At 42.3% G+C, this 56871-nt stretch carries 63 protein-coding genes and 1 pseudogene (1 of these 64 cut by a window edge); 9 read left to right on the top strand and 55 right to left on the bottom strand.

Annotation, left to right across the window (positions count from 1 at the left end):
• On the bottom strand, positions 1-583 hold the 5' portion of the coding sequence (spoIIQ, locus tag J7E77_RS02300; protein WP_214712061.1) for a stage II sporulation protein SpoIIQ. It extends 257 nt beyond the left edge of the window; 583 of the gene's 840 nt are visible here — the first part of the coding sequence; it begins with the start codon at positions 581-583; its stop codon lies beyond the left edge, outside the window.
• Positions 584-742: 159 nt separating this feature from the next.
• Here spoIIQ and J7E77_RS02295 point away from each other — a divergent pair, with 159 nt between their 5' ends.
• Positions 743-1159, top strand: coding sequence for a VanZ family protein (locus J7E77_RS02295; protein WP_214712060.1), 417 nt, complete (start codon positions 743-745; stop codon positions 1157-1159).
• Here J7E77_RS02295 and J7E77_RS02290 read toward each other — a convergent pair.
• The 8 genes from J7E77_RS02290 to J7E77_RS02255 all read right to left on the bottom strand — a co-directional run bounded on the left by J7E77_RS02290 (position 1134) and on the right by J7E77_RS02255 (position 8045).
• A complete protein-coding gene (locus tag J7E77_RS02290; protein WP_214712059.1) occupies positions 1134-2135 on the bottom strand; it encodes a nuclease-related domain-containing protein in 1002 nt (333 codons plus the stop codon). The genes J7E77_RS02295 and J7E77_RS02290 overlap by 26 nt on opposite strands.
• A gap of 479 nt (positions 2136-2614) precedes the next feature.
• Positions 2615-3652, bottom strand: coding sequence for a stage II sporulation protein D (gene spoIID, locus J7E77_RS02285; protein WP_214712076.1), 1038 nt, complete (start codon positions 3650-3652; stop codon positions 2615-2617).
• 388 nt (positions 3653-4040) lie between these two features.
• Positions 4041-5351 carry a UDP-N-acetylglucosamine 1-carboxyvinyltransferase gene (gene murA / locus J7E77_RS02280; protein WP_214712057.1) on the bottom strand — a complete coding sequence of 437 codons (1311 nt, stop codon included), beginning with the start codon at positions 5349-5351 and terminating at the stop codon, positions 4041-4043.
• Between the two features lie 32 nt (positions 5352-5383).
• Positions 5384-6160 (bottom strand): YwmB family TATA-box binding protein, encoded by a 777-nt coding sequence (locus tag J7E77_RS02275; protein WP_214712055.1) that lies wholly within the window; start codon positions 6158-6160, stop codon positions 5384-5386.
• Positions 6161-6328: 168 nt separating this feature from the next.
• Entirely contained in the window at positions 6329-6586 is a 258-nt protein-coding gene (locus J7E77_RS02270; RefSeq protein ID WP_088090158.1) for a DUF1146 family protein, read from the bottom strand.
• Between the two features lie 223 nt (positions 6587-6809).
• Positions 6810-6992 (bottom strand): hypothetical protein, encoded by a 183-nt coding sequence (locus J7E77_RS02265; protein WP_088090159.1) that lies wholly within the window; start codon positions 6990-6992, stop codon positions 6810-6812.
• A 100-nt stretch (positions 6993-7092) separates the two neighbouring features.
• Entirely contained in the window at positions 7093-7413 is a 321-nt protein-coding gene (locus tag J7E77_RS02260; RefSeq protein ID WP_214712053.1) for a YflT domain-containing protein, read from the bottom strand.
• 155 nt (positions 7414-7568) lie between these two features.
• The gene (locus J7E77_RS02255; protein ID WP_214712051.1) at positions 7569-8045 is read right to left on the bottom strand and encodes a TraR/DksA C4-type zinc finger protein; all 477 of its coding nucleotides are present in this window, start codon (positions 8043-8045) and stop codon (positions 7569-7571) included.
• Between the two features lie 160 nt (positions 8046-8205).
• Between J7E77_RS02255 and J7E77_RS02250 the strand changes: the two genes are divergently transcribed.
• Positions 8206-8460, top strand: coding sequence for a GlsB/YeaQ/YmgE family stress response membrane protein (locus tag J7E77_RS02250; protein WP_214712049.1), 255 nt, complete (start codon positions 8206-8208; stop codon positions 8458-8460).
• 244 nt (positions 8461-8704) lie between these two features.
• Here J7E77_RS02250 and J7E77_RS31600 read toward each other — a convergent pair.
• Positions 8705-8884: pseudogene (locus tag J7E77_RS31600) on the bottom strand (alpha-amylase); the annotation flags it as partial.
• A gap of 37 nt (positions 8885-8921) precedes the next feature.
• Positions 8922-10421, bottom strand: coding sequence for a cardiolipin synthase (gene cls, locus J7E77_RS02240; protein ID WP_214712048.1), 1500 nt, complete (start codon positions 10419-10421; stop codon positions 8922-8924).
• A 230-nt stretch (positions 10422-10651) separates the two neighbouring features.
• On the opposite strand from cls, the gene J7E77_RS02235 reads away from it, so the two are divergent.
• Positions 10652-11110, top strand: coding sequence for a Dps family protein (locus J7E77_RS02235; protein WP_214712047.1), 459 nt, complete (start codon positions 10652-10654; stop codon positions 11108-11110).
• 184 nt (positions 11111-11294) lie between these two features.
• On the opposite strand, the gene J7E77_RS02230 is transcribed toward J7E77_RS02235, so the two are convergent.
• Genes J7E77_RS02230 through J7E77_RS02195 form a run of 8 tightly spaced genes read right to left on the bottom strand, consistent with a single transcriptional unit; the run spans position 11295 to position 16119 of the window.
• On the bottom strand, positions 11295-11894 hold the full coding sequence (locus J7E77_RS02230) for a PP2C family serine/threonine-protein phosphatase (protein ID WP_214712046.1): 600 nt from the start codon (positions 11892-11894) through the stop codon (positions 11295-11297).
• Positions 11887-12684 carry an RNA polymerase sigma factor SigB gene (sigB, locus tag J7E77_RS02225; protein WP_214712045.1) on the bottom strand — a complete coding sequence of 266 codons (798 nt, stop codon included), beginning with the start codon at positions 12682-12684 and terminating at the stop codon, positions 11887-11889. Before sigB ends, J7E77_RS02230 begins: the two co-directional genes overlap by 8 nt.
• On the bottom strand, positions 12650-13132 hold the full coding sequence (gene rsbW, locus J7E77_RS02220; RefSeq protein ID WP_214712044.1) for an anti-sigma B factor RsbW: 483 nt from the start codon (positions 13130-13132) through the stop codon (positions 12650-12652). The genes sigB and rsbW overlap by 35 nt, the downstream gene beginning before the upstream one ends.
• Positions 13133-13146: 14 nt before the next feature.
• The gene (locus tag J7E77_RS02215; RefSeq protein ID WP_214712042.1) at positions 13147-13461 is read right to left on the bottom strand and encodes an anti-sigma factor antagonist; all 315 of its coding nucleotides are present in this window, start codon (positions 13459-13461) and stop codon (positions 13147-13149) included.
• A 58-nt stretch (positions 13462-13519) separates the two neighbouring features.
• A complete protein-coding gene (locus tag J7E77_RS02210; RefSeq protein ID WP_374102940.1) occupies positions 13520-14518 on the bottom strand; it encodes a PP2C family protein-serine/threonine phosphatase in 999 nt (332 codons plus the stop codon).
• Positions 14519-14531: 13 nt separating this feature from the next.
• Positions 14532-14933 (bottom strand): anti-sigma regulatory factor, encoded by a 402-nt coding sequence (locus tag J7E77_RS02205; protein ID WP_214712038.1) that lies wholly within the window; start codon positions 14931-14933, stop codon positions 14532-14534.
• Entirely contained in the window at positions 14912-15298 is a 387-nt protein-coding gene (locus J7E77_RS02200) for an STAS domain-containing protein (protein ID WP_251027972.1), read from the bottom strand. The genes J7E77_RS02205 and J7E77_RS02200 overlap by 22 nt, the downstream gene beginning before the upstream one ends.
• 2 nt (positions 15299-15300) lie before the next feature.
• Positions 15301-16119, bottom strand: coding sequence for an STAS domain-containing protein (locus tag J7E77_RS02195; RefSeq protein ID WP_214712036.1), 819 nt, complete (start codon positions 16117-16119; stop codon positions 15301-15303).
• Positions 16120-16352: 233 nt separating this feature from the next.
• Here J7E77_RS02195 and J7E77_RS02190 point away from each other — a divergent pair, with 233 nt between their 5' ends.
• Positions 16353-16760, top strand: a complete 408-nt coding sequence (locus J7E77_RS02190) for a hypothetical protein (protein WP_214712078.1) — start codon at positions 16353-16355, stop codon at positions 16758-16760.
• A 195-nt stretch (positions 16761-16955) separates the two neighbouring features.
• Here the strand turns inward: J7E77_RS02190 and J7E77_RS02185 are convergent, their stop codons facing one another.
• Together J7E77_RS02185 and J7E77_RS02180 are read right to left on the bottom strand one after the other, a co-directional pair.
• Positions 16956-17306, bottom strand: coding sequence for a hypothetical protein (locus tag J7E77_RS02185; RefSeq protein WP_214712034.1), 351 nt, complete (start codon positions 17304-17306; stop codon positions 16956-16958).
• A 357-nt stretch (positions 17307-17663) separates the two neighbouring features.
• Entirely contained in the window at positions 17664-18608 is a 945-nt protein-coding gene (locus tag J7E77_RS02180) for a magnesium transporter CorA family protein (protein ID WP_214712033.1), read from the bottom strand.
• A 170-nt stretch (positions 18609-18778) separates the two neighbouring features.
• Here J7E77_RS02180 and J7E77_RS02175 point away from each other — a divergent pair, with 170 nt between their 5' ends.
• The 3 genes from J7E77_RS02175 to J7E77_RS02165 all read left to right on the top strand — a co-directional run bounded on the left by J7E77_RS02175 (position 18779) and on the right by J7E77_RS02165 (position 20789).
• A complete protein-coding gene (locus J7E77_RS02175; RefSeq protein ID WP_098932403.1) occupies positions 18779-19048 on the top strand; it encodes a hypothetical protein in 270 nt (89 codons plus the stop codon).
• Positions 19049-19106: 58 nt separating this feature from the next.
• Positions 19107-19835 (top strand): hypothetical protein, encoded by a 729-nt coding sequence (locus J7E77_RS02170; protein WP_214712032.1) that lies wholly within the window; start codon positions 19107-19109, stop codon positions 19833-19835.
• 129 nt (positions 19836-19964) lie between these two features.
• Positions 19965-20789: an STAS domain-containing protein gene (locus J7E77_RS02165; protein WP_214712031.1), complete on the top strand. Its 825-nt coding sequence runs from the start codon at positions 19965-19967 to the stop codon at positions 20787-20789.
• Between the two features lie 62 nt (positions 20790-20851).
• Here J7E77_RS02165 and J7E77_RS02160 read toward each other — a convergent pair whose 3' ends face one another.
• Positions 20852-22147 carry a hemolysin family protein gene (locus tag J7E77_RS02160; RefSeq protein WP_214712030.1) on the bottom strand — a complete coding sequence of 432 codons (1296 nt, stop codon included), beginning with the start codon at positions 22145-22147 and terminating at the stop codon, positions 20852-20854.
• A 110-nt stretch (positions 22148-22257) separates the two neighbouring features.
• Positions 22258-23763, bottom strand: a complete 1506-nt coding sequence (locus tag J7E77_RS02155; RefSeq protein WP_214712029.1) for a mechanosensitive ion channel — start codon at positions 23761-23763, stop codon at positions 22258-22260.
• Between the two features lie 411 nt (positions 23764-24174).
• On the opposite strand from J7E77_RS02155, the gene J7E77_RS02150 reads away from it, so the two are divergent.
• On the top strand, positions 24175-24345 hold the full coding sequence (locus J7E77_RS02150) for a CsbD family protein (RefSeq protein ID WP_214712028.1): 171 nt from the start codon (positions 24175-24177) through the stop codon (positions 24343-24345).
• 88 nt (positions 24346-24433) lie between these two features.
• A complete protein-coding gene (locus J7E77_RS02145) occupies positions 24434-25003 on the top strand; it encodes a general stress protein (protein ID WP_214712027.1) in 570 nt (189 codons plus the stop codon).
• A 113-nt stretch (positions 25004-25116) separates the two neighbouring features.
• On the opposite strand, the gene nuoN is transcribed toward J7E77_RS02145, so the two are convergent.
• From nuoN to spoIIR, 32 genes are all read right to left on the bottom strand, one after another.
• The gene (gene nuoN, locus J7E77_RS02140) at positions 25117-26628 is read right to left on the bottom strand and encodes an NADH-quinone oxidoreductase subunit NuoN (RefSeq protein WP_214712026.1); all 1512 of its coding nucleotides are present in this window, start codon (positions 26626-26628) and stop codon (positions 25117-25119) included.
• 6 nt (positions 26629-26634) lie between these two features.
• On the bottom strand, positions 26635-28146 hold the full coding sequence (locus J7E77_RS02135) for an NADH-quinone oxidoreductase subunit M (RefSeq protein ID WP_214712025.1): 1512 nt from the start codon (positions 28144-28146) through the stop codon (positions 26635-26637).
• Complete coding sequence (nuoL, locus tag J7E77_RS02130) at positions 28143-30014, bottom strand: NADH-quinone oxidoreductase subunit L (RefSeq protein WP_214712024.1); 1872 nt, start codon at positions 30012-30014, stop codon at positions 28143-28145. The genes J7E77_RS02135 and nuoL overlap by 4 nt, the downstream gene beginning before the upstream one ends.
• Before the next feature lie 206 nt (positions 30015-30220).
• Positions 30221-30535, bottom strand: coding sequence for an NADH-quinone oxidoreductase subunit NuoK (nuoK, locus tag J7E77_RS02125; RefSeq protein WP_098932392.1), 315 nt, complete (start codon positions 30533-30535; stop codon positions 30221-30223).
• Positions 30532-31050 (bottom strand): NADH-quinone oxidoreductase subunit J, encoded by a 519-nt coding sequence (locus J7E77_RS02120; RefSeq protein ID WP_088090190.1) that lies wholly within the window; start codon positions 31048-31050, stop codon positions 30532-30534. The genes nuoK and J7E77_RS02120 overlap by 4 nt, the downstream gene beginning before the upstream one ends.
• On the bottom strand, positions 31047-31466 hold the full coding sequence (gene nuoI, locus J7E77_RS02115) for an NADH-quinone oxidoreductase subunit NuoI (protein ID WP_098932391.1): 420 nt from the start codon (positions 31464-31466) through the stop codon (positions 31047-31049). Before nuoI ends, J7E77_RS02120 begins: the two co-directional genes overlap by 4 nt.
• A 228-nt stretch (positions 31467-31694) precedes the next feature.
• Positions 31695-32699: an NADH-quinone oxidoreductase subunit NuoH gene (nuoH, locus tag J7E77_RS02110; RefSeq protein ID WP_088090192.1), complete on the bottom strand. Its 1005-nt coding sequence runs from the start codon at positions 32697-32699 to the stop codon at positions 31695-31697.
• Positions 32699-33799, bottom strand: a complete 1101-nt coding sequence (locus J7E77_RS02105; protein ID WP_088090193.1) for an NADH-quinone oxidoreductase subunit D — start codon at positions 33797-33799, stop codon at positions 32699-32701. Before J7E77_RS02105 ends, nuoH begins: the two co-directional genes overlap by 1 nt.
• A 3-nt stretch (positions 33800-33802) precedes the next feature.
• A complete protein-coding gene (locus J7E77_RS02100; protein ID WP_214712023.1) occupies positions 33803-35041 on the bottom strand; it encodes an NADH-quinone oxidoreductase subunit C in 1239 nt (412 codons plus the stop codon).
• Between the two features lie 3 nt (positions 35042-35044).
• Entirely contained in the window at positions 35045-35557 is a 513-nt protein-coding gene (locus tag J7E77_RS02095; RefSeq protein ID WP_088090195.1) for a NuoB/complex I 20 kDa subunit family protein, read from the bottom strand.
• Positions 35548-35922 carry an NADH-quinone oxidoreductase subunit A gene (locus tag J7E77_RS02090; RefSeq protein WP_168241277.1) on the bottom strand — a complete coding sequence of 125 codons (375 nt, stop codon included), beginning with the start codon at positions 35920-35922 and terminating at the stop codon, positions 35548-35550. Before J7E77_RS02090 ends, J7E77_RS02095 begins: the two co-directional genes overlap by 10 nt.
• A gap of 1201 nt (positions 35923-37123) precedes the next feature.
• Positions 37124-37531, bottom strand: coding sequence for a F0F1 ATP synthase subunit epsilon (locus tag J7E77_RS02085; protein ID WP_214712021.1), 408 nt, complete (start codon positions 37529-37531; stop codon positions 37124-37126).
• Between the two features lie 21 nt (positions 37532-37552).
• The gene (gene atpD / locus J7E77_RS02080; protein ID WP_214712019.1) at positions 37553-38974 is read right to left on the bottom strand and encodes a F0F1 ATP synthase subunit beta; all 1422 of its coding nucleotides are present in this window, start codon (positions 38972-38974) and stop codon (positions 37553-37555) included.
• A 180-nt stretch (positions 38975-39154) separates the two neighbouring features.
• Positions 39155-40012 carry an ATP synthase F1 subunit gamma gene (atpG, locus tag J7E77_RS02075; RefSeq protein WP_214712017.1) on the bottom strand — a complete coding sequence of 286 codons (858 nt, stop codon included), beginning with the start codon at positions 40010-40012 and terminating at the stop codon, positions 39155-39157.
• A gap of 94 nt (positions 40013-40106) precedes the next feature.
• Complete coding sequence (atpA, locus tag J7E77_RS02070) at positions 40107-41615, bottom strand: F0F1 ATP synthase subunit alpha (RefSeq protein ID WP_214712015.1); 1509 nt, start codon at positions 41613-41615, stop codon at positions 40107-40109.
• A gap of 25 nt (positions 41616-41640) precedes the next feature.
• Complete coding sequence (locus J7E77_RS02065) at positions 41641-42177, bottom strand: F0F1 ATP synthase subunit delta (protein ID WP_214712013.1); 537 nt, start codon at positions 42175-42177, stop codon at positions 41641-41643.
• Positions 42174-42704: a F0F1 ATP synthase subunit B gene (gene atpF / locus J7E77_RS02060; RefSeq protein WP_098932386.1), complete on the bottom strand. Its 531-nt coding sequence runs from the start codon at positions 42702-42704 to the stop codon at positions 42174-42176. The genes J7E77_RS02065 and atpF overlap by 4 nt, the downstream gene beginning before the upstream one ends.
• Before the next feature lie 99 nt (positions 42705-42803).
• Positions 42804-43016 carry a F0F1 ATP synthase subunit C gene (gene atpE, locus J7E77_RS02055; RefSeq protein ID WP_348982654.1) on the bottom strand — a complete coding sequence of 71 codons (213 nt, stop codon included), beginning with the start codon at positions 43014-43016 and terminating at the stop codon, positions 42804-42806.
• Between the two features lie 86 nt (positions 43017-43102).
• On the bottom strand, positions 43103-43816 hold the full coding sequence (atpB, locus tag J7E77_RS02050; RefSeq protein WP_214712012.1) for a F0F1 ATP synthase subunit A: 714 nt from the start codon (positions 43814-43816) through the stop codon (positions 43103-43105).
• A 22-nt stretch (positions 43817-43838) separates the two neighbouring features.
• The gene (locus tag J7E77_RS02045) at positions 43839-44213 is read right to left on the bottom strand and encodes an ATP synthase subunit I (RefSeq protein ID WP_088090205.1); all 375 of its coding nucleotides are present in this window, start codon (positions 44211-44213) and stop codon (positions 43839-43841) included.
• 2 nt (positions 44214-44215) lie between these two features.
• A complete protein-coding gene (locus J7E77_RS02040; protein ID WP_088090206.1) occupies positions 44216-44440 on the bottom strand; it encodes an AtpZ/AtpI family protein in 225 nt (74 codons plus the stop codon).
• A gap of 374 nt (positions 44441-44814) precedes the next feature.
• The gene (locus J7E77_RS02035) at positions 44815-47094 is read right to left on the bottom strand and encodes a S8 family serine peptidase (protein ID WP_214712011.1); all 2280 of its coding nucleotides are present in this window, start codon (positions 47092-47094) and stop codon (positions 44815-44817) included.
• A gap of 90 nt (positions 47095-47184) precedes the next feature.
• Positions 47185-48204, bottom strand: a complete 1020-nt coding sequence (locus tag J7E77_RS02030; protein ID WP_214712010.1) for an NERD domain-containing protein — start codon at positions 48202-48204, stop codon at positions 47185-47187.
• A 616-nt stretch (positions 48205-48820) separates the two neighbouring features.
• Positions 48821-49450, bottom strand: a complete 630-nt coding sequence (upp, locus tag J7E77_RS02025; RefSeq protein WP_168241286.1) for a uracil phosphoribosyltransferase — start codon at positions 49448-49450, stop codon at positions 48821-48823.
• 332 nt (positions 49451-49782) lie between these two features.
• Complete coding sequence (gene glyA / locus J7E77_RS02020) at positions 49783-51024, bottom strand: serine hydroxymethyltransferase (RefSeq protein ID WP_214712009.1); 1242 nt, start codon at positions 51022-51024, stop codon at positions 49783-49785.
• 278 nt (positions 51025-51302) lie between these two features.
• The gene (locus J7E77_RS02015; RefSeq protein ID WP_214712008.1) at positions 51303-51869 is read right to left on the bottom strand and encodes a TIGR01440 family protein; all 567 of its coding nucleotides are present in this window, start codon (positions 51867-51869) and stop codon (positions 51303-51305) included.
• Positions 51870-51917: 48 nt separating this feature from the next.
• Positions 51918-52364, bottom strand: coding sequence for a ribose 5-phosphate isomerase B (gene rpiB / locus J7E77_RS02010; RefSeq protein ID WP_088090213.1), 447 nt, complete (start codon positions 52362-52364; stop codon positions 51918-51920).
• Positions 52365-52535: 171 nt separating this feature from the next.
• Positions 52536-52973, bottom strand: coding sequence for a low molecular weight protein arginine phosphatase (locus tag J7E77_RS02005; protein ID WP_214712007.1), 438 nt, complete (start codon positions 52971-52973; stop codon positions 52536-52538).
• Positions 52974-53058: 85 nt separating this feature from the next.
• Positions 53059-53616, bottom strand: a complete 558-nt coding sequence (locus J7E77_RS02000; protein ID WP_214712006.1) for a manganese efflux pump MntP — start codon at positions 53614-53616, stop codon at positions 53059-53061.
• Between the two features lie 283 nt (positions 53617-53899).
• A complete protein-coding gene (locus J7E77_RS01995; RefSeq protein ID WP_214712005.1) occupies positions 53900-54943 on the bottom strand; it encodes an L-threonylcarbamoyladenylate synthase in 1044 nt (347 codons plus the stop codon).
• A 184-nt stretch (positions 54944-55127) separates the two neighbouring features.
• Positions 55128-55574, bottom strand: coding sequence for a GNAT family N-acetyltransferase (locus tag J7E77_RS01990; RefSeq protein WP_214712004.1), 447 nt, complete (start codon positions 55572-55574; stop codon positions 55128-55130).
• A gap of 161 nt (positions 55575-55735) precedes the next feature.
• The gene (spoIIR, locus tag J7E77_RS01985) at positions 55736-56647 is read right to left on the bottom strand and encodes a stage II sporulation protein R (protein WP_214712003.1); all 912 of its coding nucleotides are present in this window, start codon (positions 56645-56647) and stop codon (positions 55736-55738) included.
• Positions 56648-56871: the final 224 nt, after the last annotated feature.

The following is a 56871-nucleotide window of genomic DNA, read 5'->3' as shown; positions in this document are numbered from 1 at the left end:
ACAAGCTTTGTCCAGCCGTGGCAAGAACTTGTCCCTGTTTTACTTCTTCGCCAACCTTGATCTTTATGTCTTTTACGGATTGATATTGTGTTACAATACCTTTGTCGTGTTCCACTTCAATGACATTCCCAAGGACTGCATCTTCATCAACTCGTGTGACCGTACCGCTTAATGCTGCAACGACATTAAAGGACTCATCATCTTTCATGGTAACGTCGATTCCAGTGTTTGGTTGGTAGGTATTGTTATAAAATACCAATGCCGCTTCCTGGTCTTCTGTTTTTCCATTGAAATCATAGAATTTCGTTTTAACGACTGCTGCATCTGCATTTTCCACTGGCATTTTGAAGTCTTCAAGTGTTTTGCTAACTTCAATCGCTGGTTCTTGGTTCTTTTTACCGGCAATATCAGTGGATTTGTAATCGTATTTGTCTGTCGCACTGTTGCTCGATTGATACCATAGTACTGCGGTCAGAATGAGTGCTGCACTTGCAATATAGATGGCTGGAAATACCCAACGCTTTTTGAAAAAGCGTTTTACGCTGGAACTTTGAGAAGATCGTTTGTTTTCTTCCTCTCTCATTTTCATCACCTCAGCAATCATTCTGAACAGATAAGTAGAATTATATACACGAGCGAAAAAAATTTTTTTGAACTTATTTTTTAACAGTGTTTATGTTTTTATGCATGAAGGGTGAAAAATTATTTTAAAAGTGTTTTTACGATATAGGAGGAAATTTTCATGAAAATCATAAAATGGGTGTGGCGGGTGCTCCCGTTTGCCTATATGGCGGCCATTTGGATTATGTCGAGTCTGCCAGCGGATCATTTTGTAAAGCTGCCCGATTCCCAAATCGACCACTTTATAAAGGAATCCTTGCATTTAATAGAGTTCGCGATTTTGTATGTTTTGCTCGTGCTAGCGATGTTAACTCGCCGCGCTGCCTTCACACCGGCGTTGAATATAGCTTGTGCAGTCTTCGCTGCCCTCTACGGAATCAGCGACGAAATCCACCAATCATTCTATTCCTATCGCTCTTCCTCGCTCTTTGACCTTGTAAAAGACTTCACAGGGATCTTGGTTAGCTTTTATTTTATCAGAGGGGCATTGTTTAAAGGGAAGTTTACGCGGCTTAGGAGGGTGCTGGGGCGTGTGTAGCCACTTTTGATCTTTTGGGAAAATAAATTCTACCTTTAAATACCCCTTTATAGGCTAGATTCATCGATTTTAGAATGTTATTTGCACTTTTAGGGGAGTCAATATGAAGAAAACGTCTCAACTCAGAGTTCGTAATCGAGGGCTTTATTAAAAGAAAGTAATCGTTGAGCGCTTGGATATGGACTGTTTTTGAGTTACACTTACAATTCGGACAGACCCATGTTCCGTAAATATATTTCATGGGTAAACAGTTACATATAGGGCATTGAACACCTGTGGGGAGATCATTTTTAGAAAGATGAAAATGTTCGAGTAAATCGGGATCTTCCGGAGTATCATTGGTTAATATCAATCTTTTAACCTTACCCAACTCTTTCTTATTAAGTTTCTCATCTTTATTTTGGCTAGCAATCTGCGTAATTTTTTCTAGTAAGCCTTCACTATTGCAGATATTTCGCAGGATTTGTTCATGACCCGATTCAACACGAATCATAGCCCTTTGGTTACTATTGACAAAAAGATAGTGAATTGGAATCTCACGGCTATTATGCTTCTTCAGCCAATTTTTTAGTTTCAACGCCTGCAGCTTGGCTTGTAATACGGGATTCTTAATTCGCTCATCCTTACCATTATTTTTTAGGATTGTTTGATTTAAGTATTTTTGGAAGTGGTACTCCCCCGTTCGGTTCTTCACTTCAAGAGCTAAGGCAAATGCGGCACTAAGGAGTAGAATATCAATCTGGAAAAAATACTTCCCTAATTGAAGGCGAATGTTATGGAAAATAAGATAGTTTGTGTCGGGGAGCATACTTAAGTGGAAGTCTAGAGATTTTTCTCCGTGGTAACCGGCCATCCAGTTCTTATATTCGGTTAATAAAGCTGGTTGAATTGGGTGATTTTCATTAATTCTTCGGATAAGTGCCTCATATTTTTGGATTCTCAACGGAAGTAAACATTCTTTTGCAAACAATCGCATCAGTCCTTTCTCTTTTTTTTAAAATTTCTCCTTTCACATGGAAAATCCTGCAATAATCGACAATTTTTTTTTGTCCATTTTATGAACTTAAGTTACCTTTTTTAAAACGTTTTATATTTATCTGCCGCTTTGATCTTTTTATCTGCCACTTTTCGGATTTATCTGCCACTTTGATTATTTTATCGGCCACTTTCTACAACTTATCTGCCACTTCCCTTTTTTCACCCTCAAACCACCTTCAACCATCACATTTATAGCTAAAAAGCCAGGTGTTTTTCCTGGCTTAGGTCACTTTCTTTTCCTTTTATTAGAATCAAGCCTATTGAACTGGATTCTCTACCAATTTTCCAGCTTTTAAGTTACCTTTTTAGAACGTTTTGATATTTATCTACCGCTTTGGTCATTTTATCTGCCACTTCCTCTTTTCACCCTCTAAAACAGAAAAGCCAGGCATCCCTCCAGCCTGGCTCCCCACATATTCATTTCTTCGCAGTAACCGTATCTAGCATATGATCCGCCGACGTAATCTCGACTCCCTGATAATAATGCATCACAATCTCCTTATAACTCTTTCCTTCCGCAGCCATTCCGTTAGCCCCGTATTGGCTCATTCCGACGCCATGACCGAATCCCTTGGTGGTAATCACAATATTATCGCCCTTACGCTTCCAGGCAAAGTCAGATGACCGCAGATTCAGTTTATCGCGGATATCGCGCCCGCTCAAAACCTTTCCATTAAAATCAACCTTGCCGACACGTTTCCCCTCTGTCCGGTCGACAATTTTTCCAATCGTTGACCCCGAACCGAGCTTCACTCCAAGCCGCGCTTCAAACTGATGAACCGTCATGACCTTTTGACTGTTAAATTTCGGGGAATTTTTATCCCATGGACTGGATACACTTCTTAAGTATGGGATGTTGCCTGCCCAATAATCTTCCGAGTTTTCCGTATATCCATTACTCGTGGAGAAGAACAATGCATCTATCGGCTCGCCATCATAGGCCAAAATTTGCCCAGCCGTTGCCCGAACAGCGTTTAAAACCTTCTTCCTTTTCGCGTCGTACTCCATTCCCCATTCCCTTCTTAGTTCATCATCATTCATGTAAACCTGATGGATTTGGGTGTCCGTTACCTGCGCACCTTTAGGGACGCCGAGCGTATCCTTACTTAGTAACCTTTTCACGATATATGTTCTCGCTGTTAGTGCCTGGGCCTTCAGGGCTTCTTCCTTAAACTCTGCCGGCATCTCAGCAGCTACCACACCAACGAGGTAATCTTCTAATGGCACATTCTCAATTTGGGATTTTGAGGTACGGAACACCGCAACTTCGACGGCCGGATCGGAAGAATTGGACACCGCTTTGGTTTCTTTGGCCGGGGTCTTGGTTAAATCCTCCCCTAACTTTCCACTCGCCCGATGCTCATCCGAGAACGGTAACACAAGCACTGCGGGAATAATTAATGTCAAGGCAATGAGGACTGCTGCTAGTACGACGAAAGGTTTGATTTTTTTCATGATAGTGCCTCCAGTTTGCAAATTCACAACCCCGCCTACAGCACAGGCGGGTTGCGTCTCAATTAATACATATGGAGGCGGACAAGCATTTATTACGGATTTTTTATATAAATAATGAAACGGGTGTTAGGCACCGCTCGTGGACAAATGTCTCTTATTGGTGTCAGGCACCACTCAAACACAAATGTCCTTCTATGGTGTCAGGCACCAAATAAACACAAATGTCCACGCCACACGGACACACGCGCGCCGCGATTCCCGGAAAATTCAAAAAGGCCCTGATTCTACATCAGGGCCCGTTGTTTTGCGTTTGCTTTTATTGGCTGTAGGAATTTGGTTAAGCGTCGCCTAACAAATCCGATACAAGTTACACGATCTAAGATCCAAACTAAGCGTTCATATCCGATACGAAGTCTTGGACTTCTGTGAATATTTCGTCTGCTTCAGTAACACGTTCGATGTCGGCGCCTAGGCTTGCTAGCTTGCCGTGGAAGTCCACGTAGCCACGGTCTAAGTGTTTCAACTCGGTCACGCGTGTCATGCCTTCAGAAACTAAACCAGTCAAAATTAATGCGGCAGCGGCACGTAGATCTGTTGCAGATACTTCCGCACCTTGTAAATTGGAAGAACCATTTAAAATAACAGAACGGCCTTCAATTTTGATGTCGGCATTCATGCGGCGGAATTCCTCAACATGCATAAAACGGTTTTCGAACACAGTTTCTGTAATCATCGAGGTGCCGTTTGCGCGAAGCAATAACGCCATCATTTGTGATTGCATATCGGTTGGGAAACCTGGATGCGGCATCGTTTTGATGTCGACAGCCTTCATACGATCGGTTCCGATGACACGAACGCCATCTTCTTCCTCACGAATCGTGATACCCATTTCCACCATTTTTGCAATCAAAGATGATAAATGTTCAGGAACTGCGCCCTTTACCAATACATCTCCGCCTGTAATCGCAGCAGCCACCATAAAGGTTCCCGCTTCGATTCGGTCAGGAATAATATGGTGGTCTGCGCCAAATAACACGTCCACACCTTCAATACGAAGGGTCCCAGTGCCAGCGCCGCGAACCTTAGCGCCCATCTTATTCAGGAAGTTTGCAAGGTCAACGATTTCTGGTTCTTTTGCCACGTTCTCAATAATGGTCGTACCAACCGCAAGAGTTGCAGCCATCATAATGTTTTCGGTAGCCCCAACACTTGGGAAATCCAAATAAATCTTTGCACCTTTTAAGCGGCCATTAACCTCCGCTTCAATAAAACCGTTTCCTACCTTAACCGACGCTCCCATGGCTTCAAAGCCTTTGAGATGCTGATCGATAGGACGGGATCCAATAGCACAGCCACCCGGCAGGGCCACACGTGCACGGCCATTTCGAGCGAGTAATGATCCCATGACAAGCACAGACGCGCGCATCTTTCGAACATATTCGAACGGCGCCTCATCCTTTAACACTCTGGATGCATCTACTACGACTGTATTGTTTTCAAACGACACTTCAGCGTTTAAGTTGCGTAAAACTTCATTAATTGTGTATACATCGGAGAGTGTAGGTACATCACGAATTACACTTTTTCCGTCACTTGCTAATAATGTTGCAGCGAGTACAGGCAAGACAGCATTTTTTGCGCCTTCTACTTTAACAGTTCCATCAAGCCTTTTTCCGCCGCGGACGATAATCTTTTCCAAGAGTATTCCCCTCCGCGTCCATTTTCTCTATATTAATATTCAATAGTAATGATTGGTGTGCCAACTACTATGGTAGTCTTACCGCCCAATCCTTCGGAGCGTATACCAATTTGTAAATTCATGTTATCTCTTTGATTATCTATGGAGCCTTTAAACATCGGCGAGTTCGCCGAAACAGACATGAATGTCTCCTCTTTTAACGCTTCGATTTCTTTTGCTTTAAATACGGACAGCAAATGATTCGCTGTCTTCGGTAAAGCCGTATTCATCTTATCACCGACCGTACCTTTCATACAAGAGAAAATTGTTGGTTTCCCTCGAAATATGTTCGACAGCCTAGATTTAAATTGACGGGTCGTGAAATAGGCCTCAGTAGACTTGTTCCACTCTTTACCACTGATACTATATACTATATACGCATTAACCGGTTGTTTTGTGTGGGTTGCCATCATTTGAAGCTTTTCTATGTGGTGTTTAGTCGTTGGAGATACTGCCGTTACTTCCCATTTTTCGCTGGTACTTTTTACAGACCATTCCCAATCAGGAAACTTCGTTTGAAGCTCTTTAGCATATTCCTTAACTTCCTGCTCACTTTTTAGGCCATCCAAATGCTCTCTTGCATAAAAAGTCCAATCATCGAGCAAAATATCTTCGGCTTGTAAAATAGAGCCGATTTTCGTTAAGTCCATTTCTTTTTGAAAAATGGAGCCGATTCCGCCACCGTTTGCTTCAGTTTGGTTCCCAATAACAACCAGGATTAAACTGATGATTGTTATCACGCTCAAAAGGATCTTACGATTTCTCTTCATCTCTACTCCCCCTCATTACCATTGTTACCAGGTAGAGGAGTAGCATACTTGGGAAATGTCGTCACTTTTAGACAAGTTCCAAACTTTATGACAGTTCAGTTGAAGTTATTTTTCCACATAAAGACGATTGTACTCAATTTATTAACAAATTGGAACATGTACGAAGACCTAAATTTTTACCAATTGTATATTTTGCATAATCAAAGGTAGTTGTCTAGACCATTGGAGATAATCAAGGAAAAAGTTACTAACAGATGATCCGACGAAAATTGCTAATAATATGTAAAGTAAGCGCGCCTGAAATACATGGTTGGGTTTCAGCAATTTTTCTAAACGGATTGCTTGTAGGGCCCACCAGGAAATCGTTATAAAAATTAAATGAGACAGGATACTTAACACGGCAATTTGCCCAAAATCATTTATCACTCGGTAACCTCCTTTTTTCACACAAAGATTATTCTATCACAAAGAAGGTCAGAAAAGTTTCCTTTTGTATCCATTTTTAAAAAATAAACACATTTTCTATCTAAAAAAAAATTCACCTTCCAATGACTCGAATCGAAGGCGAATTTTTATTGCTTTATCCGGTCGGTTGACAAGACCCTGGTTTCTAATACGGTACAAAAATACATAACCCACGCACTTACCATTAATTTACCTGATTCCAAACCCTGCCTAGATTTAATGGGACATATACTTTCTCGCCCTGTATTTCCTTGTGTATGATCGGATTTTCAAAATTCGAATCCCAACTATGATCTACTCTAATTTTGCGCCGGGCTCTGATGTTTCCTCCAAAAAAATCACCTAAGTTCACTCTTGAAAATTTCATCCACCTTACCCCTTTCTTCATATGATGAGGGATAGGAAACAAAAGGAAAGTTCCTTTTTATTTCCTATCATTATACTAACCTAGTAAAACTGTGTTACTTTTATTTTGCAGCGACCACCAATACGCGTCCCCTGTCCAATTCTTTTTCAAATTGTTGTGCTTCTGTGTTGGTTAATCCTAAGGATTCCATTTTAGAGCGTAGTTCGTCCCCGCGTGAGCGAAAAACATTTGCGATTGAATCAAAGACGCCTTGTTCGTTTACCCCTATCTCATTGGTATCTAGTGCATCTGACAAATCTTCTGAACGATCTTTGCCGTGGGCCAATAAGTAGACCTCATCTTTTTCGAACCCTTGTTTTATAAATTGTTCAATTTCCTTTTTTGCTTGAAGCCCATTTTCTACTATTTTTACCTGTGTCATTTTAACTTCCTCCTCAATTATTAATGTGTGACCATCTTGATTTTGTAAGTAAGTTGAAATGCATCTTGTTGTTCTATTTGATATATAGCCCTTTTTAAAAAGTTGAAACCTTTTTTGTGAAGATTAACTGTTCTCCCTAACGATTTTCCCGTCAGTTAAGACGATGAATTGCCGTGCAGGTACTGGAGCTCATCCGCTGTTTGAATGCGTTTATCTCCTCTTTCATCTTCCTTCGGCGTGGAAAATGACTGATCTCCCTGACGAATTGGGATTGTCTCGTACTCCAGTTTTTCTTGCGCTTCCACAGTTCGTTTCGCATAAGGAAGGGCTTCAAGTCTGTCATAAGGGATATCCTCACCTGTTTCGACACAAACTCCATAGGTTCCATTAGTGAACCGTTCTAACGCCTCATTCACTTCTTCGAGGCGGCTTTTTGCATTTTCAATTAACAGCGTTTGTTTTTCTCTTTCCTCTAATTCAGTGGCGGTATCAGCAAAGTGGTTGTCATAGCTGGTTAACTCCCCAAAATCTTCAAACGTTAATGGCGGGTTGGACTCTAACATTTCGATTGTTTCATTTTTGATTTTGATTAATTTATCTTTTAAAAAAAGCAAATCTTTCTCTGATAACATGTTTTTCCCTCCCTTTCTTTTCTTAATGGGTACATACCCATTAACGCGAAATTCTAAAACTATAGCGGATAGAATTTTTTATCAAAAAAGGTTTGTCCATTAAAATAACGGGTACTTACCTTAGTAGATACACATTAAAATTTGAAAGGGATGAATTTTCATGGGATTTATTTGGTCTTTAATTATCGGAGGAATCATCGGGTGGTTAGGGGGCCTTGTCATTGGACGTGATTTACCTGGAGGTGTGATTGGAAATATCATCGCCGGATTTATTGGTGCTTTTCTTGGATCGTTCCTATTGGGGGATTGGGGACCTGAAGTTGGCGGTTTTTATCTTATTCCAGCCATCATAGGAGCTATTATTCTCACACTAATCGTTGGCTTTATTTTAAAAAGTATGAGACATACTGCTTAACATAAAATGTATAGCAAAAGAGGAAAGCACCTTGAAATCCAAGGTGCTTTCCTTTTTGATTCTTATTTTAAAATAGCAACTATTCCTCGTCTTGTTCAGGTTGAGCCCACACCGAGACACTGCCACCGTTAACCAGGAATGTTGCAAAGCCATCTTCTTCAATTAAAATATGCTCGTCTCTTGTTCCTGTTAGGTCGACCCATACTTCTCCAGCCCGCGCTTCACCGACGAACATTCTCTTTTCGCCCTCGTCCTGATTAGAAATGAGGACGGCGCAGTGACCCTTTGTTACCGGTGGAATCCAAACCGAATCGATTCCTTTCCTTTTCAGTTTGGGAGCCAACTCCTTCAGGCGGTTCCAATGCGTACCATCTGGATCTACATTCCATTCAAAAAATTGCATCATCGTATGATTTCGTTTCATGTTTGTATCCCCCTTTTTTCCTTCTATATTAGAAATTTTATAAAATTCCTGAAAATAGACGAGCAAATGACTCTTTTGCCTTTTCAGTAAATCCTCTTTTGTAAAATTCCACTGGGCGAATTCTCAGGCAATCCTCTAGGTCTTCCTCATAATGGGCCACTAGGTCTTGGATGGAATCTGTGCCTATTAAAAATAAATTCACTTCAAAGTTGAGACGAAAACTGCGCATATCCATATTGGCTGTTCCAATTGTGGCAAGGTCCCCATCGACAATCATCACCTTTTTATGGAGGAACCCTTTTTGGTACGCATAAATTTCAATTCCAGAACGCAGAAGTTCAGGTAAATACGACCGTGAAGCATATTGGGTGAGAAAACCGTCATTGGTGTCAGGCACCATGATGCGTATTTGAATCCCTTTTTTGGCAGCAATCCTTAGTGCTGTTCGAATTGCTTGATTGGGTACAAAGTACGGTGACGCAATCCAAATCGATTTTGTTGCACATGAGGTCAACGCATAATAATGATCACTCATCCGTCCGGTTTCGGGACCGGTTGCGACGACATGAACTAAACCATCCCCAGCGGCAGGTATGGGTTTCATATAGCGTTCGTCCATTACCAGCATTTCCCCACTAACATACCTCCAATCTAATAAAAAAACAGCATGCAATGTTTGGACTGCTTCCCCTTCAAGGACGACATGTGTATCACACCAAAATCCAATTTCCTCGTCTTCACCAAGGTATTCGACCCCAATGTTCAGTCCACCGACAAATCCTACCTTACCGTCAATGACAACGATTTTTCGATGATTCCGAAAGTTAAACTTTTGATTATAAAGGCCGCTTTTTATTGGCAAAAAAGGATGTACCATGATTCCGGCCTCCTTCATTTCTTTAATAGCGGCACCTGAAAGTGTGATACTTCCCATCGCGTCGTACATAAGGCGAACTTCTACTCCTTCTTGCACTTTCTCGATTAAGATGTCGATAATCTCACTGCCTAATCGGTCATCTCGGAAGATATAATATTCCATATGGATAAAGTCGTTTGCTTTCTTAAGCGCACTTTTCATTTCTCGGAAAGTTTCCTCGCCATTTTTTAATATGTTTGTCTTCGTGTTGGTATTCGTTGGTGTGAAGGTCGCCCGATCCAGATAGTGAGCGAAATGATGCTGGTGATGATTAAGCAGCGAAAACTCGACTTTCTGCTTTTTCCTACTAATTGTTTCAAACACTTCACGATCCTTGATGCGCTTACTTTTAAAAAGATACCCCTTTAAAAATAATTGACCCGAATAGACATAGATGATATATCCCAAAACTGGTAAAAACACTAATATATGTATCCACAAAAGCGTGTTTTGTGCCGTCCGATTTTCCAGCATCAAGGAAAACACTGTAATCAAGATAATTACGCCGTAGAATGCCATTGATATCATTTTCGGCAGGAAAGGAACGTCTGTAAAAAACACCAAATATGCTAGAGCAATCATCATAATGACAAAAACAAATTCCATTCTCCGTTTTTTCATAACGTTGTTCTCCCCCATAATTTTATCTAGATACCCTTATGGGGTAATACCCGATTTATACGGAGATTAATCCTGCTCCTAAAAAAAAGATGCCCGCCCCCCCAAACGAGGGAACAGGCACACGCCTTTCGATAAACTTTCTTGGAAAAATTTTTTATATGGTTTCAAATGATGTAGTCCGGGGTATGGAATAGATATCAACACTATTCCACTAAACGGAGGTAATGAAAATGGCAAAAGTAAAAGAAAAAAATAGTTTAGTAACAGAGACTCTCAACACACAGGTAGCTAATTTCTCAGTTCTTTATATGAAGCTGCACCACTACCACTGGTATGTAAAAGGTGAAAATTTCTTCACCCTGCATCCTAAATTTGAAGAATTGTATAAGGAGTCGGCGCTCCATCTTGATACCATCGCTGAAAGAATGCTTTCACTAGGAAAATTACCAACGGCGACACTAAAGGAGCAATTACAGATCTCTTCCATCAAGGAAGCCGCGGGCGACGAAAATGCCGAGGGAATGATTCAGACACTGGCTGATGATTTTAACACCATCTGCACCGAGCTTACAGAGGGAATCACCTTGGCCGAGGACAACGATGATCAACCTACGGCTGATCTGTTCATTGCGATTCGCACTTCCTTAGAAAAGCACAGATGGATGCTCGAAGCCTATCTGGCAGAATAAATGTATTGTGAAAGGGTGTCAGCTTTACAGCTGACACCCTTTTTTCTCTCTCACGGGCACTCTGAACTCCTGACAGTGACCGTCCCTGCCTTTTTTCCCTCTCATTGGCACTGTTGAACGGACAAAACAAAACACGTATCCAAAAACGGTTGGATACGTGTTTTGTTACGCTTATAATAGTAGGTTACAAGAGTTGACCGATAATATAGGTTAAGTCATCATTCCGTGTCTTCGTATACATTTTTAAATGATTCGACATCTCTTCAATGGATCGAATACTTGATAATAAATGTTTAATGGCGGGAATATAAATCCCGTCCGTATGAATAATAAACTTTGCATCTTTTTCATACGTAAACGTTTCAATTCCATATTTTTGCGGCTTTCCAGATAAATATCCATAGACAGGGACTGGGTTGAAAAATTGACCTGAGGGCGAATAAAGAACAAAGCGAATGTTTCCTACGGAGCTATAAGTAATTTTTTTACGTAAAAAGTCTACCTTAAATAGAGATACGGTTGCACCTCTTTTATCCTTAAGGACTTTATTACAATAATCGATTAATACATCGACCTTTTCATAATGGTATTGTTCTACCACTTCCCGAATCGCGTTAGACGAGGCATGTGCGTATATCCCGCTTCCCAAACCGTCCGCAACGGCACAAATGAAATAATCATCGGTTGTCTTAATAAAAAAACTATCGCCGTTACACACATTACCTTCCTTTTGAATCTGATAAACTAAGGTTTGAATATATTGATTTGATTCAAGTTCAAGCATTTGTTACTCCTGTATTGGCATCATCTTTGTTTAGTGCCTGTCGTAATTTTTGAATCGCCTTTTTTTGAAGACGAGATACATGCATCTGAGAAATCCCCAAGGACTCTCCTGTTTCTTTCTGACTCTTATTAGCGATAAATGTAAACATGAGAATTTCTTTTTCTCGTTCTGATAGCACATGCAGAACACTCTCAAGCAAGAGCCTTTGGTCGACTCTTTTGAAACCATCATCATGCGATCCGATGGTGTCGAGAATTGTAACCGTGCTGCCATCTGAGCCCGTTTCAATTGAACGATCCACAGATACGGCTTGATAACTTTTACCCATCTCCATCGCTTCTAATACTTCTTCTTCCGAAACGTCCAAATGCTCGGCAATTTCATGGATCTTTGGTGACCTTTGATGTTGATTGGTCAGTTCATCGACAACTGTCTTAATTTTCGTCCATAATTCCTTTACCCGTCTCGGGACATGGACTCCCCATGTTTTATCCCTTAAGTAACGTTTGATTTCTCCAATAACTGTTGGTATTAAAAATGTTTCAAAGGATGATCCAAGTTCCGGATCATATCTTCGTATTGCACCCAATAGCCCGACTATTCCTATTTGCATGAGATCCTCATGAAAGTTGCCGCCTTTTGAATATTTCATCACAAGGCTTCCGACTAGCGGAGTATAGTGGTCTACTAATATTTCTTGAGATGACTTACTCTCATTTAGCTGAAAGTCTTTGATTAGGGCGTTGATTTCTTCCTTAGTTCTCTTCATAGTTCGAAATGGTTGTGTCATGATTTACACGCTCCCCACTTAAATACTTCACCATGAAGACCGTAACTCCGGAATGGTCAAATACATGGACTTCATCCATGAGCGTTTCCATCAAATATAGACCCAACCCTCCCTCCACCAGTTGGTCGGTTGTAGTTGAGGCGGAATATGGGCCTAGTTTGTCCCTTGTCTGTTCAAAATTAAAACTCTCTCCATTATCAGCGATCATAATTTCTAGTTTATTTTCATAAATTCCAAATCCAACAATTGTTTCTCCGCCGGCATTATCTTTGTAAGCATGTTGAACGGCATTCGTACATGCCTCACTGACGGCAATCTTTAAATCTTCAATCTCCTCATATGCGTATCCCATTCTGCTGGCAATTCCTGATAACGTTAATCGGATTACCCCTACATATTCCGGCTTAGCAGGCATTTTCACTTCAATGTAGTCAACTAATTGTTTCATTGTACCCCACCTCTCTAGTTCGTAGAAATATCAATGATGTTGCTTAAACCTGTAATTTGAAAGAGTCGTTCCAAGCGGTCTGACAAGTCTACGAGCTTTAATTCACCATCATTTTTCATTATTAGTTTGAATAAACCAATAAATACACCTAGGCCAGTACTATCAATATATGACACATCTTTTAAACTGACGATCAGCGATTGGTTTTGCTCTTCAGCGAGTGGTAATAGTTCCTCTCGTAGCTTTGGTGCAGTGTATGCATCTATTTCTCCTGCAACAAAAACGAATGTCTTCCTATTATTTTGGTGTTTATCAACTTTTAAATCCATTCATTATCACCTCAGGAATTTAATCTATTTTTATGTACTTACCCGCACCCATGGAAGATTAAACCTTTCTTCGAAAAATAATTAGCGTAAAATCATCATTCATTTCAAAGTTCTGCATCTTTTCCAACTCACGATAAATTTGTTCCACCATTTCTTGGGCGGTTAATTGCTTATATTTTTGAATTAAGTCAGTTATCACCGAACGTTCGATAAAACCATCTTCTGTTCTTGCTTCCGTCACTCCATCCGATAATAAGACAATCATATCCCCGGGTTCCACTTGTTTTTGATACTGCTCATATGTAAAGTTCTGGTCCACGCCTAATACTAGACCTTTTGTCACGAGATCCTCAAATGAATTCGTAACGGAATGATAATAGAATCCTTGTTCATGCCCTGCTGCTCCATAGGTAAAGGAATGATTAACTGTATCGTACATCCCATAGAACATGGTAATAAACATACCTTCATCCAGATTATCTTCTACGACTCTATTTATACTTTCTAAAACAAAGTGAGGACTTTTCCTAGACTCTGGTAAACTATCGATTGCATACTTGATCATCGACATACAAATGGCTGCAGGTATTCCTTTACCAATTACATCTGCAACGGCTATATGAATACTCTGCCCCTCCTGAATAAAGTGATAAAAATCCCCATTCATTTGTTTGGCAGGAACACTTGTCGCGCCAATATCTAAATCGTCCATTTGCGGAATGGATGTTTCTAGTAAATTTTCTTGAATGCTTGCCGCAATTTCAATTTCTGATTTTATTTCAAGCTGTTGATCCCGCATGCTTTGATGCTCCTGGTAGGCTAAGCCATAGTCCATCATCACCTCTAAAAGAAAATCAAAGGACAATAAGACCTCTTTTTGAATATCCGGAAAAATTTCTTTCAACGCTTCACTATGTAAACTGACAATTTCCTCAGGAGAAATTTGCTGTAAAATCGATTTTCTACTAAATAGTTGTGCTTGGTACAAAGCTTTTTCGGATGATTCTTTCAGATAACTGCGAAGCAAATGCCGATACCTTGATTTGAAAATTTCCATAGCAAGCATCCTCCTAACGAGTCCATTTTACCGTCTTAATAATCGTACCTTCCTCTAGTGAAGAGGTAATATCAAATTCATCCATTAAGCGCTTAACCCCCGGTAATCCCGCTCCTAACCCACCTGATGTAGAATATCCATCTTCCATCACTTTTCTAATATCCTGAATTCCTGGTCCATTATCAGCAGCGATCACCTTTATACCACGTTTATCCCGTCCATCTATGCGTTCAATCCGTATTTCACCTTGCCCTGCATATAAATAAATATTACGTGCAAGCTCAGAAATCGCTGTCGTGATTCTTGCTTGGTCAACTGTACCAAATTCAAGCTCTTTGGCAACATTTCTGCCTAGTTGCCTAGCTGCAACGATATCCCATTCGGTAATAATTTTCACATAGGATTCGTTCTCCATGCTTTCTCCCCCAACTCCCGTTGTAGTGTTTCTAACCCCTTTTCTAAATCTAGTGCTGTAAGCACCTCTTGAAGATGGATTCCTAGTTCAACTAATGTAATGGCTACAGCTGGTTGGATGCCCGTTAAAACTACTTTTGCCCCCATCAGTTTGGACATACTAATAACATCGCCTAGTACTTTTGCAATAAACGAATCAATCACATCGATAGACGTTAAATCGATGACTACACCATTCGATTCTGTTTCATGGATTTTATGAAGCAAATCTTCTTGAAATTGTATTGCCGTTTGATCATCAAGTTCCCACTGAATAGAAATAAGCAGGCAGTTATATAACTTTAGTATAGGTATTCTAGCGACCATTATTATTCCTCCGTTGATATGACCTTTCGATTCGTCATTTCCAAGGCAGCCTCAATTCCTTTTTGTAAGCTATTTTTTGTCATGACTTGAGTTAAATTAATTCCTAAATTAACGATTGTTTGTGCAATCTCTGGACGAATCCCAACGATTAAACATTTTGCTCCTACTAATCTTACGGCTTCGGATGCCTGAATAATATGGTGGGCAACCATCGTGTCTACGACAGGAACTCCTGTGATATCCATTAATACAACTTGGGCGCGATGCTTAACAATCCCTTGTAATAAATTTTCCATAATCGATTTTGCTCTTTCTGTGTCAATGGTTCCAACTAACGGCATGATCGTAATATTTTCAAAAATCGGGATAAGCGGGGCAGATAGCTCTTGAAGCGCAATTTTTTGTAAGGATACAGTTCTTTGCCAAGTTTCAGCATACTGATTAAACACTGCAACGTTGATCGGACTAATCCATTTGTCAAAATCCAAAATAAATTCAACTTGTTCCTTTTCTGAAGTCTTATCTGCCATCGGAAAGAAAACAATTTTTCCAAATTCACTTAAACAGTCCATAATAAAACCTAATGTCCAGCCGAGTTGAACTATTTTTTGAGTAAATTCACTTATCTTGCTTTCACTATTTTTGGTAGAACTATTAATTAGTAAATTTATATAATCATTACAAATATTGATATAAACTTTCTCTGATATCACATTAGCTGCTCTTTGTTCATCCATAAGTATTAGTTTTTCCGACCACTCTTTTAAAATTTGCTCCCGATTCGTTTGAACATATTCTACTATCTGATTTGCTTTTTCCATTCATTTACCACCTAAATATATCTTCGAAGTTCGAAGAAATTATTTGTTATCTAGAATTATACCAATTTATGCAAGCTAAAAAATGAAGAAAATGGCATAGACTTTTTGCCCTAATATCTTCCATGTTTTAAACGAAAAAAAAGGGGTACATACAAGATAGAACTATATCTTCAGGTAATATGGGTTTGTTGTAAATTTACCTAAACTAATTTTTTCAAATAGGAGGAGACGCAATGGATAAAGAGAAAATGCTCCAACAGTTTAAGGATTATGGATTTGAACAAGTAGAGTATTTAGGGAACTCCACGTATCGATTGAATATCATGAGTGATGTGACAGGAGCTTCATACCCACTGTACGTAAAAACGGACACCTCCGAAAAAGGCGGTATGTTCGTTCATTTTGAGGAAGCCGACTTTGAAGAAAATGATACCGTCCCGCTCCAGGTCCGCAGTGCAGCACTCGATATGCTGAAAGAATTAAAGCTATTATCCGTACCCCCATCAGTTGAAAAAAATAATAATGGTTCGATGGCACAGGATTTAGGCGAAATGAAGAAACTCGGCAAGGAAATGAGTAATATGAAAACCGGTACTCAGCAGCTGGAAGAAGAAAATCTGATTCCTGATCCGCTCCAATAGCAGCAACATCCTAGTAACGGTCCTCTATAGGAGGCCGTTATTTTTGTTTGGACAATCACATGAAAGAAACGAGGCTTGCACAAGTCGAATATAAAACGCGAACATGACGAGTGATCATTCACTCGTCATATCCTTATCATTCAAATTATATTTTTATAGTTCCTTTCAAGTTAAGCCGACTTATAGATTTGATTTCTATTCCTGATTGTTAGAATTGGCGTTCTTACCCTGTTTCTCAGTCTCTTGATAAGGTTCTTGCCTGTAATTCTTGGAATTGAGATCGTCACCTGGCTGCCCCATCTCTTGAGCGTTGTAATTTCTAGACTCAGTCTCTCTTCCTGGCTGTCTTATCTCTTGATTGAAATTCCTAGAATCGCCCTCTCTATCTGGCTGCCTCATCTCTTCATTAAAATTCCTAGAATTGGATTCGTCACTTTGCGGATTTTCAAATTCCTGATATGCATCTTGTTCGGGTTTCTTAAAAGTAGTATCATCTTTACGGCCTGCTTCTTCCCTACTGATTGTCTCACTAGTATTCTTTGCCATTTGATTTTCCTCCTTTTAATTTTAAAAATTTCACTTCAGGTTAACTTGTAACCTTAATTATGTTGTACCACCCTTTGTAGGAACCTAAACTCTTTTTGATAGATTTGTTACTTCTGAACTATCTATCATCTATCGAAATCCTTTTCTATCAAGCCAATCATTCCATTATTTGAATTTGTTAAACTTGGCTGTTGATTTCCGCTCCAGGCGCTTCGCTTTCCGCGGGCGGTCCGGGGAGCCTCCTCGTCGCTGCGCTCCTGCGGGGTCTCCCCTGCCCCGTCCTCCCGCAGGAGTCTTCGCGCCTTCCGCTCCAATCAACAGGGTGCCAAAATCAACAATATGCTTTAACATAGCCTATTATTTAAAAAACGATCCTTTCTTTTTCCCTCTTAATAGGTCACCGGTCCAGCCATTAAATTTCAAAAATCCATAAAGTAGGATGGTTGAGGCTATAATTAGAATGACTGACATAATATAGCCGAACTTCCATTCTAGTTCCGGCATATGCTTGAAATTCATCCCCCATAATGACCCAAACGCCATGACCGGGGTAAAGATCGTTGTGATGACCGTTAAGGTTTTCATAATTTCATTTCCACGATGGGATGAGATGACTTCCTCCAAATTAATGATTGAATCAAGCTCATGTTCATATTCATTGAGCAATTCAACCGCCCGTTCAATCCGTTTACACGTCGTCTTAAAAATATCCCCCGTGCTTACCTCATTTAGATTGATCTCCTCTATCCCCATTTTTAACTCTTTTATCGGGATTAATAAATTCTTCCAGACTAATAGTTCATGCCTTTGCGTATAGATTTTTTCAAGAATACTCGTTTCATTTCGTTTCCGAACACTCCAGATTAGTGTTTTTAACGCATCTTCAAATTGGTCGATCTCATACAACATTTCATTCATAAGTTCTCCCAAAAAAATTAAAAAGCCATCTACCGGATTTTCCGTTCGATCAATGAGCCTGAGAAGGTCCTCCGTATGGATATGTTTAAAGGAAGACAGCATCAGATCAACTGTAATCAACTGATCCGTACTTACATAAAAATGAAAGATTTTATAATCTAGTTCCTCTTCAAAATTTTGCTGATAAATAAGTGAACCGGTCACAACCTTTTTTCCATTATCAAGTGTTTTTATCCGTAAGAAATTTGTTTTATGTTCCTGCAGCTGTTCCAGCCATCCGGTGCTCCCGCAGTTAACATTTTCAATAATTGGTTCTATTCGTTCACTGTCGTTTTTGTCAAATTGATACCACTTCCATTTGTTCGGTCCGATAGTTTTCTCCATAGAATCTCCTTTTGATAAAAGTTTTCCTAATTAAATCCCCTAATTTTCAAAAAATGAAACATTAAAAATAGGTTTTAAATCTAAGGAAACGGGTATGAAAGGATTAATAGAACTTAGTTGGAATGAAGTCCTATTTTAAGAGATTGTTAAAATCTAAAGGAGGTCTTGATATGAAACGAGTTTTGCCTATTACATCATTGGTTGTGGTTGGAATGGGGGCATCTGCAGCGATGTGGTTATCTTCTAAACCGAACAGAGTAAAAGCAGAGAGTGTCTTAAGAGACTGGAAACGTAAAATTAAACCTTCTCCTTTTGATAAAAGTGAAACACTCCCGATTGAAAAAGGAGGACACCCGCATCCACATGATCTAGAAGATAATAATATGGTCAGCGAAGGGGCTATGTATTCGGTTCAATTTTTTAATGAGAAAATGCAGTGATAAATGGTTGGGGCACGTTACTGCCCCAGCTAATTTTTTGACCATTTGAGGTGGTAAAATGAATTTATTTTTTTTACTCATCTATTTCATCATCATTACAGCCGTTATCGAAATTTACGTGGTTTTATTTCGGTTAACAGGGCTCAAATTGGAGATTTCAAGATTTCAGGTCATATCTTTGATGACAGGCACTGGCTTTACTACAGGAGAATCCGAGCTTATTTTAGGTCACCCCATTCGAAGAAAACTTGCCACTTTCCTGATTCTGTTTGGGGCCTTCTCCCTTGCAGTGATTATTTCATCAATTAGCAATTTCCTTTCTGACGATCTTAGAATGAATGACATTTTATTTGTAGCAGGTGGTGTCCTGCTAGTCTTTGGGGTATTAAAGCTGGCATGCATCCAGAAATTATTATCGAAATTATTTCATAAAAAAATGAAACAGAATATTGAGCTTGGTGATTTGCCCATCCGGGACGTATTTTTAACAGACAAAGAAGATTATCTACTAAATCTGCATGTCTATAAAGACTCTTCTCTCGCTTTCAAAACGATAAATCAAATAATAAACGAGCATGATCAGTTAGACTTTGTTGCCCTATTCATAAAAAGAGGTGAATTGAAGATTAGAAGAAACATCTACAATGAAAAAATCCATGAAGGAGATCAGCTGTTTTTATTTGGAGAAAAAGAGGTTATCACCGAGTATTTTAAAGATGATATTCACATCATGGAGGAAAATTTAAAGAATCAAAGTCACACACCGTTAACAAGGCCATTTAGTTGAAGCAAGGAAAAAATCTTATTTTTTTTGCAAAAAAAATGTTTAACTGTCCAAAAAAGCGGGTAATGGATAATTGGCAGGTTAGAGTAGAAGCCTCGAAATAACATTTTTTTATATGAGGAGGAACAAACGGTGAATACCTTTTATGACACTAGAAATATTTCGGCTTATATTATCGAAAACAAAGAAGAATTTCAGAATAAGCTGTTATCTGAGGCTGTCAATGTTGCCTCTAATATTGAGAAAATTTTAACCGCTGGAAATATTGATCTTTTGAAAAACGCTCAAAAGCTAGTTCTTTACGTTGTGGAAAATAGAACAGATGACCTCATTACTTTTGCTAATGAAGAAGGAGTGGCTTGGGCGAGATATTCTTTAACTCTGGCGTTCAAACTAGAATGGGTACATGCCATTAGACGTGCCTTATGGCATTTTATAAAACTTTATGATCAATTAAATGAGAAAGGTAATTATATTGAAGATTTTTTCGAATTGGAACATAAGGTTAATGACGGGATTGATGAATTTCTAAACACCTTTTTCATTAGCTATTCACAGTATAAAGATGAATTAATTCTTTCTCAAAGGAAATTAGTTGAACATCTCTCGGTTCCAATCATACCAGTTAGCTCAACTGTAGCTGTATTGCCGTTGATTGGTACGTTTGATTCTTATCGAATGGATATTATTGAAGAAAAAGTATTAACGGATATATTAAGGTTAAGGATTCTTACATTGATTATTGACCTTTCGGGAATATCGGACATGGACGAAGGTACGATTTCTGATTTTCAAAAAGTATTGATTGGCGTAACGTTAATGGGTGCTAAATCAGTCATAACTGGATTACGCCCTGAACTTGTAAGAAGAATGGTTAATTTAGGAATCGATCTTCACAGTTATACAGAGACAAAAGCAACGTTACAGCAAACATTAAATGAACATCTTGTTGTTTAGCACTCACAGTATTTAGAAAGAAATATTTAGAAGAGCTTGGATATTCCAAGCCTTCTTTTGTTTTAAATCTTTTTTACTTCTAAATTCGAAATGTGATAACCACTGATCGTGTGGACTTTGAATAGATATCCTTCTGTTACAACTTCACTTCCTTTTTGGGAGTCAAGGTTTTGTGATAGAAACCAGCCGCCAATTGTAATTATTCCTGCAGTCGCTAAGCTTGTCCCGAGTAAATCATTTACGTCCTCTATTAATAGTTTTGCATCTACTAAATAATGGTTTTCCTTGATCTTTTGAATCTCTGCAACTTCATCCGCATCAAATTCATCTCTAACTTCTCCGACGATTTCCTCAATAATATCTTCAACCGTAACCAAACCAGAAGTCCCACCGTATTCATCCATTAGAATGGCCATATGTGTACGTTCTTTTTGCATTTTCACCAATAGGTCATGAATGGGAATGGTTTCGATCACGTAAATAACAGGATTGATATAGGATTTTACCTTCAACTCTTCCTTATTTCCTTTATTCATTATTTTAGCTGTTAAGAGTGCTTTAACGTTTATGATACCGATGATATTATCTATATCACCGTCCATTACTGGATATCGAGTATAATTTTCGCTTTTCACCCTCTTAATAACTTCATTAATCGTGTCGTCCAACGTAAGGCTGCTAATTTCCGTGCGAGGGACCATGATTTCTTTTGCCAATCTCTCATCAAATTCAAAAATATTGTTTACATATCGTAATTCATTCTGATTAATCTCCCCACTCTTATAGCTTTCTAACAAGAGGATCCGCAGCTCTTCTTCGGAGTGAGCTGATTCTTGTTCGGATGCTGGATTTAAGCCAAATAGACCAGCCAACAGACGAGCAGAACCATTTAATAGCCAGATAAACGGAAACATGATTTTGTTAAACCATATGATTGGCCGAGAGAAGTAAAGCGTTACAATCTCCGCTTTTTGGATTGCTACTGTTTTAGGCGCCAATTCACCAATTACTACATGTAAAAAGGTAACTGAGGCAAAGGCAAGCCCAAAGGATAAAATATGTGTAACAGATTCATTTAGGTTGAGTACCGTTAACAATGGGTGCAGCAGCTTTTCTACCGTTGGTTCTCCTAACCACCCCAACCCGAGTGCCGTTACTGTGATTCCCAGTTGGCAGGTTGAAAGATATTCATCGAGATGGGATACTACCTTTTTAGCTGCAACAGCACCCTTCTTTCCTTCCGCAATCAATTGATCAATCCTGGATGGTCGTACTTTTACAATGGCAAATTCGATTGCGACAAAAAATCCAGTAAGTGCGATTAATAGTGTGATTAAAAGTAAATTTATTATCATCAAGAGAAGCTTCACTCCCTCTCTTTTATTAAAAATAACAATCCGAAATCATCTGAGTTTCGGATTGTTATTTGTGCGATCAGGTAACAACCTGTCCCTTTTGCTTAAATCTTTTATTCTATTATTTTCTTGTCTATTTTATTATCTAGCTTGCCTAAATATTTCGTGGCAAATTCCTTTCCCCCTAGACCGAAGGCGAGGCCGAATGCTAATGCTACTCCACCTAATACGAGAATAAAGGCCGCATTTACGATGGAATGAGCAACACGAAGCTGGTCTAATGCCATAAAGACAGTAACTGCAAAGATTGCATATTTCCCAACAGCTGCAAGTGTCCGCGAGTAGCTGTTCCTTAAAATGTTTTGTAAAATACGTTCTACTAAATGACCTAAATATAATCCAACTCCTAAAATAACTAGTGCAGCGAATAACATCGGTAAATAAGCAATCACGCCTGTGGCAAGAGTCACTAAGAACTCTAAGTGGACAATTTGTAATGCTTCCACTGTAAATAATAAAACAATCACTATTTTTGCGAGCATACCAACGATTTGTGAAAGATTGTACTTGGATGGCTCTGGATTTAATGAGCCAATGCCCATATGGTGAAATAAATTATTAAATTTTAAGCGCCAGAGCATTTGAGTAACCATTTTTTCGACCCATTTTCCAAGCCATAAGCCCACTAAGATTAAGATTACCGCCACAGCGATGTTTGGAATGAGGGAGAGCACATGATGAAGCATCGTTATGGCCGGGTCAGAAATTCCTTTTAGATCGAGTTTTTCTAAGGCTGTAATAATCGTCGGAATTAAGATTAAGATAAACGCAATATTGCCGATCATACTTGAAAGAGTGGTTCCCTCTCCTGTTGGGCTTAACCCAAACCTTTGACCCATTCTCTCCGTACCAATACTTCTTAAAAAGTTTGTTAGAATATCACGGACAATTTTTGCAATAAGCCAGCCGACAAAGACAATCAGTGCGGCAGCAAATAACTTAGGTATAAAGGCAAGCAAAGTTGAGAGGGTGTTTGCGAAAGGTTCAGAAACACCTTCCATTTGCAATGCATCTAAGACCCCTGGTAAAAATAGTAAGAAAACAAAGTAGAAAAGAGCTTTTGCGATACTGTTTACCTTACTTACAGCATCCGCTGGATTATTTGTCATCTTCCATTTGACTAAAAGACGTTCAAAACGAAACATTGCAGAGGCCTTTTTAAAGAGCATACGAACGAGTGAGGCAACTGCCCAAGCTAGTAGTAATATTAGAGCAGCTTTTAAAACGTTCGGAATCGCTGCTGTAATGATTGATAACATTTGAACCAGTGGTGTGGCAATCAAGCTTAAGTTCAGCATATTAAAAAAGATAATCCACACAAACACTAGTAAAATATAATAAACAATTTTTCCAATAATCACTTCAGAAGAATATTTTCTCTTTTCAAAGTTTGAAAAAAGCTTATCATCAAAGCGTGTTTTCTTTAAAATTGCCTCGACACCTTTTCCGATACTCTTAGCAATCAGCCAGCCAACTAATAATACAAGAAGGGCAAACAGCAAGTTCGGAAGCTGGTTAAAATAAGAGTACCAACCCGTCATCATTTGATTCATATCCATAGTATCGATCTCCTTTTCCCCATTTTTTTCAGTTTCCAACTTATTTACGTAAGTAAGTTTTCTATTGGATATATAACCCTAATAAAAGAAATGAAACCTTATTTTTTTACTAGTTGGTTCAATCCCCAGCAAATAAAATTTTTTTAAATGGTAATCAAAGGCTTTTTAAAAAATGGCCTTTAATAGAAAGAAAACGATTTTTTACTCTGGATGGATCATTCACCCCTTATTTTTGAAAAAAAAATGAGGTTTCGTATTTTATCCAGTGGGAATATAACCAATATGCAAACGAAAGGGGCTGAAAGGTATGAGTTTAATAGCAGATCAAGATAATGGTATTAGCGATGGTGAAAAGAAAGATGAACTAGATAATAAAAATCCATAAGCACAAATACAAGGAGGCTAAACAATATGAATAAGGATAAATTGTCAGGTAATGTAGATCAAGTAAAAGGAGAAGCTAAAGAACAATGGGGTCATTTAACAGATGATGATTCAAAGGTAGTAGAAGGAAAAATGGATAAAGCAAAAGGCAAAGTAAAAGAAGGCGTTGGAGAAGTGAAGGATAAACTATCAAGATAGTAAACATTCACAGTGGCAACCTATTAATGATATTACTATATTCATTTTTTATAAAACATCCAAATTTTAAATAAGAGGAGGAGTAAAAATGAACAAACATGAAAAAAACATTGTAGGTGTTTATCAATCCGAACAAGAGGCCATTGCCGCAATTGAGGATCTTGTAAAATGGGGATACGATAAGTCAGAAATCAGTGTAATCGGTAAAGATCACAATCACGTTGATTACGTTACCGAAGAAACAGGCACTGCAGTCGAAGATACCGCAGCAACAGGCGCGATTACAGGTGGGGCACTCGGTGGCGCAACAGGATTATTAGCTGGACTTGGCGCTCTTGCCATACCCGGTATTGGCCCGATTGTCGCCGCAGGTCCAATCGCTGCAAGTATAATGGGCGCTTTAACCGGTGCAGGTGTAGGTGGATTAACTGGAGCACTTATCGGACTTGGAATTCCAGACGATGACGCCAAGTATTATGGGGAGTCCGTTGAAGAAGGTAAGATCTTAGTCCTGGTTAAGAAAAGAGAAGACTCTGCCCATAATATGATCGACAGTGAAGAAGAGATTCCTTTAGACGTGGAACCAACACCTGATCATGAGGAAGACCGATTCAAATCAATTAGAAATCGAAACCCTGCCTTGAGTAACAAAAATTAAATAAATAATAGATACAAAAAAAGAAGAGGTTCCCCAACCTCTTCTTCTTCATATAAAACCCCTTTAAATTAACCGGCCGCCTTCCCCCAAGCAGCCTAACCCTCCCTTAACAACTAGCTGAAAAAGTCTGCTAAGATATCAAGATTATTTTGCATAAAATCTAAAGCGATATTCGGCATCACACCAAACAGTACTGAACCAACCACAGCAACAATCAAGACCACAATAATTCCGAATGGAAGATTGAACTTGCTGTCATCGCTTGCCGGACGGAAGAACATTTGCGTCATCACGCCGAAATAGTAGAAATACGAAACGACCGTCGTCGCAATCATAATCGACGCAAGCACATAATGCGGCGTACCATAAAATGCCCCGATAAAGATGTTTAATTTTCCAATGAAACCAGCTGTCCCCGGGAAACCTGCCAACGAAACAAGCAGTAAGCCCATCACGACTGCAAGCACCGGCGAGCGGCGATACAATCCAGCAAAATCAGCAATCTCCGTTGAGCCTGTTTTTTCGCTAACCACCTGGATGACCGCAAACGCGCCAAGGTTCATGAACAAGTAAGCGAGTAAGTAGAACCAGATCGAATAAAACATATTCGAGCTGAGCGACGTTAACGCCACTAAAATATAACCGGCATGAGCGATACTTGAGTAAGCAAACATTCGTTTTATGTTCGACTGCTTCAAAGCAATAAAGTTACCAATAATCATGGTCGCCCCAGCGATAAAGGCGATGTAGTCCTGCATCTCTAACAAAATCGGCATTTGTGGATTTCCAACCGATGCAGCCGAACCAAATACCGTTAACAAAATGCGGAGTACAATCACAAAGCCCGCTGTCTTCGAAACCACACTTAGAAAAGCAGTAACCGGCGTTGGCGCCCCTTGGTAAACGTCAGGTGCCCACATATGGAACGGAGCCGCACCCAGTTTAAAGGCTAATCCAACAAAAACCATCAAAAATGCCAAGGTTAACAAGTAAGCTTGCTGGCCACCCGTAACCGTGGACAACCGGCCGGCAATGTCGAGCAAGTTGGTTGAGCCTGTTAAGCCATAGATATAGCTCATCCCAAACAACGTAATCGCAGTCGAAATTCCGCCATTGATGACGTACTTCATCGCTGATTCGTTAGACTCTAAATGATACTTGCGGATCCCCGCTAAAATATAAGAAGAAACAGTTAACAATTCCAAGCCGATAAACAGCGTAATTAGATCGCCGCTGGATGTCATAATCATCGCACCGAGCAAGGCCGATAAGAACAAATAATAAAACTCGCCGCGATATTCTTCCAAGCCGTCTTTCGGCTCATAGCTGACGGCCAAGAACATGACCAGACCTGCACCTGCAAGCAGCAATAATTTAAAGGCCATCGCGAAACTATCTAAGCGGAACGAATTCTCCAAAATGGACGTCACTGGTCCGCCGACCATGCCAAGCACAGAAACGATCGCAGCAAAAATGGCCGCAATCCCGATCCAGCCGAGAATTTTTCGATCCATATTTTTCGGCATAAATAAATCTAAAAGTGTAAGAAGTGCTGATACACCAAGGATGATGAACTCTGGCGTCATGGCACTCCAATTAAATTGCTGCAAGGTCTCAAGACTCATCCTTCATCACCCTCCTATCCCTAGCATGATTGTTTCAAGTGTAGTTTTTAATGGCGCGCTGAGGACACTTGGGAAAACACCAATTACAACGATTAACAACATCAAAATAACCACTGGCACAAATTCCACACCTTTAAGATCAAGGACGCCAGTAAATTCACGATGCGACTGGCCGTACGTGATTCCTAACACAGCGCGAAGCAAGTAAGCCGCCGTCATGATAATCCCGATCGTACCAACTGCGGCAATCCACGGCATTTCTTTGAAAAGACCGAGGAACGCCATAAACTCACTCACAAATCCAGACATCCCTGGCAATCCAAGCGACGCCATCCCTGCGGCCAACAAAAAGCCCGCAGCAATCGGCATGCCCTTCGCCATTCCGCCAAGATTCTCAATCAGCGATGTATCGGTGCGTTCATAAAGGATGCCCACCAAGAAGAACAACAGCGCGGAAATCAATCCGTGCGAAATCACTTGGAAAATCGCCCCCTGAACCCCAGCCTCATTCATCGCCGCAAGTCCGATTAACACAATACCCATATGAGAAATGGATGAATAAGCCAAAACCATTTTAAAATCTGTTTGAATGAACGCTAGAAACGCCCCATAAAGGAGATTAATCACTCCAAGGACAGCAATCAGCGTCGCAAGTGTTTGAAACTGCTCGGGAAAAATCCCCATCCCAAAACGAATTAATCCGTACGCACCGATCTTCAGGAGAATCCCTGAGTGGATCATAACAACAGATGGCGGCGCTTGAACGTGTACCTTCAGCATCCAGCTGTGTAATGGGAAAATCGGTAATTTTACACCAAACGCAATCAATAAAGCAATGAACAAGCCAAGCTTTAAGTCGCCAGACAGCGGCGCGTTTGGATCGGCCACCATTTGGACCAGGGTATCAATATTCGTCGTGCCTGTTTTTGCAAACAGAATCATGATGACGATAAGCAGTACAGCTGACCCTAAGCCGTTATAAATTAAGAAGCTGTAAGCTGCCTTTTCTTTTTCAAAATAACCCCATTTTCCGATTAAGAAGAAGGTCGGGATTAAGGTGACTTCAAAGAAGATGAAGAACAGAATTAAGTTTTCAGCGGTAAACACGCCGAGCATTCCGATTTCTAACAGAAGGAAGAGCATGAAATAGCCTTTCCATTCCTTTTTCACAAACTTTGCCGCCGCAATCGCTGACAGCGTCGCTACGACCGCTGTGAGGACGACCAGCAAGAGTTGAAAACCGCTCAAGGCAAGTTCATAATACACCGAGAAAACTGGCTCTTCGACGCCGGCTATGCCGCGGAATTGAATCCACGGGACAGATACGGTAAAATCCGCCAAATCCTTGCCAAATTGATAATGAAGATAGGCAGCCAGTGCCAACAGTAAGGCCGGCAGTGTGGCTAGAAAGCCAACCGCTTTAATCGCTTTTTCTTCCGTTTTAGGCATAAAAGCCAAAACGACGATACCTAGTAAAGGGGAGAATACTAGGATTGAAAGAACAGATGTTAAATTCATCGTAGGTACCCCCCAGTTAATGCAAAGATGACAACGAGGACCGCTAGCCCAATAAAGGCGACCGCGCCGTAAGTTTGAACCTGTCCGGTTTGCAGCTTCGAACCTGCTGCCCCAAGACCTTGGACAATCCCAACTACACCCTTGACGAGTCCGCCAACAAGGAAGACATCAATGAAACGTAAGAAGTAGCTGAGTCCTTTAGTAAACGCGACGACAGTCAGTTGATAGAACTCGTCGACGTAATATTTGTTCGTTAAAATCGTGTGTAATGTATCCCCTGTGCCGCTTAACCAGTTGCGGGCCACAGACCGCTTGCTGTACATCAAGTATGCAAGGTAAATTCCCGCTAAGGAAACAACCGTTGCAGCAATCATGATCCAGCTTGGACCTTCGACGTGCCCATGGTGCGCGAGCGCTTCGTTGCCATCAACAAGCCAGTCGCCAAGGAACGTTCCAAACCAAGGTGTATTGACATAACCAGCAACAATCGCCAGCACACCGAGGAGAATCATCGGGTAAGTCATGTTCACTGGTGATTCGTGCACATGCTTTTGTTCTCCGCGTGCTTCACCGGTAAATACCATGAAGAACAAGCGGAACATATAGAAAGCTGTCATAAATGCGGCCGCAAGAGCGAGTAAGAAGAGGATTGGATGTCCGCCTTCCCAGGCCGCAACTAAAATTTCATCTTTGGAGAAGAATCCGGAAAGCCCTGGGACACCGCTGATCGCGAGTGTTCCGATTAAGAATAGCGGTCCGGTTAGTTTGAGCTTTTTCCAAAGTCCGCCCATTTCCTCGATGTTCTGTGTATGTACCGCATGAATGACGGAGCCGGCTGCTAAGAATAATAGCGCCTTGAAGAATGCGTGTGTCATCAGGTGGAATACCCCAGCAACATATCCGGCAGACCCTAAGGCAAGCATCATGTAACCAAGCTGTGAGACCGTTGAATACGCGAGTACACGTTTGATATCGGTTTGCACAAGACCAATGCTTGCCGCAAATATCGCGGTAAACGCGCCAATCACGGCGATCGTAAGGAGCGCTGTTTTGCTCGCTGCGAACAGTGGAAATAGTGCCGCTACCAAATAAACACCGGCAGCAACCATCGTCGCCGCGTGGATTAAGGCCGAAACAGGCGTCGGACCTTCCATCGCATCCGGAAGCCAGGTGTGAAGCGGGAACTGACCCGACTTACCAACCGCCCCGATGAAAATAAGAATGGCAGTTAAGGTAATCATGGTGCCTGACACCGCACCGGCATCTACAGCAGCGAAAATTTCACTATATTCAAAGCTTTTGGTTTCCCAGAATAGCAGAATCATGCCGATAAATAAGCCTACGTCCCCGATCCGGGTCATAATGAACGCTTTTTTCGCGGCCGCCTTCGCTTCGTCCTTGTAAAAATAAAAACCGATTAATAGGAAGGAACCGACACCGACAAGCTCCCAGAAAATATAGGTTTGCAGTAAGTTTGGTGAAATCACCAGACCAAGCATTGCAAACGTAAAGAGTCCTAAATAGGCATAGAATACTGGAAACCGCTCGTCCCCTTGCATATAACCTTTGGAGTAGGTATGTACTAAGAAACTTACGAGCGATACGATAAACAGCATTAATGCATTTAATTGATTCACTTCAAAGCCCGCTGTTAGATGCATATCTCCTATCGTGAGCCAGTCAAATTTCGTAACATAGGTTGGCTCAGAAAAGCGCTCGAATAATACCAAAATCGAGTAGACAAGCGATGCCAATGTGAGCAGAATCCCCACATACGCACTCGCCTCATTCAGTCGCTTCCCGAAAAGAAGAAGGATCAAAAACGATAATAGCGGGAAAAGCGGTATGAGCCATGCATTCTCCATCATTATCACTATCCCCTTAGACACGGGCGGTGGCTATCACCACCCGAGTTTTGTCGAAAGTTATTTTTATCTGGTGCCTGACACCCTTCGTGGACAAATCCGCATAAATGTCCGCGTACAGTGGACAACTCAACACAAAGTTGCAGTGTCCGTCCAGGGTGGACAAAATGGCGAAGTGTCTTTTCGTGGTGCCTGACACCCAATTTTTTTTAGTTTTTCATTGTGTCCATTTCGTCGATGTTGACGGTCTTTTTGGCGCGGTAAAGTGAGATTAAGATGGCTAGACCGACAGCTGCTTCGGCTGCTGCGACGCTGATCGCGAACAGGGCGAAGATTTGGCCGGTAATGGACGGCGCCATTCCATATTTGCTGAAGGTTACGAGATTAATATTGACCGCATTCAGCATTAATTCAATCGAAATCAGGACAATAACGGTGTTCCTTTTGGTGAGCGCACCGTATAAACCGATGCAAAACAAGATCAGTGCAAGTGCCAGGAAGGCTGAAGCGGGAACAGAACTCATTGGTCGTCCGCCTCCTTCTTCTCATTTTTAGCTAAGATAATCGAACCGACAAGGGCGACAAGTAGTAAAACAGACGTTAACTCAAACGGAATGATGTATTTTGAGTAAAGTGCTTTACCGATTTGCATCGTGTTGTTTTCATGCAAGGTGGTCGGAACCTGTTCGATATTGAAATTGTAAATGCCAAGGTAAACAGCAAATGCAAAGCCGAGAATCCCTAAGAAGACGAGGATTTTTCTCCATTTGCCTGTTTGTGGTTCATGTTCATCATTATGCTTTGTTAACATGATTCCAAACAGCATGATGATGGTAATCGCACCTGAATAGATTAAGATTTGCACAGCTGCCACAAATTCGGCTGACAGCAGCACGTAAATTCCAGCAATTGCGACAAAGGTGAAGATCAGTGAAACGACCATATGAACCACCTTGGTAAGGTTTAAAAGAAGCACACCGCCGATAATGGCGACAAGTGCGAGCCCCATAAAAGCGAGGAATTCGCCTGAAAAGGTCATGGTTTATTCACCTGCCGTATGTTTTCATCGTTTTCATCTAACCATTCTAGGTTTTTAAATAACATGTCACGGCTGTATTCAGCGAGCTCGAAGTTATTGGTCATGATAATCGCTTCGGTCGGGCATACCTCCGTACATAAGTCACAAAGGATGCAAATTTCAAAGTTAATATCATAGGTATCAATGATTTTCCCTTTTTTCGTTGGGTCCGGATGCTTTTTACCCGTTAAATTAATACAATCCGTCGGACAGATGTTCATACACTGATTACAAACAATACACTTTTCCGGATAAAACTTTTGAATACCGCGGAACCGGTCTGGCAGTGGAAGCGGCTTGTTTGGATAATCATACGTAACCTTTTCTTTGGTCAAGTTTTTTAGGGTATATTTCAAGCCTTTTACTAATCCAAGCACGTTTTTCACCCCTTTTACATTTTAAAGATGGTTTTTGGTGTCAGGCACCATGTGAAGGCTGTAACTTTGAACTTCGATAACTGTCTAGCTCCATCGCCCAGCATCTAGTGTACTTCGCTCTTCTCCCTACGATAAGTCAACATCGGATCGCTAACGCTCTCCGTGTTTCCTATATCTCAGTCGAAGCGCTCCAGTCCATACGATGCTAAACGGGCGATTCCGCTTTTCTTAGAAAAATAACGATTTTACTAATGCTGTTAAGAATATGTTTGCTAGTGCGATTGGCAATAGTACTTTCCAGCCAAATTCCATGAGTTTGTCGGCGCGGAAACGTGGTAGTGTTGCCCGCAGCCAGATGTAGACAAAGACGACGACGCTGAATTTAAGTGCGAACCAGACGGCGCCTGGGATGAAGTCCAGGAAGCTAATTGGTGCCAGCCATCCGCCAAGGAAGACGACGGTAATGAGTGCGGACATTGCGAATAAGTACACATATTCAGCGAGCATAAAGAAGGCCCAGCGGAATCCGGAATATTCTACATGGTATCCAGCGACTAGTTCGTTTTCCGATTCCGGCAGGTCGAATGGTGTCCGGTTTAATTCGGCGATTGATGCAATGAAAAAGACGATGAAGCCGATTGGCTGTAAGAGTACAAACCAGCCATGTTTTTGTGCCTCAACGATATCATTTAGGTTTAAACTTCCTGATAAAAGGATGACACCTAGGACGGACATGACTAACGGGATTTCGTAGGAAATCATTTGGGCTGATGCACGCATTCCTCCTAAGAGGGCATACTTGTTATTTGATGCCCAGCCGCCAAGGAGCATGCCAAAGGTGGTTAATCCGCTAACGGCAATATAATAGAGTAATCCGACACCGATGTCAGCAAATTGAAAGGCGTCTGTGAACGGCATTGTCGCCAGGACCATAAAGGATGGCGCGAAGGCGATGACTGGTGCAATGATAAATAATGGCTTGTCGGCTGCTTTTGGAATGATGTCCTCTTTTAGTAACAGCTTGAGGACGTCTGCGACGGTTTGTAATAGTCCCCATTTACCGCCGACCTGGTTTGGACCATGGCGCAGCTGCATGTAGCCTAAGACTTTCCGCTCTGCTAAAATTCCGTAGGTAACAAATCCTAATACAATTAAAAGCAAGACAGCGCCGAGTAAAAAGAAAATTCCAAAGTTAGCCCACCCCGGACTTGACTGGAGCAATTCTTCTATCATTAGCCGTCAACCTCCCCAAGGACAATATCAACTGCCCCTAAAATAGCAATCATGTTTGCAATATTTTCACCCTTTAATAGTTTCGGGAGAATTTGCAGGTTATAGAAGGATGGTCTTCTAAACTTTAAGCGGTACGGTTCTTTTTTGCCGTCGCTGTAAATATAGCAGCCAATCTCTCCGCGCGGTGATTCAATGCGGACGAAGGCTTCGCCTTTAGGTGCCTTAATGATTTTCGGCACTTTCGCCATAATGGGACCTTCACCAGGGAATTGTTCCACGGCTTGTTCCAGGATTTTCAAGGATTCTTCAATCTCCGCAAGACGCAAATGGTAGCGAGCTAAGCAATCGCCGTCCTCTGAGGTTGGTACATCAAAGGTAAAACGGTTGTAAACGGAGTAAGGCTCATCTTTACGAAGATCCCATTTCACGCCTGTACTGCGCAGGTTTGGTCCGCTCAGTGAATATTGGAGTGCCTCTTCTTTTGTATATTTGCCGACGCCTTTGACCCGGTCGAGGAAGATTTCATTTCCGGACACAAGATCGTGATAGCCTTTCAGCTGGCCGCGCAAGTATGGTACAAAGCTGCCTACTTTTTCAATCCAGCCTTCAGGTGCATCCCACTTCACACCGCCAACGCGCATATAGTTGAAGGTCAAGCGTGCCCCCGATAATTCGTTGAGCATATTGATAATCATTTCGCGGTCACGGAAGGCGTAGATAAACGGACTTGTTGCACCTAAGTCAAGGATATACGTACCCCAGGCGACAAGGTGGCTGGCAATCCGGTTCAATTCCATCGCAATCACGCGTAAGAAATCAGCTCGTTCAGGAATTTCAATCCCCATCATTGTCTCGACGGCATGACAGAGGATATAGTTATTGGTCATCGAGGACAAATAGTCCATTCGGTCGGTGTAAGGAATAATCTGCGTATATTGCAGGTCTTCTGCTAATTTTTCTGTCCCGCGGTGTAAGTACCCGATGACAGGTTTCGCTTCGGTAATGATTTCCCCATCAATTTTAACAACCAGCCGGAAAACTCCGTGCGTACTTGGATGCTGAGGACCGACGTTTAATATCATTTCTTCTGTTCTGATCATTGGTTACACCTCCACGTCGTACGGCTCGTAATCTTTTCGCAGTGGATGGCCAACCCATTCTTCGCCTAGCAAGATGCGCCGTAAGTCTGGATGTCCTGGAAACTTGATTCCTAGTAAATCATAGGCTTCACATTCAGGCCATTCTGCGCCTGCCCAAAGTGGCTGCAAGGACTCGATTGTTGGTTCGCTGCGGTCAATCTTCACTTTTAGGGCGACGGACTGACGGTTTTTGTATGAGTACAAGTGAACATAAACTTCCATATGTGTTTCAAAGTCTGTCCCATGAAGCTCTGATAAATAATCGAACCCTAAGAGCTCGTTGTATTTTAAAAATTGAGCTACTTTGTAATATGTATCACGCTTCGCCACAAGGGTTGGAACGTCCTTAGATAGTTTATTAATATAAGAATCTTCTAAAACATCTGAACCCAGATGTTCGGTAATCACCTTCACATACTTATCGAGGTATGGCTGGTTTGGTGATGGCTTCGTTTCGGCTGCTGGAGCCGCTGTAGCATCCGCTTTTCCGCCCGCTGCCGCTTTCGCCTTGGCTGCTGCCGCTGCTTTGGCCTTTGCTTTCGCTGCTGCAATCGCTTTAGCTTTTTCGTCATCGCCGCCTGCTGGTGCGACTGAGTCGGTTCCTGCTTCTGCTCCTGCCGCTTTGGCTTTCGCCGCTGCCGCTGCCTTTGCTTTTGCTGCCGCCACTGCTTTCGCCTTGGCCGCTGCTGCCGCTTTTGCCTTAGCATCGTCTCCGGCTGGGGCGTTATCGCCTGCCTCGGATTCAGCTGCTGGGGCTGCTCCGCCAGCTAGTTCCATCGCTATTTTCTTCGCTGCGGCCGCCGCTTTCGCTTTCGCTACCGCTGCTGCCTTTTTCTTTGCTAAATCGTCACTGTCGTCTGAAGCAGAAGTTTCAGTCACTGGTGCTGGTGTTTCAACTGGCGCAGATTCCTCGGCTGGGGCTGGAGTGCCAGCAAGCTCCATCGCTTTTCGCTTTGCCGCTGCTGCCGCCTTCGCTTTCGCTACCGCCGCCGCCTTTTTCTTCGCTAGATCATCGCCGTCATTTGCCGGTGCTGGTTCTGGCTCTGGTGCTTCGGCCTTAACTGGTTCCGACGGTTTTTCCTCCTGCTTCGGAGTTGGTGATGCTTCCCCTGCGGCCTTCGCCGCCCGTTTCGCCGCCGCTGCCGCTTTCGCCTTTTCAACGGCTTCCTTTTTTAACTGATCAAGATCTTTATCCCCACTCATCGGTTAGATCACCTTCTTCCCAGTCTTCGCTTCATAGCGAATCTTTTCCTTTAATTTATTGATTCCATAAATTAAAGCGGCTGGGTTTGGAGGGCATCCAGGTATGTACACATCGACAGGAACGATTTGATCGACTCCCTTAACGACGGAATAAGACTTTACATACGGCCCACCTGCTGTCGCACAAGAACCCATCGCAATGACCCATTTTGGTTCAGGCATTTGGTCATATAATCTTCGTAAAATTGGTGCCATCTTCTTCGTCACCGTTCCAGACACAATCATACAATCCGACTGGCGTGGTGACGTACGGAAAAAGGAACCCGAACGATCCAAATCATAATTCGCTCCGCCTACACCCATCATCTCAATCGCACAACAAGCCAGACCAAATGTCACCGGGTAGATCGAACTGCTTCGAGCCCAAGCTTTAATTTGCTCTAGCGTAGTCATAAATACATTTCGCTGTAACTCGGCCATTTCTTGTTGTGAAATGCCATCTAGTTTTAATTCCATCGTAGCACCTTCTTTTTCCAGGCATACACAAGGCCAATTAATAACATAATAACGAAAATCAACATCTCGATTAGTGCAAAAATCCCCAGTTTATCATAGGCCACCGCCCATGGATATAAAAACACGGTTTCTACATCAAAAATAACAAACATCAGGGCAAAAATATAATAGCGGACATTGAACTGTACACGGGAATCGTGAAAAGGCTCAATACCGCTCTCATATGTGGTATACTTCGCTTCGCTCGGTTTATGCGGACGCAGAAGCTTACCTAAATATAAAGCCACCACAGGCAGCAGCACCCCAAGACATAGAAACGCAAAGACGATCAGATAATTATTCTGATATACATTTAGAAGTTCCATATCTATCCCCTCCAATGTTGTAAATTTTCATACTAATGAATATTGTAACCGAATTCATTATAGCACTGTTACAAACCCATGTCGACAAACCAAATTCATAAAAATTGGAATTCTATCCGCCTCGAAATTCCTGATTAAAAGGCTCTTGAGAGCTCGCTCTCAAAAGAGACTTTCAATCAGGAATTTTGCAAGCTTCAGCGATAGCTGAAGCGCAGGATGCGCTAGCATCCGGCGGGTAGAATTACAATTTACACCTGAACTAAGTCGTCGACATGAAGTCCCTTCCCCTGAGCGTTTGCGTGATCTCGCAGAAACACATCCTGAATTACCTCAGAGATGACGCAAGAGCGAACCCGCCACACCAGATATAGACGGACATGTTTTAGTGCACGTGATCTGGAGCGTTAGCGGAAGATGACGTGCATAAAGGGTTCGCAAGAACCCAATAACCTACCTAATAATTCGACAACAACCCCTATTTAACAACAAAATGTGTACAATGTCAGTGAGTTTTGTCATTAAAAATTCACCGAATATCTCTTTTTTTAAACAAACTTATATTTTTCTAAAAAAGTAATAATCTAACCAAACAAAGCTCAATCTCACATTATTTAAACATGTCCCTATACAATCATATTCATACTTCAACTTTTCATGCTATTTTCCGAATCAAGTCTTAGCTCCCGCTAAAAATCAGTCGTAAGACTGGCTCACCTAACTAATTTCCCACTATTATAGAAATAACTCTCCCTCATTACCCTTTCCAAATACCTCTTTCAATAAAACCTCATATTTACTGTCCTCTCCCCCAATAAGCCCTCAAACCAACCAAAAAAGCCAGTCGCAAGACTGGCTAGGTATCTAATTTACTCAAATAATAGAACGAGGTGCTCCCTCTTTGGCTTTTCTAGATACCTCTTTTAATAAATCCTCATATTTACTGTCCACTTTTCCTAATTTACTGTCGACTTTTATTAATTTACTGTCCACCTTCCTACATATACTGTCCACTCCCCCAATAAACCCTCAACCAACCCAAAAAGCCAGTCGCAAGACTGGCTAGGTAACTTTCTTCCCATCATGAATATGCTAATATCCCCCTCCCTCCACACCACAACCATAAATACAAACACCCAAAAACCACAAAAAACCCCTCCAGCAGCATTTAGCCGCCAGAGGGGTTTTACTTTTTCCAAAAAAACTACATTCTTCGTTCCGATACGCCGAGGCGATTGATGGCACGCTGCAAGGCAAGCTCAGCACGTCTGAAATCGGTATGCTCGACTTGATGGTCTCTCAGACGCTGTTCCGCGCGTTCCTTCGCTCTTATGGCACGTTCAACATCAATTTCAGACGCAACTTCCGCTGATTGGGCTAAGATAGTCACCTGATCAGGACGGACCTCTAAAATTCCACCGCTGACCGCGATAAATTCCGTTTTTCCGTCTTTTTTAAGACGTACGGAAGTAATTTCGAGCGGAGCCACCAACGGCATGTGGCCTGGGGAAATCCCCAAATCACCACTTGTTGCCTTGGTACTTACCATTTCCACATCTGAATCAAACACCAGGCCATCGGGAGTAACAATACTGACTCGAATCGTCTTCATTTTTTACCCTCCAGGCTCTGTTTAGACCTCTACACCCATGCGTTTCGCGCTCTCAATAACATCCTCAATACGGCCAACGAGACGGAAAGCATCTTCTGGAAGGTGGTCATACTTACCTTCAAGAATCTCTTTGAAACCACGAACAGTTTCCTTAACAGGTACATAAGAACCTGGCTGGCCAGTAAACTGTTCAGCAACATGGAAGTTTTGAGATAAGAACACTTGAATACGACGCGCACGTTGTACCGTTAACTTATCATCATCACTTAGTTCATCCATACCAAGGATCGCGATAATATCTTGTAACTCTTTATAACGTTGTAATGTTGATTGTACTTGGCGGGCTACATTATAGTGCTCCTCACCAACAATATCAGGTGACAATGCACGTGATGTTGAAGCCAAAGGATCCACCGCTGGGTAAATACCCATCTCAGAAAGCTTACGCTCAAGGTTTGTTGTTGCATCTAAGTGAGCGAAAGTAGTAGCCGGAGCCGGATCCGTATAGTCATCGGCTGGTACATAAATCGCTTGGATCGATGTTACAGATCCTAGGTTTGTAGACGTAATACGCTCTTGTAATTTACCCATCTCAGTAGCAAGAGTTGGCTGGTAACCTACCGCTGATGGCATACGGCCAAGTAGCGCGGAAACCTCAGAACCTGCTTGCGTGAAACGGAAAATGTTATCCATGAAGAAAAGAACGTCTTGTCCTTGCTCATCACGGAAATACTCAGACATTGTCAAACCTGTTAAAGCAACACGCATACGTGCGCCAGGCGGCTCGTTCATTTGTCCAAATACCATCGCAGTTTTCTTGATAACGCCTGAATCAGTCATCTCGTGGTAAAGGTCATTACCTTCACGAGTACGCTCACCAACACCGGCGAATACCGAAATACCACCGTGCTCTTGAGCGATGTTATTGATCAATTCCTGGATTAATACGGTTTTACCTACACCCGCACCACCGAAAAGACCGATTTTTCCACCTTTAATATATGGTGCAAGAAGGTCTACTACCTTAATACCAGTTTCAAGAATTTCAACTTCAGTAGAAAGGTTTTCAAATGTTGGTGCTTCGCGGTGAATCGAATCACGGCGCTCACTTGCTGGAATCTCAGCCGCAAGGTCAATCGTTTCACCCAATACGTTAAATACACGACCAAGTGTTACATCACCAACAGGTACAGAAATCGGATTACCAGTATCTTCAACTTCTATTCCACGAGTTAAACCATCTGTGGTAGACATCGCGATCGTACGAACTGTATCATCACCTAAATGAAGAGCTACTTCAAGGGTAATGTTGATATCAACTTCGGATGCATTACTCGCTTTACTTGAAATTTTCAACGCATTATAAATCGCAGGCAGATGACCGCTTTCGAACTTAACGTCAACTACCGGACCCATAATCTGAAGAACGCGTCCTTTGCTCATCGTTTTCCCTCCTTACTTACTCTCTCGCAGAAACCACCACAAGCATTTTTATGAAAATGAACTCATTGTGGTCACGCGTCTTGTTCTATAATGAACAAAATGAGTGGGAACGGACATAGCGTTCCCTGCTCAAAATCTAGTCAAACCCGCTACATCGGGTTCATTTTTAAAATAAAGGTTTTATTCAAGCGCTGCCGCACCGCCAACGATTTCCGTGATTTCTTGGGTGATCGCTGCTTGACGGGCACGGTTGAAAACTAGTGTATAGTGATTAATTAGTTCTTTAGCATTATCAGTTGCATTTCTCATTGCCGTCATCCGAGCAGCATGCTCACTCGCTTTGCTGTCTAAGAGTGCTCCGTAGATCAAACTTTCAGCATATTGAGGCAGGAGAACTTCTAATATTTCTTCAGCAGACGGCTCAAATTCATAGGAAATGAGTTTGTTTGAAGTGGCTAAGTCCGATAACGGAAGGAGCTTCTTCTCCTGTACTTCCTGTGAAATGGCACTTACATAATGACTGTAATAGACATATAATTCATCGAAAGTTCCATCGGTAAACATTCCAACCGTTGCTCGGGTAGTGTCTTGAATGTCAGCAAAGTTAGGCTGAGCTGGGATCCCAATCGATTCAAGGACCACATTCATGCCGCGTTTGACAAAAAAGTCACGTGCCATTCTTCCGATTGCAATGATCGCGAATTCATCATTCGATTTATGACGGCTTTGGATTGTTTGAAAAACATGACGGAGAACGTTGCTGTTAAAACCGCCAGCAAGTCCGCTGTCAGAAGTCATAACAATATAACCGGTTTTCTTAACAGGTCGACTGGTCAGCATGGGATGATTTACTCCGCCTGAGCCAATTGCAATCGATGCCGTTACTTCTTGGATTTTTTCCATATAAGGTACAAATGCTTTCGCATTTACGACGGCACGATTCCACTTTGCAGCAGAGGTCATTTCCATTGCTTTTGTTATTTGGCTCGTCTTTTTAGTTGAATTGATACGAGTTTTTATCTCACGTAATGAAGCCATAGGTTCTCACCACCCTTTTTCAAAGAATGTCTGGTTGGGCGTGCGGCCCGCCTTACGGGTGCCGCCCGCTCACCGTTCTAAATGTCAGACCCTATTATTCGGAAACTGCAAACGTCTTTTTGAAGGCGTTGATTGCAGAAGCCATATCGTCATCAGAAGGAAGGTCCTTCGTTTTTGTAATATGGTCTAACAACTCTTTGCGGTTGTGGTCTAACCAATTAAGGTATTCTGATTCAAAACGACGGACATCCTCTAATGGAATATCATCAAGGAAACCGCGTGTTAATGCGTAAAGGATTGCAACTTGCTTCTCAACTGATAGTGGCTTGTGAAGATCTTGTTTCAGAACTTCAACCGTACGTGCACCACGATTAAGTTTTGCTTGAGTCGCTTTATCTAAGTCTGATCCAAACTGAGCAAATGCTTCTAATTCACGGTAAGAGGCAAGGTCAAGACGTAGGGTACCAGATACCTTTTTCATCGCCTTGATTTGTGCAGATCCACCTACACGTGATACGGAAAGACCCGCGTTGATCGCCGGACGAACACCGGAGAAGAATAAGTCAGATTGTAAGAAAATTTGTCCATCAGTAATTGAAATAACGTTTGTTGGGATATACGCTGAAACGTCCCCTGCTTGCGTTTCAATGAACGGAAGCGCAGTGATCGAACCAGCACCAAGTGTATCGTTTATTTTTGCGGCACGCTCTAGTAAGCGGCTGTGCAAGTAGAAAACATCCCCTGGATAGGCTTCCCGACCTGGAGGACGACGAAGCAGCAAGGAAAGCTCACGGTAGGCAGCTGCTTGTTTAGAAAGATCATCATATACAATCAATACGTGTTTGCCAGCATACATAAACTCTTCAGCCATTGAAACACCAGTATATGGAGCTAAATATAGCAACGGAGCAGGTTGTGATGCAGAAGCAGTAACAACGATTGAGTATTCTAACGCGCCGTATTTACGTAGTGTTTCAACTGCGTTACGAACGGTTGATTCCTTTTGACCGATCGCAACATAGATACAAACCATGTTTTGACCTTTTTGATTGATAATCGTATCGATCGCAACAGATGTTTTACCTGTTTGACGGTCACCGATGACTAACTCACGTTGACCACGTCCGATTGGCACAAGGGCGTCAATCGCTTTAATACCTGTTTGTAATGGCTCATGAACGGATTTACGAGCCATAACGCCTGGAGCAACTGCCTCAACTGGGCGTGTTTTTGTTGTATTGATTGGCCCCATACCATCAACTGGTTGTCCAAGCGAGTTTACCACGCGTCCGATCAATTCCTCACCAACTGGAACCTCCATGATGCGTCCTGTACGGCGAACCTCGTCACCTTCCTTGATTTCAGTGTAAGGTCCGAGAATGATAATACCAACGTTATTTGCTTCAAGGTTTTGTGCCATACCCATAACGCCGTTTGAAAATTCAACAAGTTCTCCAGCCATGACATTGTCGAGGCCATGAACACGTGCGATACCGTCACCGATTGAGATAACTGTACCAACATCAGTTACTTGAATTTCCGCCTGATAGTTTTCAATTTGCTTTTTTATCAGGGCACTAATTTCTTCAGCTTTGATGCTCATGAGTTTCACCCCTAATCTTTCGAATCTAGCTTAACAATTTACGTTCTAAACGATCGAGTTTTCCTCTTAATGACCCGTCATATATACGATTTCCAATGCGAAGGCGGATACCGCCAAGCAGGTTGGAATCTACGATATTTTCAATTTTTAGGGACTTTTTGCCCACTTTTGCTGCAAATACAGATGAGATTGCTTCGCGTTCCGCATCCGTTAATTCACGGGTGCTGTAAACTTGCGCCTCGGCAATGCCCATCTCATCATTTGCCAGCTCTAAAAATTCATTTGCCACGTCAACGATTTGGTCTTCACGGTGGCGGTCGATTAAGATCAACATTGTATTTAATACATTTACATTTACTGTTGCGAAAGATGACTTAATGATTTCTTTTTTCTCTTCAATTGAAAGCTTAGAAGAATTTAAGATATTTTTTAATTCAGGATTGTATTGTACAACTTCCTTCACTACACGAAGTTCTTCTTCAATAACTCCGAGCGCTTGAGTTTCTTTCGCAATTTGGAAAAGAGCCAACGCGTAGCGTTTTGCTACCATTGAGTTACTCATCGCTCTTCTCCTGCCTCTTTAATATATTCGTTAATGAGCTGCTCCTGATCTGCTGCAGTTAATTCTTTTTCAATTACTTTAGAAGCAATTAATACAGATAGTGAGGCAACTTGTTCGCGAATAGCGGCAACAGCTTTTTCTTTTTGCTGCTCAATTTCAAGCTTTGCTGCTTCTTTGACGCGTTCAGCTTCTGTACGAGATGCCGCAACGATTTCTTCACGTTGAAGTTCACCTTGCTTTTTGGCATTTTCGATTAAGTTTTGCGCATCATTACGTGCTTCTTTTAAAAGATTTCTTTGTTCTTGTAAAATCTTTTCTGCTTCTAAACGGCTGTTTTCTGCCGCACTAATTTCACTACCAATATGCTCTTCACGCGTCTTCATAATACCCATTAATGGACCCCATGCAAACTTTTTGAGCAAGGCTAACAATACAAGAAAAACGATAAGCTGGAAGAAAATATCCCCAGTATTAATGTGGCCGCCGCCTTCAGCAGCAGTGGCTAATACTAAACTGTTTGTTAACACCCTCGGTTCACTCCTTTCAAGAGTTGCTTAACGATAGCAAAAACACATAAATGAATGGCGAGGATTTGTTGATCATCGCCATCTTGAATTTTCCTACTATTATCGGTTTAATACCATGAACGCGATAACTACACCGATAATCGGTAATGCTTCTACTAACGCAACCCCGATAAACATAGTTGTTTGAAGCAAACCACGATGTTCAGGTTGACGAGCGATACCTTCTACTGTACGACCTACGATAAGACCGTTACCAATACCTGCACCTACTGCTGCTAAACCGATTGCGATTGCTGCTGCTAAAACACCAATTGATCCTGTCATTACTTTTTTCCTCCTTAAATGTATAAAACATCAATTAATTTTTTATTTTGTTCATGAAAATGAACGGTGTATTATTAATGGTCGTGACTCACTTTATGAGCCAAGTAAACCATTGTTAACATTGTGAAAATATAAGCTTGAATCGTACCAACGAATACAGAGAACCCTTGCCATACCAATGTTAGCGGGATAGCCGCAATCGTACCAGCAATTCCTTGATGTGCCAGGCCTGTTGCTAATAGTGATAGAAGCAACTCACCAGCGTAAATGTTACCATATAGACGCAGACCAAGAGTCAGCGTATTGGCAAATTCCTCAATGATCTTCAATGGGAATAAGAATTTCATTGGGCTGAAGAAACCTTCTGCATAGCCTTTTACACCTTTTAGCTTGACACCATAATAATGGGATAGTGCCAAAACCATAACTGCTAGTGTTAAAGTGATGATTGGATCGGCCGTTGGTGATTTCCACCAAAGCTTTTCATCAACCACAATCGCAAATGGAAGACCTAACATATTGGATACAAAAATATACATAATTAATGTAATTCCAAGGATGTGGAACCTTCCGCCTTCTTTCCAATCCATCGTGCTGTTGATGACCCCTTTAACAAAGTCCATCACCCATTCAAAAAAGTTTTGCATCCCTGTAGGTTTCATTGCCAGCTTTCGTGTAGAAAGAATGGCTATTAGGAAAACAATTAGACTTGCTACTGTGATCATCAGCATATTTGCGCCGTTAAACCAAAGGCCCATAAATTTAAACTCTGGAACCTCATGATGCATGTAAACTCACCTCGCTTCCGCTTCATTTATGTACATGCAATGCATGGTAAAAATAATCTATCATAATGACAATATAGGATGTCATTAATCCTATCACTAAACTAATCATATCGAATTGCTCTGGGTATCTTAATGCGATTAACGCAGCAATTCCCGCCACAGCCATCCTCGAGAGCGACCCTAAGGACTTGGGTTTTTTGCCCTCTGTTACCTTTTTATCAAAGCTCTCCGTCTTTCTAACTAGTATCCAAAGATTCAAATAACTAAAGCATGTCCCAAGAATCAGCCCTAGAAATATGGTTTGGTACGAGGTGAAGCCCCAGCCTAGAACATAAATGGACAACAAGTAAAAAATCCATTTGCGCTGCCTGTTGAACATTACTCTGAAATCTGGCATAGTTATTTATCTCCTGAATAGAAATGGCGGATTGAAAGGAGCATGGAATAGGTACCCGCTCCAAGACCTATAAGCAGTCCGATTATTAAGAAAATTGGTTCGGTACCCCAATGCTGATCCAGCCATCTGCCTGAGAAAATACCTATTAGAATGGAACCTACTAATTGGGAGACAATTGCGGACATTAAAGCCATAGCTTGTAATGGGTTGCGGTTGTTTTTACGCATATAACACATCCTCACTCTGAGAGAATGTCAATCGGGCAAAAAGTAATATCCATAACCTAAATACTATCTTTAGATAGATTTATTTACATGAAAACCCTATCATTTACACCCTTAGTTAGCATACAATAGCACCCTGTCAATGTCAATTAAATTACGTGAATTATGCCACAAAGTATTTCCTGAAGTATTTTCCAATTTGGAATTTACTCAACAATCTTATTGTAGAGTAAATTGTGAAGGAATTTTGTTCATTTTGTGTCTATTTTGTGAACAATTATAATTATACTAATGGTACAATATTATGAACTTTTATTATGATTTTGTTAAAAAGACCATGTCTTGGTGTGGACAAGGTCTTTTCTTAAAATTGCTTTTTAGTCTTCTATCCTCTCAATCGTGATCATCCGTTGGATATGGTCCTCTTTGCTGGCCTTTTTGGCAAAAACCTTTACTAAATAGGTCCCGTTTGCTGGAAGCTGGTCGTCTGGGATGTCCTTGCGAACAAGTCCCTTTTTCACATTGGTAATCGTATCTAAATAGCCGACAAAACGATAATCCTCCGGGTTAAACAAGGCAATCCCAAATTCCTCCGCCCCGCCCGGCAAATACACCTCATAGCGGTACTGTCCTGGTTTGTCTCCTTCGGCAAAATCAAAGCCCATGACCCGTGGATAGTCCGGCTCCTCTAAAACATAGAGATAGGGAATGCGAACTGATGCCCCGCCCGCCTGCAAGCGGAGATATCCGTCGTGAATTTTCCCTTTAAACACCTGCGGGTCGACCGTCAACTCGACCGTTATGTCCTTTGTCTGCTGAGGCTCGAGCGTAAATGAAAGCGGCAGCCGCCATTCCAGTCCATCGATATATGGCGGGATATCAAACGAATAACGCTGGTCTTGCTGGCTTGTATTTTCGACATGAAGATAGGCTTTATGGACATCACTCTGTTCCGTAAATTTCCCAAACCGGATACTGCTCGGTGTGACGAGTGTGGTGGCTTGGATCGCTTCGTCAACCTGGATTCTGCCTGCCCCCTGTTCAAAGGTGCGGTAGTAGGCGGGTTCTCCCTGTGTACCAAGGGTTCGCCCGTTGATGGTAGTGGTCTTACGTCCGGCTGCGTTCGGGATGGCCGCCGTACGGTCAACGCTATTAGACTTTGCGAGCGGTTTTGCCGTGTTCATCAGGGACGCTTTGATTTGTTCGGGTGTCCAGTCCGGATGGGCCTGCTTAATTAATGCACATGCCCCAGCGACGTGCGGCGCCGCCATACTCGTCCCTTGAAGCGACAAATAGCCGCCCGGAATCGTCGAATTAATCGCTACTCCGGGGGCAACAATATCTGGTTTGATTTCCCACGTTCCCGTCACCGGTCCCCGCGAGCTAAAGTCAGCGAGCCGGTCCGAATCCTCGCTGACCGTGACCCGCGCCGAGGTGGTTTGTCTTTTTAAGGCTTTTTGTAAAATAACCCCGTCTTCCTTCGAGATGGCGCCGACTGGGATCGACATTTGCGTATCGAGGTTTCCCATGAAACGGCCGCCGCTCATATTGTTGTAGATGAGCACCGCTTTTGCCCCTGCCCGCTTCGCATTTTCCGCTTTTTTGGAAAAAGTTAAGACCCCTCTTTTGATGAGGGCAATTTTCCCTTCAATATTTTTCAATTCATCAGGTCTGCCGATGCCGCCATCGACAATGTCAGCGGAGCGGTCGAGCGCCCACTTGGCTGAGCCTTCGAGCGGTTCAATCTGGAATTTATCCCGACTTCCTTCTATTAATAGATAGGGTGTCTCCAAAGTTGGGGTCGATGCACCAACCGATATCGCTTTGGAGGCGGTTCCAGGTGAGCCAACACTCCAAACATTTGGCCCGGAATTACCAGAAGCCGCCACGGCGACGATTCCGCGATCGACGGCGCGGTTGAGGGCGAGGCTGATTGGCAGGTCGGGCCCGTTTATATCATTTCCGAGCGAGAGATTGACGACATCCACTTTATCCTTAATCGCCTGGTCAATCGCCGCGAGCACCTGCACGGTGGTCCCGCCCCCGCCCGGCCCAAGCGCGCGGTACGCAACAATTTTTGCCTCCGGGGCAACGCCTTTTATTTTTCCATTGGCTGCAATAATACCGGCCACATGGGTTCCATGGATCGTCGCCTTCCCGAGGGCGAGCGTTTCCATCGGATCGCGGTCGTTGTCAACCAGGTCCCGGCCGCCGGCATAGTTGCGCTTAAGGTCGGGATGGGTGTAATCGACGCCCGTATCAATAACCCCGACCGTTACCCCTTTTCCCGTCAGCCGTTCATTTTTTTTATCAAAAAAACTGCGGACTTCCTCCCCACCAATAATTTTGACGCTTTCCTCGGTTTCGGCTTGGTAGGTAATAACCGGCGAGACGTTTTTGATTTGTTTATGGCTGCGGCCGATTTCGGCAAGTGTTTCTGCGCTGCCTTCGACCGAGAATCCATCAAGCGCATGGTGGAAAACACGGCGAAGCTTAACGTCTTTGTAGGGTTTCATGAGCTGCAGGATTTCCTGGTCGGTGTGTGGTTTGTCCAGGATTATTATGGCAGTTGTCTCCTGCGTGCTTTTGGTGATCGAAGGATGGATGAGTATTTTCGGAGGTTGAAAAGCTAGCAGTAACGCGAGTAGAAGTTTCATCGATGGATTTCCCCTTTTTCCATATCGTTTTCTTAGAGGGGGGAAAGTATGCACATCTATTTTGGGAAACGGGCATCGGGTATTTCCTATTTACCTGGTGGGAATTGTGTATGCGTTGATTTCCTTTTCACCAAGCGGGCACAGGAGCTGATTTTTCGGAAGGGTGTAAATGGTCCCTCGTTTGGATCCGGACGACGGGAGGTTGAGCGATCGTAGTTGATGCCCCGCAATGAAGGTGGAGTCAATATGCAAAAATTCAGCGAACTGCCTTCTAGTTATTGTCGGTCCGAGCAGGAGGAAATAATCATCGACCGACTGAAAAAAGGCTGTTTTGGAGGAATGCCCGCATATGGGGCAGTGCCACTTAGCAGAGTAAAACGCCATCGTACCGGTTTGGCACTTAGGGCATATCACACCCGTAATAATGTCATCCTTGGATAATTTGTACGTTTGGAGAATATCAGGAATAGGAATTTGATGGTGGACTAAAAGGAGGTCGACTAATTGGCTGGTTTTTCTTTTGCTAAACACGGGTTTTTGATACTTCATTTCAAGCTCTTCCAGTTTGTCCAGAAGTGACTCGGCATAAATCAACTCATTGAAAATTTGCTGATTGTCAGGAGTTGTTTCCACTTTAGTCGTCGGTTTACTGATGATTACCACTTTTTCAATTGGCAAACCCTGCATTTGCATCTTTCTGAGCCAATTTACGAATTGCAGTTTTTGCCTTTTCACCTGAAGAATTGGATTCGAAATGCCCTCTTCTTCATTATTAAATTCCTTGGTTACATGATTGGTTTCCTTGTTAAAAATCAATTTCTTCGATAGATTTTTGACTTCTGCCATGAAGATAAACCTCTGTGAAAGTATCACTAAATCAATTTGGAATGCCTTCTTGTCAGTTAGCCGCAGGCCATGAAAAATGTAATATTGATCTTCTTGCAAAAGCGAAAGATAGTAGCTGCATTCCTTCTCGCCGTAGTATCCCTTCAGCCACGATCTTAAATCTCGTTCGACTGTCGGTCTGATTGGATGATTTTTCGATACCCTGCGGAGTACCGCCATACATTGGTAAGCTTGAATTGGTAACTTCAGTTCTAAAACGACCATATACATCACCTCTTTTTATATATTCAGTGGTAATTTCTATTAAAAGATTAGATATCCTCCTTAAAAATTAAGCAAATTATATCATTTTAGTGAAATTTAGTCTTTTTGCCGTTCATTTTTTAGGTCTATTTCGGTTCTTGTTATCGTTTTATGTTCTTTATTCAAGTTCAAAATTGTTCTCGTTGGAGTTTTGTGCCATTTCCCGGTGGTTTTGTGCCATTTTGGGCAGGTTTTGTTCCGATTTCTAGAGTTTTGTTCCATTTCTAAGAGGTTTTGTGCCATTTTCAAGGTGTTTTGTGCTATTAGACATATTTTCCCAAAAGCGAGCCCTTTTTTTTAAAAAATAAATTGGTTCCAGTATGGATTTTCTCTTATTTCGAGAAATATATCGGGTTCCAAAAAGGATTTTGTATTTTTCGAAAAACAATTTGGGTTCCAGTACGGATTTTCCTTTTTTAAGAAAAATAATTGGAATTCCAAAACCGATTTTTTATTTCCCCAAAAAAAACAATTCAGGCTCCCAATCTCATTATTTTTCCCCCAAAAAAAAATGACCTATTTTTAATAAAACCAACAAAAAAAGCCGAGTAAGCCCGACTTTTTTTCAAACGGTATCCTATTTCGTTCCAAACAACCGATCTCCTGCATCACCAAGGCCTGGGACGATGTAGCCGTGGTCATTTAATTTCTCATCTAATGCAGCGATATAGATATCCACGTCCGGGTGGGCTGACTTTACTGCTTCCACGCCTTCTGGTGCTGCAATTAAACACATAAATTTGATATGTTTCGCACCGCGCTTCTTCAAGGAGCGAATTGCTTCAATCGCCGAACCGCCTGTTGCAAGCATCGGATCAACCACAATGAAATCACGCTCTTCCACATCACTTGGGAGCTTAATATAATACTCAACCGGCATCAAGGTTTCAGGGTCGCGGTATAAACCGATATGGCCCACCTTCGCAGCTGGGATTAATTTCAAGATGCCATCAACCATTCCGATTCCTGCACGCAAAATGGGCACAATCCCGATTTTCTTACCGGATAGTACCTTAGATTTCGCTGGGCAGACAGGTGTTTCGATATCGATATCCTCAAGCTGCATATCTCTGGTAATTTCAAACGCCATCAGCGTCGCGACTTCATCGACAAGCTCGCGGAACTCCTTTGTTCCTGTGTTTTTATCACGTATGTAAGTTAGTTTATGTTGAATGAGTGGATGGTCGAAAACGAATACCTTGGCCATAATCATCGCTCCTTATTTTAAATTATAAACACTTCGTCTCATTTTACAGAAAAAAAAGGCAATGAGCAAATAGAATTCAGCACTTTCAACTAGTTAGATTTTTCAAAAAAAATCGGCCTACGATAGGCCGATTCTCTGCTGCTAAAATAAGAAAGTATTAGTTTTTGAACATAGACAACTGTCTAGCTCCAGCGCCCTAGCGGCTAGTGTCCTTCGCTCTCCACCCTACGATAAGTCAACATCGAATCACCTTCGGCTCTTCGTGTTTCCTTTATCTCAGTTGGAGCGCTCCAGGCCATACGCCGCTGAACAGGGCGCTTGCGCTTTTCTTATTAATATTCTGGATAAAGAGTAAATTTGCTTGTTAAGGCCTCGACACGACCTTGCGCTTCCTCAAGTTTCGCCTCATCTTCATGGTTCTTCAAGGTAAACGCGATAATTGAAGCGATCTCGTCCATATCCGCTTCAACAAAACCACGGCTTGTCACTGCCGCCGTACCGATACGGACACCGCTTGTTACAAACGGACTTTGCGGGTCAAATGGAATTGTGTTTTTGTTAACCGTGATGCCAACTTCATCCAGTACCTTTTCAGCAACCTTGCCAGTTAATCCAAGCGTCGTTACGTCTACTAACAAGAGGTGGTTATCCGTTCCACCGGATACTAACTTCAAGCCTTCTTTTTGAAGACTTTCAGCTAAGCGCTGAGCATTCGTGATAATCTGACCAGCATATTCTTTGAAGCTTTCCTGTAATGCTTCGCCGAACGCAACAGCTTTCGCAGCAATGACATGCATTAGCGGACCGCCCTGAATTCCAGGGAAGATTGATTTATCAATTTTCTTGCCGAATTCCTCTTTGCAAAGGATCATCCCGCCGCGTGGACCGCGTAATGTTTTATGCGTAGTGGTAGTAACAAAATCAGCGTACGGTACTGGGTTTTGATGCAAGCCTGCTGCAACAAGTCCAGCGATGTGCGCCATATCCACCATGAGGTATGCACCGACTTCATCGGCAATCTCACGGAACTTTGCAAAGTCAATCGCACGCGGGTATGCACTAGCACCAGCTACAATCATTTTCGGCTTGTGCTCGAGTGCTTTTGCACGCACATCATCATAATTGATGCGGTGCGTTTCTTGGTCCACACCATATTCAACAAAGTTATATTGAACACCACTGAAGTTAACTGGGCTGCCGTGTGTTAAGTGGCCGCCGTGGGATAAATTCATGCCAAGCACGGTGTCACCTTGCTCTAGAACTGTGAAGTAAACCGCCATATTAGCTTGTGCACCTGAGTGAGGCTGCACGTTCACATATTCTGCTCCGAAGATTTCCTTCGCGCGGTTGCGTGCTAAGTCTTCGACGATATCAACATATTCACAGCCGCCATAATAGCGTCGGCCAGGATATCCTTCTGCATATTTGTTCGTTAAAACAGAACCCTGGGCTTCCATGACTGCTTCACTTACAAAGTTTTCTGAGGCAATTAATTCGATTTTTGAACGTTGACGACCTAATTCCTTTTGAATCGCTTGAAAAACCTGTTCATCAGCTTGTGGCAAATGCTTCATGACAAAAATCCCCCTTATATGTTAAGTAGCTATTGATAATTTCGAAAATTCTTTTTTATTTTACACGAAATACCCTCAAATTGAAAGGGAAACATTCTTCGGATTTTAATTATTTTTTTTACTTTAAGTGAGCGTTTTCATACGTATTGAGTTTATTTTCCGAACGAAAATATTTTATATTATAATAACGTTCGTGTTTTCAATAAAACTTTTTCTTGTTCATCAAAATTTTCCAGCTTATAAAAAACTTTAATGATGGTGCCTGACACCCAAGTTTATTAAGAGCAGCTCGAGTTTTCCTGATTCCGTTCGTATACGGCTCTTGCGCCGCCGATCAGTTTCGGGCGTACTTTGGCGAGTGTTACATGGGCCTGTCCGATGCTTTTTTGCTTCACGCGGACTGGAACGGCAACATGTTTTAAGTGCATCCCGATGAGTGTGTTGCCGATGTCAATCCCGGCATCCGCCTTCACGAACTCTACTACAACCGCGTTGTCCATCGCTCCAAACGCGTAAGTGGCCATCGCCCCGCCTGCTTTACGGACAGGGACAACCGACACTTCATCGAACCGCCTTTCCTCTGCAACCGCACGTTCGACGACCAAGGCCCGGTTTAAATGCTCGCAGCATTGGAAGGCAAGCGTGATCCCCGTCTCCGCTTGAAGGTTTTTCAAACAGCGGTAAATCATTTCCGCCACTTCAACCGTGCCAGAGGTGCCAATCCGCTCCCCAATTACCTCACTCGTACTGCAGCCAACCACTAACAGCTGCCCTTGTTTTAACGCGCCCTGCTCTTTGAATTCCGTTAAAATCGCTTCCAGTTCTTGTTCACACGCTTGAATCATACGCCTTGACCTCCACTAAAAAAGATTTCCAGTCCAGCCCGAGCTAAATTAGAGGTGCTTATCCTCGTATTCACCAATTTTTCCTATCCGGTTCGCATGACGGCCGCCTTCAAATTCACCCGTCAGCCAGATTTCAGCTATATCTCGGGCCAGGCCAGGGCCAATGACGCGTTCACCCATCGTTATGATGTTTGAATCATTATGAGCCCGCGTTGCTTTGGCGCTAAACGTATCATGGACCAAGGCACAGCGAATCCCTTTCACCTTATTAGCGGCAATACTCATGCCAATTCCCGTTCCGCAAATCAGAATCCCGCGGTCAAACTCGCCGCTCGCTACCTTCTCAGCAACTGGCAGCGCGTAATCTGGATAATCCACCGATGTTTCACAGTCACAGCCAAAATCCTCAAATTCAATCCCCAGTTCGTTAAGTAATTGCGCAATTTCCTTGCGAAGATTCACTCCGCCATGGTCTGATGCTAGTGCCACTTTCATGTTAAATGCCTCCTCTACTCTATTTATCTTTTACACACTAGCCCTAGCTCCTCGCCACTAGTGTCCGTCACGAAAAGGGGCTTTGCTCTCCTGATTAATTTTGACATACTGCCACAAAAATATAAAGTTTCAATCAAAAAATAAAAGCCCTCTTCGAAAAGAGAGCATTTGTCACTTTAGTTTTCCAATTGCTTTATCAATTAATCCATTTAGTTCACGAAAGGTTTCTTCGTACATGGCGAGCGGTCCGCCGTACGGGTCGACGACATCATGATTGAAGCCTTCCCCGCTGTATTCCTTTAAAGTATATACCTTCTGACCCTCATGAGGGTATTGCTGCAGAATGGCCAACTTATGTGAGGATGTCATCGTTAGGATGAGGTCGGCCCATTCGACCTCATCACTCGTTAACAGACTGGAACGGTGATTGTGCACGATCCCATTGTCCTCCAACACCCTTTTTGCATGTGGCGATGCCTCACTGCCGTTCGCAGCATAAATGCCTGCCGACCTCACTTCGATCGCGTCGACCGCTTTATTTTTCAAAATTGCTTCTGCCATTGGACTCCTGCACGTATTTCCTGTACATACAAACAAAATGCGCTGCAATGTGTTTGCCTCCTTACAAGATTCTTATGTAATTTATTTTATCATATTTAAGTTAGGGATTCGAAAAGGTTGGCCGATCCGCCCGTTAAAAGAAGGGAGCGAGCAGCTTTAAGCCAAAGGCAAGTAAAATAGCTCCACCAAGTGCCTCACTATATGACCCGACCCAGCCCTGCATCTTGCGGCCAAGCAGCAGTCCCGCCCATGTTTGGATGGTTGCCATGATTCCAAAACACAAAATAACCATAATCGTCTTCGCACCGTAAATGCCTAAGGTAAGCCCTACGGAAAAACTATCAAGACTCACACTCAAGGCAAAGAGCAGCAGGCCGAAACCAATTGGGGAAATAACCTTCTCATCGCTCTTTTTGAGGGTGGACCACACCATTTGCACACCGAGTAAAATCAGCAGAAAACCGCCGATAAAGGTCGCAAAGGTACCAAACTTATCTGATAAAAATTTCCCAGCAATTAAGCCAAGCAGCGGCATCCATACATGGAACAAACCGATCGTGATGCCAATATTAATAATTTTCTTGAGCCGAAGTTTGTACATCCCCATGCCAAGTCCGACTGAAAATGCATCCATCCCTAGTGCAAACGCCATTAACATAAGAGTTACTATTTCGCCAATCATTTCAGACATTCGGACCCCGCCTCCTTGGACTAACTACCCTAGCATATGCACGTCCAAACTAATTTAGAAGTCTTGCTCGGGAACTGGAATATTGGCCGCTTACGTCTATTATACCGCTTCTTCCACGTTTCTAATTCCAAAATTTGTTACATAATAGTGTTTGCGGCCACATTTAATCGGTGCCTGACACCAAAAATCCGCCAAAAAAATTCAAAACATTACACTACACCCAAAATCGGTGCCTGACACCGAAAAAAAAAACACCAGGTCCCCTCACCGGAGAACCTAGTGTTTATTCAGCGATCAGTTTATTTCCAGCGGCTTTCTGAAGGCGGTTCATGATTGCATTTCCGACACCTTCGTTCGGAAATATCTCACTGTAAATGACATCGACCTTTTCTAGATTAAATCTTCGCAGCGTATCATAAAGCGCCGCGGCAACCGTCTCCAATTCTGCCCGCTTCCCGCATGCTAGTACCACATCCGCTTCATACACATCCGCCTGCTCTTCCGTAGTCAGCACCCCGACCCGCAAACCCTCCATCCGTTTTTCTTCTATTAGACGCTGGAGAAATTTCGTGGTGCCTGACACCATAAATAGCGGTGCATTCGGGGCGTAGTGTTGGTATTTCATGCCTGGGGCTTTCGGCCGCGCCGCCTCATCTGTTAACGCGGCATCGAAACGAACTTCACCAAGGACGGCCTCAAGCTGCTCCTTCGTTACCCCGCCCGGTCTTAAGATAACCGGAATCGCTTCGGTGCAATCGATGACCGTTGATTCAACGCCAATTCCTGTTGCCCCGCCGTCGATCACCCCAGCAATTTTCCCATTTAAATCGTCCATGACATGTTGGGCCTTCGTTGGACTTGGTTTGCCCGAACTGTTGGCGCTCGGGGCAGCAATCGGCAGTCCACAACTTTTCAACAATGCCAGTGCGACAGGGTGGTCCGGCATCCTTACCGCAACCGTCGACAATCCCGCCGTGGCTGTTTCCGCTAGGACGCCTTCTTTCTTTTTAAAAATAATCGTCAGTGGTCCCGGCCAAAACGCATCCATCAACACTTCAGCCTTGTCGGGAACCTCAGTTACAAACGTGCTCAGCTGCTTTTTTTCAGCAATGTGGATAATTAGTGGATTATCACTCGGCCTTCCTTTGGCTGCAAAAATCTTCCCAACCGCCAGATCACTTTTCGCGTTCCCGCCAAGACCATAAACCGTCTCTGTCGGCAGGGCAACCACTTCGTTATCCCGTAAAAAATTCGCTGCATCCACAACCTGTGGATTATTTTCAAGATTATCCACATACTTATCCACTTTCCAAACCTTTGTGTTCATAATTATCCACCTTTATCACGAATGAGTCTTCTAGCGAAATTTGGCGAATTTAGTCACCTAGACTCATATTTTTAGCTCAATACGTTTGAAAGTATAAAAGAAGGTGGGCATAAATACAAGTGTTATCCACAAATTGTGCACAACTTCCTTGAAATAGTGGATAACTTTGTGGGTATATCCACAATTATAATGAAAATTTCAAAAATATAGAGTTATCCACATTTAAAACGTGTCGAATATGTTCAGATTGATAAAATTCGCTGGGTATTTCTGCCCGGTCAATCCTCTGGAAGCCCATTATTTCGAAAAATGGTAAGGCTACGCTCTTATTTGTTGCCAAAAACAAACCTTTCATCCCTTTTTCTTTCGCTAATTGGACCATTTGATCAAAAAGAACGAAGATTTCCTTTTCAGCTTGTCCAGGTGTAACAACGAGGGAGCGCAAGAGCCCGAACTCCGTGAAGGCCTCCATGCCAAGCGAACCCTTTAAGGTGCCCTCCTCATTCTCTAGCAGCAAAAAATAGTCAATCGTTTCATCTGTTAGTCCATCCGTCCCCAGATTGGCTCTGGATAAAAACTGTCGTAAACTGCCCAAGTCTTGTTTATTTGCTCTGCGAATCAATGCCTGCATCGCTTCCACCTCTTTTTTTAAGATTCTACTCTATGAATATGGATGAGCTAGAACAAATAGAACCGCTAGATTTGGGAATCTAGTAAAATTTTATTGAAGAAACGACCTCAGCCTCGCCGCATTTTTCCACACAAAAAACCAGCCCCATTGCTGGAACTGGTCTAATTAAACATCTTCTCCCACATCTCTACGACGAAAAACTTCACTTCCACCGGCTTTTCATCATCAGCGGTATAAACAGGCGCATCCTTTTTAGCCAACTTCACTGGCTCATCATCAACCTCAACCATTATCTCATTGAACACTGGCGCATCTTTTTCAATCAGCCTCTCCGGCTTCTTCATTTCTTCTTCGTCCACAGTTGTGGCTTTTTCCTCTTTTTCACCCTTTACCTCAACCTCTTTTTCTACCTTAACCGCAACCTCTTTCGTATCCTCAACTGAGCTTGCTTCTTCTTTTACCTTTTCAACCGTTGCCACCGTTTTTGCCTTTTCAACCTTTTCCTCCGATTTAGCAGGTATCACTGTTTTTGCCTTCGCCTTTTTCTCTCCCTCAAAGCCCTCACTCACCGCTACACCATTTGAAAAGTCAAGGAAGCATAATGGCGGGTAAAGCACGCACCACCAGTTCGCGCCTTCCCCGCTCCCGAGCGTAATCAAAATCGCTTGATATTCTCCGGCAGGATATAAAAATTGACCATATAATTTCGTCGGAAACTGAACCTTGCCAAACTCCACTTTCACCGATTGATCAGACCCTTGGTCGCGGACCACTTGTTCCGATATCGCTTGAATCTCAGGAAGCTTAGACTTGATGACCGTTCTTGCTTTTTCCATCGACGTTAAATCCTGAACCCACAGGGTAATCTGCGCATTCACCGCATCGCGCACTTTCCGTTTAATGGCCTGATCCTCTTCAAAATCACTATTCGCAAGAATCCTAAGCCGAATTGCTTCACCAGGAATCACAATCGATTCTTTTGACGCGGCTTCCGTCTTCGGCATATATAAACTCAACATCGTCCCTAAAGACAAAACGATAAGATATCCCCAAACAATCACTTTACTTTTCAATTCTAGCACCGTCCCTTCGATACCTTCATTTTGGACAAAATGCCAGAATCTTAAACTATTAAATTTTGATATTTTCCAAAGAAACGATTGTATGTACTTCCACTCAAAAGGATAAAATCTAAATGAATGTTAAAATAAGTGGATGGTCTGTCCTGCGAATGGTAATTTGCTCATTGGCCACTATTTTCAGATAAAAAGTGCTGAAATTGCATCCAATCAGGCTT

The sequence above is a fragment of the Bacillus sp. ISL-77 genome, assembly GCF_018613105.1.
The sequence above is the reverse complement of the archived record's forward strand: the minus strand, read 5'-3'. Positions and strand labels throughout refer to the sequence as shown.

Excerpts from the sequence above, each read along its gene's own strand:
- J7E77_RS02260 (WP_214712053.1), bottom strand. The coding sequence starts at position 7,413 with ATGACACAGGTAAAAATAGTAGAAAATGGGCTTCAAGCAAAAAAGGAA.
- J7E77_RS02250 (WP_214712049.1), top strand. The coding sequence starts at position 8,206 with ATGGGATTTATTTGGTCTTTAATTATCGGAGGAATCATCGGGTGGTTA.
- J7E77_RS02195 (WP_214712036.1), bottom strand. The coding sequence starts at position 16,119 with ATGGAAAAAGCAAATCAGATAGTAGAATATGTTCAAACGAATCGGGAG.
- J7E77_RS02015 (WP_214712008.1), bottom strand. The coding sequence starts at position 51,869 with ATGATTCAAGCGTGTGAACAAGAACTGGAAGCGATTTTAACGGAATTC.
- J7E77_RS02200 (WP_251027972.1), bottom strand. The coding sequence starts at position 15,298 with ATGGTCGCTAGAATACCTATACTAAAGTTATATAACTGCCTGCTTATT.
- J7E77_RS02145 (WP_214712027.1), top strand. The coding sequence starts at position 24,434 with ATGAACAAACATGAAAAAAACATTGTAGGTGTTTATCAATCCGAACAA.
- J7E77_RS02175 (WP_098932403.1), top strand. The coding sequence starts at position 18,779 with ATGAAACGAGTTTTGCCTATTACATCATTGGTTGTGGTTGGAATGGGG.
- sigB (WP_214712045.1), bottom strand. The coding sequence starts at position 12,684 with ATGACACAACCATTTCGAACTATGAAGAGAACTAAGGAAGAAATCAAC.
- J7E77_RS02230 (WP_214712046.1), bottom strand. The coding sequence starts at position 11,894 with ATGCTTGAACTTGAATCAAATCAATATATTCAAACCTTAGTTTATCAG.
- spoIID (WP_214712076.1), bottom strand. The coding sequence starts at position 3,652 with ATGAAAAAAATCAAACCTTTCGTCGTACTAGCAGCAGTCCTCATTGCC.
- J7E77_RS02035 (WP_214712011.1), bottom strand. The coding sequence starts at position 47,094 with ATGAAACTTCTACTCGCGTTACTGCTAGCTTTTCAACCTCCGAAAATA.
- J7E77_RS02295 (WP_214712060.1), top strand. The coding sequence starts at position 743 with ATGAAAATCATAAAATGGGTGTGGCGGGTGCTCCCGTTTGCCTATATG.
- J7E77_RS02275 (WP_214712055.1), bottom strand. The coding sequence starts at position 6,160 with ATGAAGAGAAATCGTAAGATCCTTTTGAGCGTGATAACAATCATCAGT.
- J7E77_RS02105 (WP_088090193.1), bottom strand. The coding sequence starts at position 33,799 with ATGATCAGAACAGAAGAAATGATATTAAACGTCGGTCCTCAGCATCCA.
- atpA (WP_214712015.1), bottom strand. The coding sequence starts at position 41,615 with ATGAGCATCAAAGCTGAAGAAATTAGTGCCCTGATAAAAAAGCAAATT.
- atpB (WP_214712012.1), bottom strand. The coding sequence starts at position 43,816 with ATGCATCATGAGGTTCCAGAGTTTAAATTTATGGGCCTTTGGTTTAAC.
- J7E77_RS02235 (WP_214712047.1), top strand. The coding sequence starts at position 10,652 with ATGGCAAAAGTAAAAGAAAAAAATAGTTTAGTAACAGAGACTCTCAAC.
- J7E77_RS02190 (WP_214712078.1), top strand. The coding sequence starts at position 16,353 with ATGGATAAAGAGAAAATGCTCCAACAGTTTAAGGATTATGGATTTGAA.
- glyA (WP_214712009.1), bottom strand. The coding sequence starts at position 51,024 with ATGAAGCATTTGCCACAAGCTGATGAACAGGTTTTTCAAGCGATTCAA.
- J7E77_RS02255 (WP_214712051.1), bottom strand. The coding sequence starts at position 8,045 with ATGTTATCAGAGAAAGATTTGCTTTTTTTAAAAGATAAATTAATCAAA.
- J7E77_RS02170 (WP_214712032.1), top strand. The coding sequence starts at position 19,107 with ATGAATTTATTTTTTTTACTCATCTATTTCATCATCATTACAGCCGTT.
- nuoH (WP_088090192.1), bottom strand. The coding sequence starts at position 32,699 with ATGATAGAAGAATTGCTCCAGTCAAGTCCGGGGTGGGCTAACTTTGGA.
- J7E77_RS02150 (WP_214712028.1), top strand. The coding sequence starts at position 24,175 with ATGAATAAGGATAAATTGTCAGGTAATGTAGATCAAGTAAAAGGAGAA.
- J7E77_RS02045 (WP_088090205.1), bottom strand. The coding sequence starts at position 44,213 with ATGCCAGATTTCAGAGTAATGTTCAACAGGCAGCGCAAATGGATTTTT.
- cls (WP_214712048.1), bottom strand. The coding sequence starts at position 10,421 with ATGAAAAAACGGAGAATGGAATTTGTTTTTGTCATTATGATGATTGCT.
- J7E77_RS01995 (WP_214712005.1), bottom strand. The coding sequence starts at position 54,943 with ATGAACACAAAGGTTTGGAAAGTGGATAAGTATGTGGATAATCTTGAA.
- J7E77_RS02120 (WP_088090190.1), bottom strand. The coding sequence starts at position 31,050 with ATGACCTTTTCAGGCGAATTCCTCGCTTTTATGGGGCTCGCACTTGTC.
- J7E77_RS02210 (WP_374102940.1), bottom strand. The coding sequence starts at position 14,518 with ATGGAAATTTTCAAATCAAGGTATCGGCATTTGCTTCGCAGTTATCTG.
- nuoL (WP_214712024.1), bottom strand. The coding sequence starts at position 30,014 with ATGATGGAGAATGCATGGCTCATACCGCTTTTCCCGCTATTATCGTTT.
- J7E77_RS02205 (WP_214712038.1), bottom strand. The coding sequence starts at position 14,933 with ATGGAGAACGAATCCTATGTGAAAATTATTACCGAATGGGATATCGTT.
- J7E77_RS02265 (WP_088090159.1), bottom strand. The coding sequence starts at position 6,992 with ATGAAATTTTCAAGAGTGAACTTAGGTGATTTTTTTGGAGGAAACATC.
- J7E77_RS02000 (WP_214712006.1), bottom strand. The coding sequence starts at position 53,616 with ATGTCTGAAATGATTGGCGAAATAGTAACTCTTATGTTAATGGCGTTT.
- J7E77_RS02155 (WP_214712029.1), bottom strand. The coding sequence starts at position 23,763 with ATGGATATGAATCAAATGATGACGGGTTGGTACTCTTATTTTAACCAG.
- J7E77_RS02180 (WP_214712033.1), bottom strand. The coding sequence starts at position 18,608 with ATGGAGAAAACTATCGGACCGAACAAATGGAAGTGGTATCAATTTGAC.
- J7E77_RS02085 (WP_214712021.1), bottom strand. The coding sequence starts at position 37,531 with ATGAAGACGATTCGAGTCAGTATTGTTACTCCCGATGGCCTGGTGTTT.
- J7E77_RS02100 (WP_214712023.1), bottom strand. The coding sequence starts at position 35,041 with ATGAGTGGGGATAAAGATCTTGATCAGTTAAAAAAGGAAGCCGTTGAA.
- nuoK (WP_098932392.1), bottom strand. The coding sequence starts at position 30,535 with ATGAGTTCTGTTCCCGCTTCAGCCTTCCTGGCACTTGCACTGATCTTG.
- J7E77_RS02215 (WP_214712042.1), bottom strand. The coding sequence starts at position 13,461 with ATGGATTTAAAAGTTGATAAACACCAAAATAATAGGAAGACATTCGTT.
- J7E77_RS02040 (WP_088090206.1), bottom strand. The coding sequence starts at position 44,440 with ATGCGTAAAAACAACCGCAACCCATTACAAGCTATGGCTTTAATGTCC.
- J7E77_RS02065 (WP_214712013.1), bottom strand. The coding sequence starts at position 42,177 with ATGAGTAACTCAATGGTAGCAAAACGCTACGCGTTGGCTCTTTTCCAA.
- atpD (WP_214712019.1), bottom strand. The coding sequence starts at position 38,974 with ATGAGCAAAGGACGCGTTCTTCAGATTATGGGTCCGGTAGTTGACGTT.
- upp (WP_168241286.1), bottom strand. The coding sequence starts at position 49,450 with ATGGCCAAGGTATTCGTTTTCGACCATCCACTCATTCAACATAAACTA.
- nuoN (WP_214712026.1), bottom strand. The coding sequence starts at position 26,628 with ATGAGTCTTGAGACCTTGCAGCAATTTAATTGGAGTGCCATGACGCCA.
- J7E77_RS01990 (WP_214712004.1), bottom strand. The coding sequence starts at position 55,574 with ATGCAGGCATTGATTCGCAGAGCAAATAAACAAGACTTGGGCAGTTTA.
- J7E77_RS02090 (WP_168241277.1), bottom strand. The coding sequence starts at position 35,922 with ATGGAACTTCTAAATGTATATCAGAATAATTATCTGATCGTCTTTGCG.
- J7E77_RS02185 (WP_214712034.1), bottom strand. The coding sequence starts at position 17,306 with ATGGCAAAGAATACTAGTGAGACAATCAGTAGGGAAGAAGCAGGCCGT.
- J7E77_RS02030 (WP_214712010.1), bottom strand. The coding sequence starts at position 48,204 with ATGGTCGTTTTAGAACTGAAGTTACCAATTCAAGCTTACCAATGTATG.
- J7E77_RS02290 (WP_214712059.1), bottom strand. The coding sequence starts at position 2,135 with ATGCGATTGTTTGCAAAAGAATGTTTACTTCCGTTGAGAATCCAAAAA.
- rsbW (WP_214712044.1), bottom strand. The coding sequence starts at position 13,132 with ATGAAACAATTAGTTGACTACATTGAAGTGAAAATGCCTGCTAAGCCG.
- J7E77_RS02135 (WP_214712025.1), bottom strand. The coding sequence starts at position 28,146 with ATGAATTTAACATCTGTTCTTTCAATCCTAGTATTCTCCCCTTTACTA.
- rpiB (WP_088090213.1), bottom strand. The coding sequence starts at position 52,364 with ATGAAAGTGGCACTAGCATCAGACCATGGCGGAGTGAATCTTCGCAAG.
- atpG (WP_214712017.1), bottom strand. The coding sequence starts at position 40,012 with ATGGCTTCATTACGTGAGATAAAAACTCGTATCAATTCAACTAAAAAG.
- J7E77_RS02095 (WP_088090195.1), bottom strand. The coding sequence starts at position 35,557 with ATGGAATTAAAACTAGATGGCATTTCACAACAAGAAATGGCCGAGTTA.